Origin of the sequence: Nonomuraea sp. NPDC049784, assembly GCF_040659615.1 — a bacterium.
Classification (GTDB): Bacteria; Actinomycetota; Actinomycetes; order Streptosporangiales; family Streptosporangiaceae; genus Nonomuraea.
The window spans coordinates 1-41126 of sequence record NZ_JBFAMX010000032.1 but is presented as its reverse complement, the minus strand read 5'-3'; the positions used below and the strand labels follow the sequence as shown (position 1 = coordinate 41126).

Below are 41126 nucleotides of genomic sequence, written 5' to 3'. Positions count from 1 at the left end.
GTCGCCGGGATCGGCCTGCGGGTGCTCGACGCCCTCGGGGCCGCGCACGCGTCGGGCGTCCTGCACCGGGACGTCAAACCCGCCAATGTCATGCTCACCGACGACGGGCGGGTGCTGCTGACCGACTTCGGCATCGCGACCATCGCCGGGGACTCCGCGCTCACCCAGTCCGGGTTCCTGACCGGCTCCCCGGGCTACATCGCCCCGGAGCGCCTGCGGGGTGAGACCGACGGCCCGCCCGCCGACCTGTGGTCGCTCGGCGCCACGCTCTTCACGGCGGTGGAGGGCGGCCCGCCGTTCGCCGGTCCGAACACGGCCGCCACGCTGGCGGCCGTGCTGATGCAGGAGCCCGCCCCCTTCAGACTGGCCGGGCCGCTCGCCCCCGTGCTGGCCGCGGTCCTGGAGAAGGACCCGGAACGGCGCTGCCTCCCGGACGAGGTGGCCGGCTCGCTGGAGGCCATTTCCCGGGGAAACCCCGCGACCGCCCCGGCACCGAGACAGAAGCAGACCAGGCCGGTACGCCCGCCTCGACGCGGCCGGACCAAGCTCGTCGTGGGTGCCGTGCTGGCGATGGTGCTGGTCGTGGCGGCGTCGGTCGTGGTCGTGCCGTACCTGTTTCCGAACGTCATCCGCATGCTCGGCTTCGCGCTCTCACCCCGGATCACCTACTCCGTGCCGACATTCGGCCCGCCGACGACGGCCACGCCGCAGATCAAACGCGACTTCGAGGCGTGTGACCTGCTGACCAGCGCCCAGGTGCGCTCGTTGCTGGGCGGCTCTGCCAAGCGCCAGTGGATGGCCGCCAGCAGCTGCATGTGGAACAAGGGGGACGGCACCGCACTGACCCTCATGGCCATGCGCTCCAGCTGGGGCAGTACCGCCTATTTTGAGCAGTTGGTCAAGACCATGAAGGACGAGCCGAAGCGCGTCCCGGGGACCAAGGTGCGCAAGGGGCCGGACGTCGGTGACGAGGCGTACAGCTTCACCCAGAAGGCGATCAGCTTCGGGGCCCCGCTCTACCGGACGGAGATCTCCTTCCGCCTGTCGAACGCCTGGGTGATGCTCACCCTCACCCACCGGCAGCCCGGATTCGCCACCGCCGACCGGGCGGCCAAGCTGGTCGCGGCGGCCATCGGCAAGTATCGCTAGCGCGCCCTGGTTGATGCCTCATCCTGCCGGGCCTCATAAGGTTGGGTCATGCCTCGTTTCCGCCAGATCCTGGACACCATGGCCGCCTACAAGCCGGGCAAGGCCGTAGTGGCCCCCGACGGCCGGTCGTACAAGCTGTCCTCGAACGAATCCCCGTACGACCCGCTGCCGTCCGTGGTCGAGGCCATCGCCGAGGGAGCGCGGCAGATCAACCGCTATCCCGACCCCGGCGCGGTCGAGCTGACCGAGGCCATCGCCGAGCGGTTCGGCGTGCCGTTCGAGCACATCGCTCTCGGCGCGGGGTCCGTCACGGTGGCGCAGCAGCTGTTCGAGTCGGTCGGGGATCCCGGGGTCGAGGTCGTGTACGCGTGGCGGTCGTTCGAGGCGTACCCGCTGCTCGCTGACCTGGCCGGGGTGAAGTCGGTCATGGTGCCGCTGGCCGGTGAGGACCACGACCTGGACGCCATGGCGGAGGCGATCAACGACAACACCCGCATGGTGTTCGTCTGCAACCCGAACAACCCCACCGGCACCGCCATCCGCCGGGCGCCGCTGGAGGCGTTCCTGGACCGGGTGCCCGAGCACGTGCTGGTGGTGCTGGACGAGGCCTACCGGGAGTACGTGCGCGACGAGGACGTCCCCGACGGCCTCACCCTCTACCGCGACCGGCCCAACGTCTGCGTCCTGCGCACGTTCTCCAAGGCGTACGGGCTGGCGGGCCTGCGGGTCGGCTACATGATCGCGCACGAGCCGGTGGCGACGGCCGTGCGCAAGACGATCATCCCGTTCGCGGTCAACCAGCTCGCCCAGGTGGCGGCCATCGCCTCGCTCAAGGCCGAGGACGAGCTGCTGGAGCGGGTCGAGCGGGTGGTCAAGGAGCGCACGCGGGTCCGCGAGTCGCTCATCGCCCAGGGCTGGACGGTGCCGCCCACCGAGGCGAACTTCGTCTGGCTCAGGCTCGGCGAGCGCACTCTCGACTTCGCCGCGGCATGCGCGGTCGAAGGAGTGGCCGTGCGGCCGTTCGCGGGGGAAGGCGCCCGCGTGTCGATCGGCGACCCGGAGGCCAACGACGCGTTCCTCGCGGCGGCGAGCGCCTTCCGCGGCTGATCAGCTGCGGCGGCCCTGCCAGTTGAGGTAGGCGACCGACAGCAGCGTGGAGCCGTACTGCGACTCGACGGCGTGGTCGGCGTAGACCGCCAGCGCGTGCGTGAACAGTGCCTCGTCCCACCGGGCCACCGGCATGAAGCGCGGCGCCTGGAGGTACTGCCCGGCGGGGGCCAGGCCGCCGCTGCCGTCCACCCTCAGGAAGGTCGTCGCGACGCCGCTGTCGGTCGTGGCCATGTTCTTGGTGTAGCTGCGGGCGAAGCGGGCCATGTCGCCGCCGCTGAAGCCGAGGCCCCATCGGTGCGCGACGGCGGCGAACTCGACGTCGATCCCGCCGTGGCTGAGGTCCTCCATCTGCTGCGCGCCCTTGGGCGGCGACCCGTAGGACGGGGTCCACTCGGAGACGCCGTCGGCCTTGGTGTAACCGCTGTAGAGCTTGCCGAAGCCGGGCCAGTACGGCCAGTAGTAGGCGTCCTTGTCGTTGACCTTGAGGTCACGGGCGAACGTGGCGGCCAGCAGGCGGGTGCGGTCACGGAAGAGAGGTTCGCCGGTCGCCGCCGCCAGCTCCGCGTAGGTCTGGCCGAGGGAGACGCTCTGGTTGATGGGCTGCTCGACGCCGTCGTAGGGGACGGGCATGCCCTTGGGCCAGATGTAGTAGCCGTCCGCCACCCATTCGGGGTCGTGCGCGGCCGCGGCGGCCCGGCACGCCTCGAGGTACTCGGCGGCCTTGGCGCGGTAGCGTGCGTTGGCGCGCAGGCGCGGGTCCCGGCGGACGATCCGGACGAACGACGCGAGCGGGTAGGTGATCATGCCGGTGTGCACGGAGAAGATCACCGGCGCGGCGGCCAGCTTGAACGTCCCCAGCGCCGGCATCGCGGCCCCCGCGGGCGAGGGCCGCAGGTCCTTGGCCGTCGCCATGGTCGCCGACGGGTAGGCGTCGAGGATCCGCTTCACGGCGTAGTCGGGGCTTTCGGGGTCCATCGTCAGGTCGGCGAAGGTGGACACCTTGCTCTTGACGGGGTTGCTCACCTCCAGCGTGAAACGCCCCTCCGAGGTGCCCGCCCGTACGGTGGCCACCGCGTCGTTGACGTTGGTCAGCGCGCTGCGCACCTCGAGGAGCGGCTGCCCCGACGCGTCGAGCAGGCTCACGCCGCCCGCGCTGTAGACGAGGCTGCGCCAGGCGGGCAGCGACAGGCCGCGATAGTCGGTGACGCCGCGCTCGGAGTCACGGTTGCCCAGCACGGGGTCGGCATAGTCGATGAGCCGGTCCAGATAGGAGGTGTCGCGGTAGGCCTCGTACATCCTGATGTAGGCGGCCATCACGTAGGACGCGCCCCAGCCGAGACCGCCCGCCTCGTTGGTGTCGGTGGGCTGGCCCAGGGCGCCGCTCTCGCGGAACACCTTGTCGAACAGGTCGAACGTTTCGCGCGCGGTGTAGTCGTAGCCTGCCGCGGCGCGTGCCGTGCCGGGTAATGCCAGGACGCCGAGGGAGAGCGCGCCCAGACCGAATTGGCGGCGAGTAAGCATGGATGACCCTTTCACGAGCGGGCGACGTCAGCTCTTGACCGCGCCGCGCATGCCTTCCAGGACGTGTCGTTGCATGATCATGAAAAAGACGACGACGGGCAGGATCGAGATGATCGTGCCTGCCGCCAGGCTGCGGACGTCGGTGCCGGTGATTCCGGCCAGGTAGGCGATCCCCAGCGAGACGGGATACAGCGAGGAGTCCTTCAGCACGACCATCGGCCAGATGAAGCTGTTCCAGACCGAGATGAAGCCGAAGACGGCGAGGATGGCCAGAGTGGGGCGGGCGGCGGGCAGCATGACGTGCCAGAAGATGCGTAGTTCGTGGCAGCCGTCGGTCCTGGCGGCGTCCACCACCTCGCGCGGCACCCCGGCGAAGGTCTGCCGGAGCAGGAAGATCCCGAACGCCGAGAGCAGGCCGGGCAGGATCACTCCCAGGTAGCTGTCGGCCATCCCGATCTGGGAGACCACCAGGAACCTCGGCAGCAGCATGACCTCGCCGGGCATGAACATGGTGGCGAGGATCGCGAAGAAGATCAGGCTCCGGCCGCGGAAGACCATCTGTGCCAGCGGGTACGCGCACAGGGCCGAGACCAGGATGTAGAGCGGCACCATCACCGCGACGAGGAGCACCGAGTTGAACAGGTAGCGCGGGAACGGGATGGCCGTCCACGCCTCCTTGGCCCAGGTGAGCACGGGGGGCCGGGGGATGATGTCCGGCGGGAAGGAGAAGACGGGCTGGCCCGCCGGCTTCAACGCCGCCGACAGCAGGACGAGAAACGGGCCGACGAACACCAGGGCGATCGCGGTGAGCAGCACGTACATGCCTATGCGGCGCATCCACCAGCCGAGCCTGTGAGTCAACGCTCGTCCTTCTTTCCACTGGTGAGCCGGTAGTTGAGCAGGGCCATCACGATCAGCAGGACCCACAGGACGAGGCCGACGGCGCTGGCGTAGCCCATGTCGTACTTCTCGAACGCCTCGGACCAGATGTAGTAGCCGAGCATCAGGGTGGCGTCCTGCGGGCCGCCCTTGGTCATCACGAAGACGGTGGTGAACGCCTGCATCGCGTCGAGCATGGCCATCGTGATGGTGACCGCGATGTAGGGGACCATCAGCGGGACGGTGATGCGCCGCATCCGGTGCCAGCCGTTGGCGCCGTCTATCTTGGCGGCCTCGTAGAGGTCCGACGGGATCGTCTGGAGGCCCGCGAGATAGATCATCATGTAGACGCCCATGTTCTTCCAGCCCTCGACCAGGGTCAGCGCGGGCAGCGCCCAGACGGGGTCGAGGAGGTACTGGATGGGCTGGTCCAGGATGCCGAAGCCGGTGAGCAGCCAGTTGACGACGCCTTGCTGGTGGAAGACGTAGTTCCAGGTCACCGCGACCGCGACCATCGAGGTCACGACCGGCAGGTAGTAGAGCATCCTGAACGTCCTGATGCCGGGCAGCTTCTGGTTGACCAGCACGGCCAGCGGCAGCGGGAACACGACGAGCAGCGGGAACAGCCCCACGAAGAACACCAGCGAGTTGCGCAGGGCGGTCCAGAACCGGGCGTCGTCGAAGATCTTGACGAAGTTGTCCAGCCCGGTGAAGACGGGCGGGCTGACGCCGTCGTAGTCGGTGAAGGAGAGCTGAAGCGCGGTGACGGCCGGCCAGGCGAAGAACACCCCGAACAGCACCAGGGCCGGTATCGGGAAGAGGTACGGCGTGTACCAGCGCTGCCCTGGAATCCGGCTGGTGGCCACCGGCCTCACATCCTTCGATCTTTAATAGTGACGTCCAAAGTCTCGATAAGAGTTGGCCGGAATTTTGACGCAGCCTATAGACGGCCAAAGATGACCGTCAAGATCTGGCTCTTGACGCGCTAGGCCAGGGACTGACATCGTGCCGAAAGAATCATTAAGGACGGCCATAATTTGGCAGGAGGTCCCGGGTGTTGAGGAGAAGAGCCTTGGTGGGGGCAGGCGCGCTCGCGCTGGCTCTCATGTCGTCCGGCTGCGTCGCCGGAACCTCGGGCAGCACGTCCGGGGGGCAAGCGGATGACCAGCCGTTCGAGGGCGAGGTCGAATTCTGGACGATCAACCTGAAGAAGAACTTCGGCGCATACATCGACGGTCTGATCGCCCAGTACCAGAAGGACCACCCCAAGGTCACCGTCAAGTGGGTCGACGTGCCCGGGCAGGACATCGCGACCAAGCTGCTCGCTGCGGTCGCCAGCGGCGACGTCCCCGACGCGGTCAACATCGCCTCCCCCGACCTCGGCAGGTTCACCCCGTCGCTGGCGCCTCTCGACGAGCTGCTCAAGCCCGCCGACCTCGCCGACTTCCAGCCGAACCTGGTCGAGCCGCTGCGCGTGTCGGGCAAGCTGTACGCCGTGCCGTGGTACAACGGCGGCACGCCCGTGGGCATCTACCGCAAGTCCGTCGTCAGCAAGGCGGGCTTCGACGAGAAGGCCCCGCCGAAGTCGTACGCCGAGGCGCTCGCCCTGGCCGACAAGGTCTACGCCGAGACCAAGGTCTACGGCACCAACGACATCCCCGGCGTCAACGCAGCTTCAGTGCTGCGCTACTACGGCATCGACCTGCTGAGCGCCGACAAGAAGAAGGCGGCGTTCAACACGCCCGAGGTCGCCGAGCTGCTGGACACGTTCAAGAAGAGCTACGACAAGCACGGCCTCGCACCGGGAACGGTCTCCAAGGAGGTCAGGAACTTCCCGCAGACCCTGGAGAACGGCCAGCTCGCGATGGCGGCGAGCGCGGCGGCTGCGACGCTGGTCAACATCCAGAAGAACGCTCCCGACGTCTACAAGGACCTGCTCGTCACCGAGGCCGTGCAGACCAAGACCGGCGGATACCTGCTGCTCGCCCAGCAGACCATGGCCATCCCCAAGGCGTCGAAGCATCAGCGGGCGGCGGCCGAGTTCATCAAGTTCTTCACCAACGGGGCCAATCAGCTCGCGTTCTGCAAGCTGGTGCCGATCTACCCCTCGACGATCTCCTCCACCAAGGACGCCTTCTTCACCGGCGCCGGCGGCGACGACCCGATGGACGTGGCCCGCCAGGTGATCGTCAAGGGTCTGCCGAAGCTGGAGTACGTCCCGCTGGGCACGGCCAAGGACGCCGAACTGGCGGAGTCGCTGGCCGAGGAGATCAGAGCCTTCCTCCAAGGATCGAAGAGCGCCAAGGAGGCGCTCGACGCCGCAGAGAAACAGTGGAATGACGCACTTGCCTAAGCTCAGAGTCGGGATCGTCGGGGCCGGGATCATGGGTCGCGGCCACGCCGAGGTCCTGTCCGCCCACCCGGACGCCGAGGTCACAGCCGTCGCGCGGCACGCTCTCGACGCCGCCCCGCAGGCGACCGTCTACCCCGGCTACCGCGAACTGCTCGCGTCCGGCACGGTCGACGCCGTGTCGATCACCACCCCCGACCACCTGCACGCGGACGTGATGGTGGCGGCGGCGGAGGCCGGGGTGCACATCCTGGTCGAGAAGCCGTTCACGACCACAGTCGAGGACGCCGACCGCTCCGTGGCCGCGGTCCGGCAGGCGGGCGTCACCGCGATGTGCCTGTTCAACCACCGCTGGGTGCCCGCCTACGCGCAGGCCAAGCAGCAGATGGAGCTGATCGGTGAGCCGGTCGTGGGCTACGCCCGCAAGGACGACACGATCTACGTGCCCACCGAGATGATCGGCTGGGCCGACCGGACGACCTGCGCCTGGTTCCTGTCGAGCCACGACATCGACCTGGTCACCTGGCTCTACGACGACCACGTGGTGGAGGTGTTCGCCACCGCCCGCCACGGCAAGCTGCGCGGGATGGGCATCGACACCCCCGACGCGATGCAGATCCAGGCCCGCTTCAGCCGGGGCGCCGTCGCCACCTTCGAGTCGGCCTGGATCTACCCGAACACCTTCCCGACCATGGTCGACAGCTACATCACCGTGGCCGGCGAGTCGGGCGTCATCCAGCTCGACAGGCAGAAGGAGAACATCCAGCTCGCCACCGAGAAGTCCTACTCCTACCCGCGCAACATGCTCCAGCGGGTCGTGCACGGCATCCCCGCGGGCGCCTACCGCGACGCGATCCACCACTTCGTCGACTGCGCCCGCACCGGCGCCGAGCCGCTGATCAGCGTGGAGAGCTCGCGGCACGTGACAGCCGTGCTCGCCGCCGCGCACAAGTCCGCCCGCACCGGACGGCCGGTGACATGTTCGTAGAGAAACCGCCGCACGTGCATCCCACGCGCATGCGGCACATCACTGACGAAGCGCTCCTCGAAGCGCTCGGAACGAGCGGCGTCGCCGAGGCCAGGGCCTGGCGACGGCGACGGCCGGTCCCGGCGGCCCTCGGTGCGGAGGGCGCGGACGCCCTGCTCGGGATCGAGGTCGACTTCCTCGACAAGGGCCACGGCCGCTCGCTGCTGTACGGCTTCCACTACCTGCGCTGGATGTCCCCGCTGATCACGGCCTACGCCGAGACCCGGGACCCCCGCTACGCCGCCGAGTGGGACCGCCTGTTCCGCCAGTGGTACGACGACCGCGACCGGGTCAAGGGTGACTGGCCGGGGCTCGACGTGGTCTGGTATTCGCTCGGCGTCCGCGCCCGCGCCATGTACGTCACCGAGGCGCTGGCCGTCTTCGCGGACGAGCCGGCGCTGAGCGACGAGTGCTGGTTGCGGATGATGAAGACAGTCCTCGGCGGCGCCAGGTGGTCGGCCGAGGAGCACGACGAGTTCCGCCACGGCAACTGGCAGTTCGTCAACGCGTGCGAGCTGCTGCACACGGCCAGGGTGTTCGCCGACCTCCCCGAGGCGGGGCAGTGGGCCGAGGTCGCCATGGCCCGCATCCTGGAGCACCTCGACCGGGACGTGCGCGCCGACGGCGGCCACCACGAGCGCTCGCCCAGCTACCACCTCATGTGCCTGGAGAACCTCGAACGGGCCGTGGCCGTCGAGCCCTCGCTCGCGCGGCACCCGCGCCGCCAGGCCATGTACCGCTGGCTGAGCGTCCTCACGGCGTCCGGCGGCTGGGTGCCACACCTGCAGGACAGCGGCCTGATCTGGCCGGAGGGCGTCGAGCCGGTCGAGGGCTCCCACAACCTGGAGGCCAGCGGCTACGCGACCTTCCGCCACGGCGACTTCCACACCGTCGTCAACTACGGTCCGTACGTCGGGCACGAGCTCGAGCCGCACAGCCACCACGCGGCGCTCGACTTCGTGCTGTCGGGCTGGGGTGTGCCGCTGGCCTGGGAAGGGGGCGGTCCGCCGTCCTACGACGACCCCGGCTACTACGACTGGTACCAGGCGACCAGGGCGCACAACACGCTGCTCGTGCCGGGCGAGGACTACACCGAGGACCGCCGCGCCGCCTGTGACCTGTTCTCCGTCTCCGCGGAGGCCGACGTCTTCGCCGGGCACCACCACGGCTACAGCGCGCGGCATGACCGCGAGATCGTCTTCGTCAAGGGCGATGACCCGTACTGGATCGTCACCGACCGGATCGACGCGGAGGCGGTCTGGCAGGTCCACGGCCTGACGCCGTGGGTGGAGCGCGACGGCGGATTCGCGGGCACCCGTGGCCCGGGCATCCTCGTGGTGCCTCTGGAACCACCCGACGAGGTGCTGTACGGGACGGGTCCGGCCAGGATCCCGGACCCTGCCACCAGGACCGCCGAGTACGGCGAGATCCACTCGCTCGGCCTGAGGCGCGCCGACGGCAGGTTCACCGTCGGCATCTTCCCCTACCGAGACGAGCTCCCCTCTATCCCCGAAGATTGGACGGTTCATGCTGATCGACGCTGACGCGATGCTCGGCCGCTACCCCCGCAGGGAAGCGGGCACGGGCTCGATCACGGAGGCGCTGGACAGAATGGACCGCTTCGGCATCGCGGAGGCCGTGGTCAGCCATACCCTCTCGTGGCTGCACGACCCCGCGACGGGCAACAGGGAGCTGCTCCGCCTGGTGGCCGGCCGGCCCAGGCTGCGTCCCTGCTGGGTGATGCTCCCCGACACCTGCGGCGAGACCGGCACACCGGACGAGTTCGTGACCGCGGCGCTGGAGGGCGGGGTGTGCGCCGTCCGCGCCTACCCCGCCGACCACGGCTACGAACTCGCGGGCGGCGACTGCGCGGCCATGCTCGCCGCCATCGCGGAAGCCGGGCTCCCGCTGCTCGTGGACGCGGCCCAGACCAGTTGGCCCGCCGTCGAGTCCGTCTCCATCGCGCACCCGGAGCTGAAGGTCGTGGTCGGAGCGCTCGGCTACCGCCAGCTGAGGCAGGCGGGCGGGGTGCTCTCCCGCACCGGCAACGTTTACCTGGGGCTGGCCAACCTGTCCTCGCACTGTGGGCTCGAATGGCTCGTCGAGCGGTACGGCGTCCGCCGTCTCGTCTTCGGCACAGGGGCACCGCTCAGGGACCCCGCCGAGGCGGTCACCCGGCTGCTGTGGGCGGAGCTCGACGACGACGCCGTGGCCACCATCGGCGCCGGCACCCTGCTGGGACTGCTGCCCGTGGAGGCGGTGTGAACGCGATCACCTCGGCGCTGTGGCAGCGGCGCCCGCAGACCAGTGTCCGGATCGTCGACGCGCACGCGCACGCCGGCCCCTACAGCCTGTTCTTCATCCCCGAGTCCTCCTCCGACGCGATGGTCAGGGTGATGGACAGGTGCGGCGTGGCGCACGCCGTCATCTCCAGCCACCTGGCGATCCAGCTCGACGCGGCAGCGGGGAACGCCGCGACCGCCGAGGCTGTGGAACGCGCGCCGGATCGGTTCACCGGATACCTGACGATCAATCCCTGGCAGGATCCCGACGGCGAGCTGGACAAATGGAGCGCGGATCCGCGCTTCGGCGGCATCAAACTCCACCCCGACCTGCACGACTACCCGCTCACCGGCAGGCGCTACGCCCGCGTGTGGGAGTTCGCGCAGCGCACCGGCTGCCCGGTGCTCACCCACACCTACGACGGCTCCCCCTACAACGATCTGGCCGCGGTGGACGCCGTCGCGTCGGAGCACCCTGACGCGGTGATCGTCGCAGGGCACGCGGGCGCGACCCCGCTAGGTTTCGAGAAGGCCATCGAGGTGGCGCAGCGGCATCAAGGGGTCATTCTGGAGGTGTGCGGGTCCTTCAACACCGGGCCCGACATCGCCAGGATGGTGCGGGAGGTCGGTCACGACCGAGTCGTCTACGGATCCGACTTTCCCTTCATCGATCTTCGGATCTCCCTGGGGAGGGTAATCTTCAGTGGCCTCGCAGAGGGGGACCAGGCCGCGGTGCTCGGTGCGACGATGACCCGCTTGCTTCAGTGGAGATCTGGACTGGGGTGATCAAGATCATGGATCGGCTGCGTTCGGAATCGCGGCCCAGGGTGACGATCGGGGTCGTAGGGCCGCACGATCTCGTCGAAGAGATCATGATGATCGGCGCCGACCTTCCGGCCGCCGCGGACTGGCGGCTGGTCGGCGCGCCGCATGCCGAGGAGCACGAGACCTACGAGAAGTTCTCGAGGATCGCCGACAGCATCGACGTGGTGCTGTTCACCGGGCCCCTCCAGCACGACCTGGCCAGGCAAGCGGGCGAGCTGCCCGTCCCCGCCACGTTCGTGCCCATGAGCGGGGCCAGCCTGTACGCCAGCCTGCTGCGCGGGGTGCTCAGCCACGGGATCGACCCGTCCAGGGTGAGCATCGACTCGCTGCCCGCCGCCGACGTGGAGGAGGCGTACAGCGAGATCGGCGTTAGCACGGCCGGCGTGCACCTTTCCGAGTACGACCGGCCGGAGTCGGCCCGCCGCTTCAGCGCCTTCCACGAGCAGCTCTACCGCCAGGGTGAGACCACCGCGGCGCTCACCACGATAAGGAGCGTCGCCAACAAGCTGACCGCCGCCGGGGTCCCCGTGCTGCGCCTCCTGCCGACCTCTCACACGTTGCGCATCGCGCTCAACACCGCCGCCCTGCTCGGCACCGGCAGCAGGCTGGAGGACGCGCAGATCGCCATCGTGGTCGTCGAGATCGCCGCCTCCGCCAAGCCCAGTTACTCCGGGCCGGGCAACTACTGGCAGCAGGAGCTGAAGCTGTCGCTGCACCGGTCGCTGCTCGCCGACGCGCGGCTGATGGGCGCCACCGTGGTGCCCCGCGACGACAACAGCTACGTCGTCACCGCCACCGTCGGCGCTCTCGGCCAGGCCACCGAGGGGTTCAGGATGGCGCCGTTCATGGACCGGATCCGCTCCGACGTGGGGGTCGACGTCGAGGTCGGCATCGGGCTCGGCAGCACGGCCCGCGACGCCGACGCCAACGCGCTGGCGGCCGTCGAGAAGGCGCGCAACGCGGGGGCCGCAGCCGCGTACCTGGTCAGTGGCGACGGCACCGTGCTGTCGCTGCCGGTGCGCAGGCGCCGGCGACAGGAGAGCGAGCCCGTCGTCACCACAAAGGCGGCCAAACTGCTTGAACGCCTGATGGAAGGCCTCCACGACGGCGACACGATGGTGGTCGACGCCGAGGTCGTCGCGGACGTGCTGGCGATCTCTCCTCGCAGTGCCCGCCGGGTCCTCCAGAGCCTCGCGGAGGAGGGGCTGGCCTGGCCGATGCCCCCGGTCAAGGGCACCCAGGCAGGCAGGCCCCGTCAGCCGTACCGGCTCGTGAGGGGCTAGGCGCCGGGCCGGAATCCGGCCCGGCGGTACTCGGTGGGAGAGCAGCCGACGTACCGGCTGAACGCGGTCCGCAACGCCTTGGCGCTCGGGTAGCCGGTGTGCGCGGCGATCACGTCCACCGACAGGGTGGAGGTGGAGAGCAGCCGGCGCGCATGCCGCAGGCGCAGGCTCGTCAGGTGGCGCAGGAACGTGGTGCGGCGCTCCTCCGCGAACAGGTGCGAGATGTAGAACGGGCTCGCGCTCACCGCCTCCGCCACCGTCGCCAGGCGGAGCCCGGCGTCGGTGTAATGCTCGGCCATGTACGACTCCGCGAGCGCGAGCACGTCCCTGCGCGGCGGCTCGGGCATCAGCCGCCCGAGCGTCTCGCGCAGCCACATGTGCAGGTAGGAGCGCTCGTGGATGTCGCCGACCGTGATGATGTCCTCGATGGGCAGCCGGGCGCACGCCACGACCCAGTCGGTCGAGCCGTCGGCCAGCCTGGCCCGGTTGGCCACGTCCACGACGAACAGCAACTGCCCGATGAGCCAGTTGCGCAGGGTCTGGGGGTCGGCATCGCGGGCGCACCTGTCGACCCAGCTCGCCAGCAGCCCCGCCGCGCCGTTGCTGTCGCCCGCGCGGACGCGCCTGGTCAGCTCCCGCTCGATCCGTACGGGCGGCGTCGTGGCCACACCGCCGCCGGAGGGCGGTTCGATCACCCGGTCGCCACCGAGCACGAGCTTGTAGCCGTTGACCCGCCGGGCGTCCCGCTCGGCCGCGATCGCGCCCACGCTGGGGGAGCCCAGACTGACGGTGGCGGTCCACGCCGTCTCGCGGACGATCCTGGCCCGTACCTCCTCCGCCAGCGCGGCCGCGTCTGACATCAGCGCGTCGGGATCGGCGCCCGTCAGCAGGACGAGCCACTCCTCCGGCGGCTGCGAGCGGCAGGTCGCCCCCGGGCGGCCGCTGGTGGCCGCGCGCACCGCCTGGTCGGCGTGCTGGAGCTGGCGATGCGCCCACGACCGCCCCCGAGCCTGCTCAGAAACCATGAAGTCGTCGATGTCCACCAGGGCGGCCACAGCGTAGGTCATGCCCCTACTTTAGGCGGACCGAAATTTGACCGTATTCACCAGCGTCCCGATTTTCTCCACCGTGGCCCGCATGGTGTCGCCGTCCTTGAGCGGGGCGATCCCGGCGATGGTGCCGGTCGCGATGAGGTCGCCCGGCATCAGCGTCATCCCGTCGGACAGATCGGCGATGAGCCGCGGGAGGTCGAAGACCATCTGCCTGGTGTTGGCCCGCTGCCTGACCTGGCCGTCCACCTCCAGGGTCAGCTCGAGCGCCTGCGGGTCGGGCACTTCGTCCACCGTCGCCAGGTACGGGCCCGCGGGCGCGAAGGTGTCGAAGCCCTTTGACTGGTCCCACGGCACGTTGCGGGCGATATTGGCCAGTTGCAGGTCGCGGGCCGTCATGTCGTTGATCACGGTGTATCCGGCGACCGCCTCGCGCCACCTCTCGGCCGGCAGATCCCTGGTCACCTTGCCGATGACCACGGCCAGCTCGACCTCGTGCTCCAGATGGCGGGTGCGGGCGGGGGCGATGACCGGGTGGTTGTGGCCCACGAGCGCGGACGGCGGCTTGAAGAACAGCACCGGCTCCGGCGGGACCTCCAGGCCGCTCTCGTCCGCGTGCTCCTGGTAGTTCAGCGCCAGGCAGCAGATCTTCGTGCAGGTGGCCACGGGCGGCTCGAAGATCACCGCGCTCTCGTCCAGCGTGGGGCCGTCATGGCCAGCCACCAGCCCCGTCAGGCGGTCGAGCCCGTACGTATCCAGGGCCGCCACCGGGTCTGATCCGAGATCTGGGCCGAGGCCGGCCAGGCTCACCAGCTCACCGGCCGCGCGCCGGGCCACCAGCTCGACGGGGCCGGAGGGGGTACGCCGAATGCGTCCAAGAAACATGTCCGTAAGCCCATCAAGGGCCAGTGACCTCCACAAGAACCGAAATTTGCGCTTACGACCCGCTTCTTGCTCTCTTTCTTGTCGTCAGGCAATATGTCGCCGTTTGATGGTCGGCATGACCCGGACTCTGGATGCCACGCGCGACCTCTACACCACTGCCCAGCGTTACATCGCAGGCGGCGTCTCGAGCGACGCCCGCCGTACCGCGGGCGTGCCGCTCTACGTGGACAGGGCATCGGGGGCCAGGCTCTGGGACGTCGACGGCAACGCCTACATCGACTACGTGCTCGGCCAGGGCCCCGCGCTGCTCGGTCACTGCCCGCCCGCCGTGGTGGAGGCCGTCACCGCGCAGGTGGCCCGCGGCATCGTCTACTCCGCCCAGCACGCGGCGGAGGCCCGCGTCGCCGAGCAGTTGTGCTCGATGGTGCCTTCGGCGGAACGCGTCCGCTTCAACACCGTCGGCTCCGAGGCCGCGCACGCCGCCTGGCGGCTGGCGCGCGGCTTCACAGGACGCCCCAAGATCCTCAAGTTCGAGGGCCACTACCACGGCTGGCTCGACCCGGTCCTCTACAGCGTGCACCCGTCCCTGGACGACGCGGGCCCGCAGGACCACCCTCGCGCCGTCCCCGGCACCGCGGGCCAGCCACCCGCCGCCGACCTGGTGATCTGCCCCTGGAACGACCTGGACGCGCTCACCCGCCTCATGGAGGAGCACGCGGGACAGATCGCCGCCATCGTCACGGAGCCGGTGCTCTGCAACACCGGCGCCATCGAGCCGGATCCCGGCTACCTCCAGGCGGTGCGCGAGCTGTGCGACCGCCACGGCAGCCTGCTGATCTTCGACGAGATCATCACCGGTTTCCGGCTCGCCCCCGGAGGCGCGCAGGAGTACCTCGGCGTCAGCCCCGACCTGTCGGTCTTCGGCAAGGCGATGGCGGGCGGCATGCAGGTGTCCGCGCTGGCGGGGCGGGCATTTGTGATGGACGCCATCTCCTCGGGCAAGGTCGCGCACGCGGGGACGTTCAACTCGCAGCCCGTCGGCATCGCCGCCGCCGAGGCCACCCTCCGCATCCTGGACGAGCAGCGCGAGGAGGTCTACGGCACCCTCTACGCCCGGGGCCGGCAGCTCATGAGCGGCCTGCGCGAGGCCGCGGCAAGGGCGGGTGTCCCGATGCTGGTGGACGGGCCCGGGCCGGTCTTCCAGACGTACTTCACCGACCAGTCCGCGGTGCGCGACTACCGCGACTTCGCCAGGACCGACCGCGCCATGATGGCCCGCCTACACGCCGCGCTGCTCGACCGCGGGGTCAACATGGTGCCGCGCGGACTGTGGTTCCTGTCCACCGCTCACACCGAGGCGGACGTCGCCGCCACCGTCGAGGTCTTCGAGGACGCGCTTCGATCCCTTCCGCTCGGTTGAGATCACCAGTGCCACGCCGACCAGGATGACCAGGCCGCCGGCGACCACCTGGGTCGTGAGCGGCTCGTGCAGCACGAGCGTGCCGAGCGCGACCGCCACGGCCGGGTTGACGTAGGCGTAGGTGGAGACCAGCGAGATGGGGGCGTTGCCCAGCAGCCACGAGAACGCGGTGAAACCGATCAGGGACCCCACCAGGACCAGGTAGGCCAGCGCCACCCAGGATCTGGTGGTGACGGCCGACACGTCGAGCCGCTCACCGAACCCGGTGCCGAGCACCAGCAGCCCGGCACCACCCACGACCATCTCGATCACGCTGGTGGCGAGCGCGTTGGCGGGCATCTCGATCCTGCTCGACAGGAACGAGCCCACGGCCCATGACACCGAGGCGAGCAGCACGACCACGATCCCGACGCCACTGCCGCCCTGGGCGCCGGTCAGCGACAGCGCCCCGACCCCTACGAGCCCGACCAGCACGCCCGCGAGCGTGAGCACCTTGGGACGGTCGCGCACGGCGAATCTGAACACGACCAGCCACAGCGGCACCGAGGCCACCAGGAGCGCGGACAGGCCCGTGGAGATGTACTGCTCGGCCACCGCCAGCAGCCCGTTGCCCGTGGTCAGCAGGAGTACGCCCGCGAGAGCCGCGCCGAGGGCCTGCCTGCGCGACATCTTGAACGCCGCCGGCCCTGACCGCACCAGCAGGAAACCGGCGAGCAGGGCGGCGGCGGTGATGAACCGCAGAGCCGCGCTGAGCATGGGCGGGATCGACTCGATCGCGATGCCGATCCCGAGATACGTCGAACCCCACACCACATAGACGATCGCCAAGGCGCCCCAGACCATGAGCGCGCGACTGTCAGTGGTGTTCGCCTTCATGACTGATGACAATACAGGTCGGCACTGACGTATTCCGGCGGGTATCGGACCGGGCTGTGACAATTCCCCAACGCCGACAACGCCGCCGCCCTGCCCACTGTGGCGTCGGCCTGGCCTTCGAGGCCGAGCGTCCACCGCGGCCGCGGGGTCCCCGGCATCGTGGTCGTCGACTCGCGCAGTCAGGAGAGCTGGGACCAGGGCCACATCGAGGGCGCCGCACACAACGGCGTCACCCGTGCCGCCCGGTGTCCGACATCGTCTGCGCCTGCCGAGTGGGCCGCACAACGTCCTCAAAGGCTCACTGAAGGGCCTTGCGGCAGTGCGGGTATACGGAGGACGTCCCGAGCCGCCAGCGGCCCGCACAGACCCGCAAAGCGCAGCAAATCAGCCCGAAACCGGCCGGATCGCTACCACGGATCCCGCCTCCCGAGCGGCAAGGGCTCCCCGAGGCACATGGTGTTGGATGAAACCGCGCCACCGCGGCCAGAAACGCGCACACCGAACGAGCGACTCAACGCGCTCGAATAATTTGGCGCCCCCGTCCGAATCTTGTCGATCGGGGGCGTCCGAGAACATACCCGCATCTACACGGGTCAACCAATAACTTCACTGGAGTCAATGTGTGAGTTCGCAAAGATGACATTGGTTGTCAATATCATCGTCTCCCCCAGGTCACGACAAAGCCCTCAATCGCCTCACAAGGCGCCGTAACGGCGCTCAGCCCCGTGCGGGTCAGCGAGCGTCTCCCTGGAGGCCCTGAGCCCTGTGTGGCGGGTGGCGTGTCGTTGGCTCCGCCGTACAGGATGGGTGGGGGGTTTCAAACCGAGAGCCCGCCGTATGAAGACGACGGGCCTGATCACGGCACTCACCCAATGGGTGACTCAGCGCGGGCCGAGCTTCTCGACAATCAGTCGATACAGCTGGCGCGGACGCCCCGGCTGCGGGGTGCGGTTCGGCGGGAGCGGCCACGCGAGTCCCTCGTCAACCAGCGTGCGCAGCAACCGCCGAGCCGTGCGAGGCGTGACCCCCAGCATCTTGCCCGCCCCCTCGGCGTCGACCACAGTGTCTCCGCCCTCCAGCTTGGCCGCCAGCCGGGCCAGCACCTCCACTCCCTTGGGCTTCAGCGCGGCGGATCCGGTCGGTGGCATGCGCGGGGCAGGGATGAGCGCGCGCCCCTCGCGATCCACCGCGAACCCCTGCGCCTGCTTGCCCGCCTGCGTGCGGGCCAGCGCCGCCCGGGCGTGCGACTCCGCGTCGTGCGTCGTGCGCCCCATGCCCACGCCGACCTCGACCGCCAGCCCCAGCTCGTCCCTGATCCTGGCCGCGAACGGCAGCACCCTGAACCCGTCCGTCGCCGCCACGATCGAGCCCCTGGTAGCGGTAACCAGGTAGCTGTGATCGTCGATGGGCCAGACGGTGGCGTTCATCCGGTTCGCCTCCTGGACCAGGAGCCGGTGCAGCGACAGCCGTAGCTCGTCGCGCCAGTAGCGGGGCGCGGCGCGGCGCACGGGCTCGCGCAGCGTCGGCACCTCCACCAGCACCACGGTCAGCTGCGACTCCTCCAGCCGGTGATGCGCGCCCAGCAGCGCGGCCGTGTGCAGCGCCGTGCGTACCGCGCCCGAGGTCGGCCTGATCCTGATGACCGGCACGCCCGCCGCGTGCAGGCGCTCGGCCACCGAGGGCAGGCACGTCAGCGCCCCCGAGGTGGCGCCCTGCCTGACCAGGCGCTCGTGGTAGGCCGCGATCGTGCCGGTGGCGCCCGGCTCGTCGCGGCTGTGCACGTCCGAGGCGGGGATGCCGAGGTCGGTGTAAGCCTCCTCCACATCGGCCCTGCTCACCACGTCGATGCTGACCCGCTGGGGGTCGATGCGAGGGTCGAGCGCGGCCTTGGCCAGCGCCGCCACCAGTGCTGCTCCACCGAGTTGGACGTACGTCGCGGGCATCGTCAGCACGCCGGAACGCCTGGCCAGGTCATAGGGGACCGGGCTGGCGAACAGGCATGCGTCGACTCCGGGACCGAGCCGCGTCACCTTGTCGGGCGCCTCCTGCTCGTCGCGGTACGCGGCCGCGACCAGGCGACACGGCAGCGGCGCCGCGGCGTGACCCATCAGCATGACTCGCTCGACCAGGTCGTGGGGTCCGACCACGCCGATGGTGAGGTCCGGTGTCATAGCGCCCGGGCGTGACACTCGGGGAGTTTCTTCGGCCCTATCGACCAATGTTCGTCCCATCCAGCCGTCCGTTGCAATGCTCTCTTTTGGAACGATCGCTCGCGGGGGCCGTAATGTCACGCCCGACTTTTCCGGAAAGCCGTTGAGGTTGACCGCCCGACAAGATGTCCTAGCAGCTCAACGAGGTTTTTCTGGCGCTTTTTAGCGCTCTGAAATCTCTCGTGTAATGTCCGCGCCGAGCGCGCGCATTCGGGCGGCGAGATGCGCGTGCCCGCGATCGATGAGGTATCCGGAGTCGATCACGGTCTCCCCCTCGGCGGCGAGCCCGGCGAGCACCAGGGCGATGCCGGAGCGCAAGTCGTGGGCCGTCACCTGGGTCCCGGTCAGCGGCGTACTGCCGCGCACGACGGCCCGGCTGCCGTCGACCTCGACGTTCGCGCCCATCTTGTTCAGCTCTCCGGCCAGGGCGAACCTGCCGTCGAAGATGCGCTCGTGGATGTAGCTGGTGCCGTCGGCGAGCGCCGCGACGGTCATCATCGGGGACTGCAGGTCGGTGGCGAAGCCGGGGTAGGTGTCGGTGATGATGTTGATCGGCCGCAGGGGGCCCTCGCACCGCACGTGCAGCACGGCGCCCTGGCGGGCGAACTCGACGCCCATCTGCTCCAGCTTGTAGCGGACGACCCCGAGGTCGAGCCCCGTGCCCACGAGGCTCAGCTCGCCCCCGGTGATGGCCGCGGCCATCGCGAACACGCCGGCGTCGAGCCGGTCGGGCATCACCGTGTGCTCGACGGCGTGCAGTTCGTCCACACCCTCCACGGTGATGAACCCCGTGCCGCCGCCGCTGATCCGCGCGCCCATTTTGGTGAGCATGTCGATGACGTCGAGCACCTCGGGCTCCAGCGCCGCGTTCTCGATCACCGTCGTGCCCTTGGCCAGGGCGGCGGCCATGATGAGGTTCTCGGTGCCGGTGTGTGACGGGGTGTCGAGATAGAGGGTCGCGCCGGTCAGGCCGGACGCCTTGACGTGGATGACGGTGTCGCCCTCGTCCACGATGGCGCCCAGCCGTTTGTAGCCGAGGTAGTGGAAGTCGAGATTGCGGCTGCCGAGGTTGCAGCCGCCGACGCCCTCCACGATCGCCTCGCCCAGCCGGTGGAGCAGCGCGGGGGTGAACAGGACCGAGCCGCGGAAACGCCTGGCGATGGCGGCCGGCAGTACGGGGCTGTTCACCCTGGAGGCGTCGATGACCAGCGTGCGCTCGGACTCGTGCAGCTCGACGTACGCGCCGACGGACTCGGCCAGCTCGACCGCGCGGCGGACGTCCTCGATGATCGGCACGTTGCGCAGGACGGTGCGGCCCTTGGCGGCGAGCAGAGCCGCACCGATCATGGGTAGCACGGCGTTCTTCGCGCCCTGGATGAACGCGGTTCCACGCAGTGCGTTGCCACCGCGCACGCGGTAACGGACCATTTCGTGCGGCTCCTTGAAATCAACGGTGAGGCTTGATCGGGCCAACAGTAGTCGCTAACACCACATGACCCAGCCGAATCATCCGCTAAAGGAAGCCCCCGTGACGCGCTCATATGCTTCTAGGTATCGCAGCCTCGTGCGCTCGACCACATGGTCAGGAAGGAGCGGTGGGGGGTTTCCGGAGGATTTGTCCCATCCTGATTCGGGCGACAGCAGCCAATCGCGTACAAATTGCTTGTCAAAAGAAGGCTGCGCGCGGCCGGGTTGCCATTGGTCGGCCGGCCAGAATCGCGACGAGTCGGGCGTAAGCACCTCGTCGCCCAGCGTCAGCACCCCATCGGCGTCCCAGCCGAGCTCGATCTTGGTGTCGGCCACGATGATGCCGCGCTCGCGGGCGATCTCCGCGCCGCGCGTGTAGACGGCCAGGGTGATCCGCCGAAGCTCCTCGGCGGTCTCCTCGCCGACCTCCTGGACGACCTGCTCGTACGAGATCGGCTCGTCGTGCTGCCCCTGGGGCGCCTTGGTGGACGGTGTGAAGATCGGCTCGGGCAGCCGGGAGCCGTCCTCGAGCCCCTCCGGCAGGCGGACGCCTGAGACAGTGCCGTCGGCGCGGTATTCGTTCAGCCCGCCACCCGCGAGGTAGCCCCGCGCCACGCACTCGACCTGCACCATTTGCAGCGGCCTGCACAGCACGCTGCGGGCGTCGTCACCGGGTGCCACGACATGGTTGGGCACGACGTCCTTGAGCTGGTCGAACCACCACAATGACATCTGCGTGAGGATGGCCCCCTTGTCGGGGATGTCGGGCTCGAGCACGTAGTCGAAGGCCGAGATCCGGTCGGAGGCGACCATCAGCAGCAGGCCCTCGTCGGTCTGGTAGAGGTCGCGTACTTTGCCGGAGTGCACGTGCTTCATCGGGCGATGTCCGTCCTGTGGAAGGAGCCGCGCAGCTGGATCCTGCCGACGAGGTCATAGGCGGCCTGGCGCGCGCTCTCCTGGTCGGGCCCGTGGCCGACCACGTTGAGGACCCGCCCGCCGTTGGAGACCACGTCGTCGCCCTGCCGCCTGGTGCCGGCGTGGAGCACGTACGCGTTCCCGGTCTCCTGCAGCCCCGTGATCACGTCGCCCTTGACCGGCGCCTCAGGATAGTTTTCCGACGCGATCACCACGGTCACGGCTGAGCCGCCCTTGAACACCGGGTCGAGCCCCAGCTCGCCCGTCGCGCTCGCCATCAGCAGCCCACCCAGCGGCGTCTCCAGCCGGTCGAGCAGCACCTCCGTCTCCGGATCGCCGAAGCGCGCGTTGAACTCGACGACCTTCGGCCCCTTCGAGGTCAGAGCCAATCCCACGTAGAGCACGCCCTGGTAAGGCAGCCCGCGCCGGGCCAGCTCACCGATCGTCGGGTGCACGACCTCCCGCATGACCTGGTCGGTGAGCCCCTCAGGCGCCCAGGGGAGCGGTGTGTAGGCGCCCATGCCGCCGGTGTTGGGGCCCTCGTCGCCGTCGTAGGCCCGCTTGAAGTCCTGAGCGAGCTGCAGCGGCACGGCGGTGCTCCCGTCGCACAGCGCGAACAGCGACACCTCGGGCCCGTCGAGGAACTCCTCGATCACCACCCGCTCGCACGCCCGCGCGTGCGCCAGCGCCTTCTCCCTGTCCTTGGTGACGACCACGCCCTTGCCGGCGGCCAGCCCGTCGTCCTTGACCACGTAGGGGGCCCCGAACTCGTCGAGGGCGGCGGCCGCCTCCTCCTCCGTGACGCACGTCCTGGCCCGCGCCGTCGGCACGTCGGCCGCCTGCATGATCTCCTTGGCGAACGTCTTGGAGCCCTCGATCATGGCGGCATCTCTCGACGGCCCGAAGCAGGCGATGCCCGCGTCGCGCACGGCGTCGGCCGCCCCCGCCACGAGCGGCGCCTCCGGCCCCACCACCACGAGATCGACCCGCAGCCGCAAAGCCAGCTCGGCCACCTGCCCGGGGTCGAGCGGATCGACGGGGTGAACGGTCGCCACCTCCTCGATGCCCGCGTTGCCTGGGGCACAGTGGAGCTCGCTGACCTGGGGATCGAGCCTGAGTGAACGGCACAGGGCGTGCTCACGCCCTCCGGAACCAATGACTAGAACGCGCACGCGGTCTATTGTCGCAGGCCCGCCGCCCGGCACACGCGAGGGTGCACGGGCACACCAATCGCCGGAATAGCACAGGAACTTTGTCGAGTTCTACCTGAGTCGAGAGCGTCCCTGCGAGTATCGTCAAGTAAGTTCACCCGTCTGTGGTAAGTTAGGGCGGCTTCGCGGCGTCCCCATGCGATTGGAGGTGGTCCGGGATGAATCCTGGTGATCCCAGCAGTACGTGCTCGCCCACGTACACCGTGCATACCCCCGACCACTCCAATCCGGCAGCCTGATCGTGCCTCCGCGCATTCTGTGAGGTGACTTTTCGTCGCGCGTGGAGCGTGCCAGGTCGGGCGGAAAGGGACTGCCATGCGCTCGTCCACGCTTTTCCGTCGCATCAACCGTCACCCTGTTCGTCCGCGTACCACGCTCCAGCTCGCCGAGCCGATGCGTGAGGTCTGCGTGCCCCCCGGTGACTCCATCGTCGAGTACGGCGCCTACGTCCAGGGCAAGAAGGTCGCCGCCTCCGGCATCGTCGAGGCGCTCGACCTCGTACGCGAGCACAACGAGACCTCCGACGGCGCCAAAGCGTTCGTCTGGGTGGGCCTGCACGAGCCCGAGGCTCCCGGGGTGGAGTGGCTCTCCGAGGTGTTCGGGCTGCACCCGCTGGCCGTCGAGGACGCCGTCAAGGCCCATCAGCGCCCCAAGGTGGAGCGGTTCGGCGAGTCGCTGTTCATGGTGCTCAAGACCGTCTCCTACCTCGACCACGACGAGCTGACCGCCAACAGCGAGATCATCGCCACCGGCGAGATCATGGTGTTCCTCGGTGTGGACTTCGTGGTGACGGTGCGCCACGGCGAGCACTGCCCCCTCACCGTTGTCCGCGAGCGCCTCGAGGACAAGCCCAAGCTGATGAACCGCGGCCCCGCCGGCGTCCTGCACGCCATCGCCGACCACGTCGTCGACCAGTACCTCCAGGTCGCCGACCTCATGCAGCTCGAGCTGGAAGAGGTCGAGGCCACGGTTTTCGCCGACGTCAGCTCCCGCGACATCAACCGGATCTACCAGCTCAAGCGGGAGATGCTGGAGATGAAGCGGGCCGTCACCCCACTGCTCTCCCCGCTGTCCGCATTGCCGCAGCGCCGTGTCATCCCCTCGGAGATGCGCGAGTACTTCCGGGACGTCGGCGACCACCTCTCCCGGGTCTGCGAGCAGGTCGAGTCCTCTAACGAACTGTGCAGCTCGATCCTGCAAGCCGCCCTCGCCCGTTCCAACGCGCTGGCCAACGAGGACATGCGCAAGATCTCCTCCTGGGTAGCCATCCTGGCCGTGCCCACGATGATCGCCGGGATCTACGGCATGAACTTCGACTTCATGCCGGAGATCCACCAGGCCTGGGGCTACCCCGCGGTGCTGGCCGTCATGGTCACCGCCTGCGTGCTCCTGCATCGGGGCTTCCGCAGGAACGGCTGGCTCTAGACCCCCACCGGCTTCAGCGGGCCTACAGGCTCAGGCAGCTCCAGCCCCCGCTCCCGCCAGAGCTCCCGCATCCGATCGGGATAGTCGGTGACGATCCCTGCCACCCCCAGGTCCAGCATCCTCGCCGCCAGGCCGGTCTCGTTGACGGTCCAGACCGCCACGTCGAGCCCGGCGGCGTTCGCCTGGGCCATCAGCGCCTCGTCCACCATGATGTGCTCGGGCGAGAGCGTGGTCGCTCCGGCGTCGCGGGCCGCGGCCGGTATGTCGTCGCCCAGGTCGTCGTGCCAGTGCAGGGTGTCCAGCTCGATCAGCGCGAACCGCCGCGTGCCCGGGGCTAGCCCGGCGGCATGAGTGAGGATCCGCCAGTCGAAGCTGAGGATGGCGACGTTGCCGAGCCTGCCGTGCCGGTCGAGCTCCTCGACGACCAGCTCGGTGAAGAGCTCGGGGTCGGGCGTCAGCTCCGGCCTGGTGGGGTCGGACTTCAGCTCGACGTGCAGCCGTACGCCCTCCGCCTCGTAGGCGTTCACCAGCCCCAGCACCGCGCCGAACGTCGGCATCCTGGTCTCGGGCATGGGGACCTGCGTCAGCGCGAACGGGTCGTCGGGATGGCGCGGCAGCCGTACGCCCACGTCGAGCGTGCGCAGCTGCGCCAGCGTGAGTGCGTTGATCGGCTTTCCGACGTACGGGAACAGCGGATCGCCTGCCTTGATCGGCCGCCGGTCGGCACTGGTCACGGCGGAGACCGTGAGGTCGTGCGTGAGCACGAGGCGGCGATCGGCAGTGAGGGCGACGTCGAGCTCGAGCGCGTGGACGCCGAGCTCCATCGTGCGGCTCATCCCCGGCAGGGTGTTCTCCGGCCAGAGGCCCCGAGCTCCCCGGTGACCATGTATCTCAACGCGCACAACGGGGACACTACCTGGCGCGGGGCACGACTCGGCGATGCCACGCCGTGTCCTTTTTATCCTGCTACGCCCCGGTCGACAGTCAGGGGCAGACCATAAGCTGGGCATCATGACGGAGGTTCTCAAAACTGCCCATCCCGCAACAGTCCGGGCTTGGGTGGACGGCTGGGTGATCTCCCGCAACGCCCCTCGCCCCGTGCTCGAGACATGGGGCCTGCGGGTGGACGTGGGCCTCCCCGGCCACGTGGCCCGCCACATCGTGACCGCTCCGACGCCTGGGATCCTCCACCATCTGACCAGCACCATCACCACGCCGGGCACGTGGCTGAAGCTCTGCGCCTCCGCCTCCACCGTCGCCCCGCTCCTACCGGCGCGGTGGGTCGTCCAGGATCCGGAGTTCATGATGACGGTGTCCCTGACCCGCAGGACGCCCCGAGTCCCCTCCGGTTACACGCTCGCCGTCACGACCCGTGCCGGCGTCACGGCGGCCCGCCTGCTGACGGCGGCGGGCGAGGTCGCCGCCAGAGGCCAGTTCGCGCTGGCGGGCCGGACGGCGGTCGTGGACCAGGTGGAGACGGCGGGCAACCACCGCCGCCGCGGGCTCGGCACGGTGGTCATGCAGACCCTGGCGTCCACGGCCGCGTCGATGGGGGGACGAACGGGCGTGCTGGTGGCCACGGCGGCCGGACAGGCCCTCTACGAGACCCTCGGCTGGACCCTCCACACCCCGATGACCGCCGCCGTCCTGAATCCCTGACCCCCGGCCCGCACGGGTCCTTCGAAGAACAAACGGACGGTGCGGGGCGGAGGTCCCTTGGGACGCCCTACCACCGGCGTCGGTGCGGCGTGCGGGCGTGGGGCGGAGATCCGCCGCCTGAGTGGTTACTCCTTGAGGCTGCGGAGCATCGGGGGGTGGAGGAGCTCGGCGGGGCCGCGGCGGAAGAGCTTGGCCGGGCGGCCACCGTCCCGGGTCGTCGTGCCGCCCGTCTCCACCAGGAAGCCCTCCGCCTTGGTGACCTTCCTGTGGAAGTTCCTGGGATCCAGCGACCGGCCCCAGACTATTTCGTAGACGCGGCGCAGATCCGCCACCGTGAACTCCGGCGGGCAGAAGGCCGCGCCCAGCGACGTGTACTCGAGCTTGGCCCGCGCGCGCTCGATGCCGTCCTGCATGATGCGGCGGTGGTCGAAGGCCATGACCGTGAGGGAGTCCACCGGCTGCCAGCTCATGTGGGCCTTCTCCGACGCCGGAAGGTCCGGGGCCAGGCCCAGGTAGGCGACGCTCAGGACTCTCTGGCGGGGGTCCCGGTCCGGGTATCCGTACGTCTGAAGCTGCTCGAGGTGGACCGGCGCACCCGGGAGGCCGGCTCGCTCCGCGAGGATGCGCTGGGCGGCGGCCGGGAGGTCCTCGTCCAGCTGGATGAAGCCTCCCGACAGGGACCAGCGGCGGAGGAACGGCGGGTTGTCGCGGCGCCACACCAGAGCGCTCAGAGCCTGGTTTCGGACGGTGAGCACGACCAGGTCGACGCTGACCGGCACGCTCGGGACCATGCAGGCACGTTACACGCTGTCGCATGTACGGAGCGAACTGTGGGGAACCCCGGCCCTACGTCACGATGCGTACGTGTAACGGCTCCGTCGTCGCCTGCCCCGACGGGGCCTTGACGGTGATCTCGACCGACTCGCCCGTGGGCACCTGCGTCCAGTCGAAGGGCACCCACGCCGTGGACATCCCCTCGGGCAGCTCCTCGATCGGCTGCTCGTCCAGCCACCCCACCGCCGACACCACCAGATCCTTGGTGCCCCCCGACCACGTGATGGTGATGGTGCTGTCCTTGAAGTTGTAGCCGCGCACCTCCACCCCATCCTGGACGTCACGGCCTCGCCTGATGGCGTCCACCGCGATCGGGCGCCGCCAGTCGGTGGTGATCTCCTTTTCGAGGGAGGGAGTCCCGCATGTCATGAAGTCGCTCCACATATAGGAGACGACCTTCTGGACATAACGCCCCGCCATCGTGACGGCCTGGTCCAGGCGCTTCTTGTCCGTCTTGCCCCGGGTGCCCTGCGGGGCGCACGGCTCCTTGCCCGACGGCTCGAACGCCTCGACGTTCGCCCACAGGTCCACCTGGTAGCCGGCCTTGACCATCTCCTCGCGGGCCACCGACATCTCGCGGTAGTAATCGCGCGTGGAGCCGTGGTACGCCGTCCCGTACGTCGACTCCCCCACCACCGGCCGCAGCCGCTCGTCCACCTCGTCGTCGCGCTGGTCCGGCCAGAACAGCCCCACCTTGCCGGTCCCCCGGCTGTCCTGCGGCGCGATGATGCCGACCCCCGTCTTGGCCAGCGCCTTGAACCCCTCGGCCACCTGCTTGGGCGTCTGCCCGAAGGGCACCCGCTTGCGCGCGTCCAGGTAGGGACTGATCAGGATGGGCTTGCCCGGCAGCTCCTGCTCGACGATCGTGTGCTGGTCGGCGTACACCTCCAGCGTCGGGTTCGTGGCCAGGGTGGCGGCCATCTGCACCTCGAACGGCTGGTAGATGCCCCCCAGCGATTCCCGTTCGCCGAAGCGCACGCCGTAGTCCTGCAGGATGCGCCGCGTCAGCGTGGTCAGCGCGGGCAGGTGCTTCTTGTACGCCCTGGTCGGCATGTTCGGGTCGCGCGGCGCCAGCGGCAGCGCCGGGAAGATGCGCATGCCGAACTGGTCGCCCAGGTCGAGCAGCTCGTTCAGGCTGTCCTTGTCCGACCCGGCCACCAGGATCATGTCGTACGAGGTGGCCTTGCTGGAGAAGTCACACGTGGCGTCGTCCGAGCCGTCCGGCTGGGTGATGATCCGGTAGTAGATCCGGTTGCCCGCCTTGATGCTGTGCTCCATCTCGGGGCAGCGGAGCAGGCCGGCGCCGAACGACTCGTCCGTGCGGTAGACGTACGTGCGGCCGACCCGGTTGCCCGGGTTGGCCTTGCGCAGGTCCCGCTCGGCCGCGTCGTGGCAGGTCAGCCCGTCCTCCTGGCACGCCTTGTAGAGCGAGTCGAGCTCCCCTTCCCTGGTCAGGATCTCGCCCGCCTGCGAGACGGTGCGGAACTGCAGACCGTACCCGATCCTGATGATCGTGTCGCCGCCCACGTCGTGGATCTCCTCCAGCTGGCTGCGCCAGGTGCAGGGGTTCGACCTGGGAGTGATCCAATAGCCGGTCACGGCGTACGGGGCCCGCTCCTTGGTCTCGAACGTTCCACAGGGGTCGGTGAACTTCGTCACCTTCGGCGTTGGCGCGGCCTGCGTGGGCTTGGGCGTATGCGAAGCCGCAGTCGGAGGCTTGTCCGACGAGGACGGCAGGACGATGATCACGGTGGCGACCACGGCCAGGACTGCAAGGCCAGCGGCCACGAAGAGCCAGCGCACGTTCAGACCGCCCTTGATGATTACCGCTGATGATTACCGCTTGACCCCGGCCCAGGACTCCAGCTGGGCCACGAAGCGCTTGGCCGAGTTGGGCCAGTGGTGGTTCGCGCGGGCGGCCGCGTAGCCGCGCGCGCCCTGCGCCCGCCGCTCGCGTACGTCGTCGCGCAGGGTCAGCACGGCCTGGGCGACGGCCTTGGGGTCCTCCCAGGGCACCACGACGCCGCTGTCATAGCGTTCCACCAGCTCGACGGCGCGCGGCGACGGAGTCGTGATGACGGGGATGCCGTGCGCCATGTACTCCACGATCTTCGTGGGCATGGAGTGGCGGTAGTTGGGCTCGTCGTGCAGCAGCGACAGCCCGGCCAGCGCGCCGTCGAGCCGCTTGAGCGCCTCGTCGTTGGGCATGAAGTCGCGCCACTCCAGCAGGCCCTCTGAGACGGCCTGGTTGAGCATGGGACGGCTCTGCGGGTCGGCGTACCCGATCAGCTCCACGGCCACGCGGTACGGCTGCAGCAGCTTCGCCACCTCGACGGCCTCGATCACGCCCCGGGCCTTGGACAGCCACCCGAGGTAGACCACCCGGTCGTCGCCGGGAGGCGTCACGGAGTCGGGCACCCAGGTCTCGTTGGGCACGATCAGGTGAGCGTCCTTGAACCGGCCCGCGTACGCCGTCTCGGCCAGCAGCAGGTGCATGCGGCGCTCGGCGGTGCCCTCCAGCATGCGGGCGAGGAACCGCGCGGGAGGCCGCAGCGGCGCGGGCAGCCACGGCTTGAGCGAGAGCGTGGCAGGGGTGTCCTCGTGCACGTCCCACACCACGGGCGGCCGGTTCCGCACGCCCCAGACGGCGAACAGCAGCTCGGGGTCGTGGATGAGGACGAGGTCGACCTTGTCTCGCATGCGCTTGAACAGCCGCCTGGCGGCCCACACGGCCGCCACCCGCTTGCGCTGCGCGGCGCGAGGGAGGTCCACGCCGGTGACCCAGGGTCTCGGCACGACGCCGTGCGCGGTGAACGACGCGGCGTACGTGACCTCATGACCGGCATCCACAAGGGCACGAATCTGCCTGTGCAGGATTCGAGCGTCCTCGGGGTTATGCACCACCGTCATGACGAGCACGTTCACTGCGTGCAGCCCTCCGTCGCTAGAGCCGCTCGACCCGTTCACCCTCGGTGAGCACACCGCGGGTGTCCAGCACGAGCCTGGCCTGCGCCTGGACCATGTCGAGGTCGAACGCGGCGTGCTGCTGCATCAGCAGCGTCACGTCCGCGTTGATCACGGCCTCGGCCAGATCCTCCTCACGCGGCACCGCGGTGCCGTCGACAGCCCACTCCTTGACGTACGGGTCCGCGAACGAGAGGTCGGCGCCCAGCTCCAGCAGCGCACGCGCCACAGGGAGCGCCGGGGTCTCGCGTTCATCAGCGATATCCGGTTTGTAGGTGACGCCGAGCATAACGACTCTGGCGCCGTTTACGGGCTTTTTATGCCTGTTCAGTAGACGCTGAACGCGGGCCACCACGTACGACGGCATCCGCTCGTTGATCTCCTGCGCCAGCTCCACGAACCTGAACGGGTAGCCCAGCTTGCGCACCGTGTACGACAGGTACGACGGGTCGACGGGGATGCAGTGCCCACCGACGCCGGGACCCGGCAGGAACTTCTGGAAGCCGAACGGCTTGGTCGCCGCAGCCTCGATCGACTCCCACAGGTCGATCCCGAGCTCGTCGCAGAAGATCGCCATCTCGTTGACGAGAGCGATGTTGACGTGCCGGTAGGTGTTCTCGAGCAGCTTGGCCATCTCCGCCTCACGAGTGCCGCTGACCGGCACCACCTGCTCGATGAACTGCCCGTAGAACGCCGTGGCGCGGTCGCGGCAGATCGCCGTGTACCCGCCCACGACCTTGGGCGTGTTACGCAGCCCGAACTTGGGATTGCCCGGGTCGATGCGCTCAGGCGAGAAGGCGAGGTAGAAGTCCTCGCCCGCGACGAGCCCCGAGCTCTCCAGCAGCGGCCTGGCCACCTCGTCGGTGGTGCCCGGCCAGGTGGTGGACTCGAGCACGACGAGCGTGCCCTTGCTCAGGTTGCGGGCGACGGCCTTGGTGGCGCCCTCCACGGCGGACAGGTCCGGGCGGTGGTCCTCGTCCAGCGGGGTAGGCACGCATATGACGATCGTGTTGCTTCTGGCCAGCACGGTCTCGTCGAGCGTGGCGCTGAACCCGTTGGCCAGCATGTGCTCGAGGTCGGCGTCGGTCAGGTCATCGATGTATGACTGCCCGGCGTTGAGTGCGTCGACCTTGGCGGGGTCGACGTCCAGGCCGACGACCCGCAGGCCGGCGTTCACCGCCTCCTTGGCGAGGGGCATGCCGACGTAGCCGAGGCCGATGACAGCCAAGTCGATTTCTGTCACAGCAGTGCCTTTGGGAGCCGGAAACAACACTTCATGGTGGCAAAGGTTATCTCAAGTCCACCTAGCTCACGCCTAATGCGACCGAACCCGTCGGAAGTGACAGCCAACATGAAGGTCATCATTAGGTAAGCGAGCGGTATAGAGCTTGGTAAGTCTCGGCAACGCGGCTCCAAGTCCGCTTGGCCGCCACTTCCGCCCGTCCTGCCTCACCCATCTCAGCGCGCCGGGAGGGGTCCTCCCGGAGCACGGCGATGGCCTTGGCGAGTTCGGCCGGATCGCCCGGCGGGACGAGGAGACCGGCGCCGTCGGAGCCGACGAGCTCGGACAGCGCGGGCAGGTCGCTGAGCACGACAGGCTTGCCGAGCGCCATCGCCTCGACGGGTTTCAATGGCGTAACAAGTCGGCACACCCGCAGATCCTCGCGCGGGCACGCGAAGATGTCGATGGCGTCCTGCGCCTGCAGCGCCTCGTCGGGTCCGACCCGGCCCGGCAGGACGGCGTCGTCGAGGCCCAGCTCGCCGACCAGCTCCAGGAGGTTCTCGCGCTCGGCGCCGTCGCCCACGATGAGCACCCGCACCGGCGTGCCGTCGTCACGCAGCAGCGCCGCGGCCCGCAGCAGGGTGGCGAACCCCTCGTAGGCCACGATGCTGGACACGGAGCCGACGACGATCTCGCCGGGCGCGATGCCGTACGCGTCCCTGAACGACGCTCCGTCGTAGTGGGCGGTCAGCAGCGAGTCGTCCACGGCGTTGGGCGCCAGGTGGATCCTCTCCCGAGGCACGCCACGCTCGACGATCTCCGTGGCCATGGTCTCGGCCAGCGTGACCACGGCGTCGGCCTCGCGCATGAGGAACGCCTCGCGCTCGCGCTGGAGCACGTGCCGCTGGCTGCCCACGCGGATCGGGTCGCGGGAGGCCCAGGTCTCCTCCAGGAAGCCGCGTACCTCGTAGACGAACGGCGTGCCCGTCCTGTCGCGTACGGCGTGGGCCACGGAGCCGTTGCGGTGGTCGGTGGCGGCGTGCAGGACCTGCGGTTTGAGCTGGGTGACCAGCTTGGTGACCGCGTCGGCGCCCTTGATCATGCGCCCGCGCATCTCGAACGGCATCTCGCCGTGCCCGTCGGGCAGCAGCCGGTAGTAGGGGACGCCGTCGATCTCCTCGAACGGCGGCGCGCCCGCGTGCCCCTGCAGCATCGGCCAGCCCCAGCTCGAGACCACGTGCGGGTCGAGCCCCGCGGCCTTCTGCGAGGTGACGATGCGGTGGGTGCGGACGGTGTAACCGGCCTGCGTGTACGGCAGCGCGTTCGTGACCATGTGCAGCACCCGGCCCTCGACGCGCTCCCTGACGGCCACCTTGGGCCCGGGCGGGATCGGGTCGGGGCTGATCGCGGCCAGCTCACCCCGGTAGTAGGCGGCCCTGCGCCTGACGAAGGGGTACTTGGTGTGGGTTTCGAGCACCTCGGCGGCCTCGCTCACCCGGCCGGCGTTCCACAGATCCTTGGCCTCGTTCCACGGCCCCTTGACCACACGCATGCCGAACTTGCGCACGATCCGCCGGGCACGGCGCGCGGCGGGCCAGGCCAGGCTGCCCACGACGGGGCGCAGCCGGGGCGGGAGCGCGTCGGCCGCGGCCTGAGCCACGCGGACGGGGTCGGACTTGACCTTCGTCACGACGACGCGGGAGACGATGATCGGGTGCTGGACGAAGCCTTTGAGAAGTCCACCGACGCCGGCACGGGCGGACTTCGCGGAAACCTTTGAGGAGTCTTGACGACTGGCGTCGGATGCCACGCGGTGACCGTACCATAGGCAACGTTTTTCCCCTTCCGCTATGAAAGGCGAGGTCAATGAGGGAGAACCCCCTGGTCCTGCACGTATTGGGTGCTCGTCCCAATTTCGTGAAAGCGGCCCCGGTGGTACGGGCACTCGGTGAACTCGGCGTGCGGCAGGGCATCATCCACACTGGTCAGCACTATGACGCGCTGATGTCGGACGTCTTCTTCGCCGATCTCGGGCTGCCGGAGCCCGTGGCGAACCTGGGGGTCGGCTCGGGCACCCACGCCAAGCAGACCGCGGCGCTGCTCGTCGGCCTGGAGGAGATCGTCCAGGAACAGGACCCCGACCTGGTCGTGGTGTACGGCGACGTGAACTCGACGCTGGCCGCGATCCTGGTCTGCGCCAAGCTGGACGTCAGGACCGCGCACGTGGAGGCGGGGCTGCGCTCGTTCGACCGGGGCATGCCTGAAGAGGTCAACCGGGTCGTCACCGACGCACTGGCCGACCTGCTCTTCGCCACCTCCCCCGAGGCCCTGGCCTACCTCGCCAACGAGGGCGTGCCCGCGTCCAAGGTGCACCTGGTGGGCAACCCCATGATCGACAGTCTGTACTCCGCGCTGCCGTCGCTGGACCCGGCGCCCGTGGTGGAGCGGCTGGGCATACCGGCTCGTTATGCCGTGGCGACCCTCCACAGGCCGGCCAACGTGGACACGCCGGAGGCCGCCAAGGAGCTGGTGGAGGCGGTGCTGGAGGTCTCGCGGCAGATCCCGATCGTGGTGCCGGTCCACCCTCGCGGCAAGGCGCGCCTGGCCGAGGCCGGCCTGGTCGACGGCGAATCGATCAAGGTCGTCGACCCGCTGGGCTATGTGGACTTCCTCTCACTCGTACGCGGCGCCGCTCTGGTCGTCACGGACTCCGGCGGCGTCCAGGAGGAGACGACCGTGCTGGGCGTCCCCTGCCTGACCCTGCGCCCCAACACCGAGCGGCCGATCACGGTCACGCACGGCACGAACCGGCTGGTCACGCCCGCTCTGCTGCCCGCCGCCGCGGAGAAGGCGCTGGCCGACGGGGCCGCCACTCCGGCCGGCGAGTTGCCGGTGCTCTGGGACGGTCAGGCCGGCCCGCGGATCGCCAAGGTGATCTCCGCCTGGCTGAAGGGGGACAACCTCGCCCCCGCCTCTCAGGCCAAACGCCCCGAATAGCGGTCGTATCCGCCGTACCATGACAAACCTCCGCTAAGCGATAGGCGTATCACCATGGCCGAAACCCCCGAAGAGCCCACGTACCAGCGGCTCGGCCCCGTCAACTGGCTGCCCGAGGAGCGCAAGCTCGTCGAGCGGTTCGAGGCCGAGGTCAGGGAGCTCCGGAGGCGGCTGGAGATCGCCGAGGCCAAGGCCGCGTACGCGGGCTGGAAGCTGGAGGCCACGCAGGCGAAGCGGACGTTCAAGCTGGGCGAGGCCCTGGGCTCGAAGAGCCCGGGAAAGATCGTCCAGGCGGTCAGGTCGAAGGAGAAGGCGCCCAAGCCTCCCATCCCGGTCACCGAGGCGACCGAGATCGCCAACAACCGGCCGCCGCTGGTCGAGGTGCCGCCGGCGAAGTGGCCGAAGGGGCCGGTCGACAGGCCCGACCTGAAGGTCGCCGTGATCCTGGACGACTTCTCCAGGATGGCCTTCAAGTACGAGTGGGACCAGATCGAGTTCGGGCTCAAGGACTGGCCGGAGATCTTCGCCGAGAAGCGGCCCGACCTGCTGTTCTGCGAGTCGGCGTGGCACGGGAACCAGGGGCGCTGGCGCTACCAGATGACCGGCACCAACGCGCCCAAGGAGCCGCTGCGCGACCTGGTGGCCTGGTGCAAGCAGGAGGGCATCCCGACGGTCTTCTGGAACAAGGAGGACCCGCCGAACTTCGACTTCTTCATCGACACGGCCAAGCTGTTCGACTACGTGTTCACCTGCGACGGTGACATGCTCCCGAAATATCGGGAAACTTTGGGACACGACCGGGTTGATGTGCTGCAGTTCGCCGCCCAGCCCCGCGTGCACAACCCGATCCAGCAGCGCCAGGGCCGCCTGCACGACGTGGTCTTCGCCGGGATGTACTTCCGCGACAAGCACCCCGAGCGCCGCGAGCAGATGGAGACCGTGCTCGACCCGGTCAGGGAGCTGGGCCTGCACATCTTCGCGCGCAACGGCGAGGTGGACGAGAAGTACGCCTGGCCGGAGAAGTACCGGCCGCACATCGTGGGCGAGCTCCCGTACGACCAGATGCTGGCCGCGTACCGGATGTACAAGGTCTTCCTCAACGTCAACTCGGTGCTCGACTCGCCGACCATGTGCGCCCGCCGGGTCTTCGAGCTGTCCGCCTGCGCGACGCCGGTGGTCTCGGGATGGTCGCGGGCCATCGAGGAGACCTTCGGCGACCTCATTCCCATCGCCCGGGAGCCGGTCGAGTCGTACAACCAGGTACTGCACCTGATCAACAGCCCCGAGCTGCGGGCCAGGATGGGGCACCTGGCGATGCGCGAGGTCTTCGACAAGCACCTGTTCTCGCACCGGGTGGACCAGATCCTGCAGAACCTCGGCCACCAGGTGGGGTCCCGGTCCCGCTCGATCTCGGTCGTGCTGCCCACCAACCGCGCCTCCCAGATCGAGCACGCCGTCTCCTCGGTGGCCCGCCAGCTCCACCGGCCGCTCCAACTCGTCATGGTGCTGCACGGGCTCGACATCGATCCCGTGGTGGTCGCCGACAAGGCCCGTATGGCGGGCATCACGGACGTCGTGGTCCTGCCCGCCGACGCCTCGCTGTCGCTCGGCGCGTGCATGAACCTCGGCATCGCCGCCGCCGAGGGCGATCTGATCGCGAAGATGGACGACGACAACCTGTACGGCGACCATTACCTGTCGGACCTGGTGCGCGCGTTCGACTACTCGGACGCGGAACTGGTCGGCAAGGGGGCGCACTACGCGTACTTCGAGGGGAGCAACACGACCATGCTCCGCCTGCCGGGGCTGGAGCACCGCTACTCGTTCCTGGTCCAGGGCGGCACGTTCCTCGGCAAGGCCGACATGTTCCGCTCGTACGGCTTCGCGGACATCACGCGTGGCGAGGACACCCACCTCGTGCGGCGGCTGAAGGAGGACTCCGTCAAGATCTACTCGGCGGACCGCTTCAACTTCGTCTACTGGCGTAGTGCCGACACCTCGATGCACACGTGGCAGGCCGACCACATCAAGTTGACCCGCAACGCGCAGTTCTCCTTCGTCGGCCGCCCCGACGACCACGTCCTCATCTGACGGCCCTTCCCGACGCAGGCGACCAGGTCAGGCGAGCGGGTAGTCCTTCAGGGTGATGGAGTTCGCGGCCTTCGTGGTGAGCTTGTCCAGGTAGCGCGCGAACAGGCGCGAGGTCAGGATCCGGTGCGCGCCATTGCGGAGCCGGATGCCACGGGCGGTCCTGGGGGCGAAGAAGGAGCCCGCGTTGCCCGCCAGGCGCTGGCACGCCTTGGCGTACGGGCGGATCACCTGCTCGTACGCCGCGAAGGCCCGCACGTGGTCCCCATGGACGGCCAGCTCGCCCGTCAGCACGTACGAGGCCACCAGCGACATCCCGGCCCCCAACCCGCCCATCGTGGCCCCGTAGCCCGCGTCCCCGACCAGCGCGACCCGGCCCTTGGCGTAGCCGTCCACCTGCACCATGCCGATCGAGTCGAAGTAGAAGTCACGGGCGTCGTCGAGCCCGGCCAGGAAGCGGGAGGTCTCCCACCCCATCCCCGCGAACGCCTTGGCGACCAGCCGCTTCTGGGTGGCCACGTCCCGGTAGTGGTAGTCCAGGGGCTCGGAGGCGAACACGCACAAGACGCTCTCGTCGTCCACCAGGACGCCCCTGCCCGGCTCGCTGTGAGGACCGCCCCGCCCGGCCCGTCCGCGGCGCCGAAGAGCGCCACGTAGTACCCGGACGGCCGGACGTAACCCGACTCGGGCCCGAACGCCAGCCGCCGCACGTTGGAGTGCAGTCCGTCCGCCCCCATCACCAGGTCGAACGTGCGCTGCCGCCCGCTGTCGAAGGTCACGTCCACGCCCCCGTCGCGCTCGGTCATCGAGGCGATCGAGTCGGAGAAGACGTACTCGGCCCGGTCCTTGCTCATGTCGTACAGCAGCCGGCTCAGATCCCCCCGGCCGATCTCCACGGCACCGCCCGTGAAAGAGGCGGGCAGTGTGGCCCGCACCGCGCCGGACCCGTCAATGATCCGCAGCGGCCCCGGGTGTGTCCGCCGGCGGTGGATCTCCTCCAGGATGCCCATCCTGCGCAGCATGGTCAGGTGCGCCTCGCCGCGGAAGTCCACGTTCTGGCCGCCCTCTCGCGGCGCCGGGGCGCGCTCCACGACCGTGACCCGGTGGCCCGCACGGGTCAGCCAGCAGGCGAGCGCGGGGCCGGCCAGGCTGGCGCCGGAGATCAGGATGCTCTTGCTCATCGGTGCTCCTCGTCATCGTTCCGATGGCAGGAGCCTCGGCGCGGGCGCGCACCGCGTACGCACCGGCCGCGCACCGCGGGGCGCTACCTGGTGACCCGCTCCAGGTTCTGGTCGGCGAGGCGGGCCAGCTCGAACAGCCCCTGCGGCTTGACCCGCTGGCCGACCACCAGCATGCTCATGATCAGCGTCCCTCTCCTGATCACGACCGAGCCGATCTGCGCGTTCTTCTTGGCGCCCGCCGCCGTCGTGAGATAGGCCCGCGACTCGTCGCCCCTGGTCGGCATGGCGAGGGTGCGGGTCTTGTAGGTCACCTGCGTGCCGCCGACGTTCGCGGTGTACGAGGCGCACTGCTTGGGCAGCGGCGCGGGGAAGGCCGTGGACGGCAGCGACACGACGGCCTGCGTGATGGAGCCGCGGTCGGCGGCGAAGGCGATCACCGCCGCGGGCGCCTGCGCGATGCCGGGCTTGGCGGCGTCGAGCTGGGCCGCCCCGGCGCACTCGGGCCGCTGCAGCTTCGCCTGACGCACCGCCGCCAGGCCCTGCTGGGTGGCCTTGAGCGAGCCGAACGCGCCCAGCTCGGGGCCGTACGCGACGCGCATGCCCTTGGGCACCGGCAGCAGGGCTGCGCGGAGCCTGGACGTGTCGGCGGACGGCTGCGGCCCGGGCGCCTGCGTGTTCGTGGGGATCGCCGACGGGGTGGTGTCGCCACCGGAACATCCGGCAATGGCCACCATACTCAGGAATATGCCGGAAATGGCCTTTATCATGGGCCTCTCCAATTCGCTCTAACGGCATTTTTCAAAACGCTAGAGGATGTGAAGAGGAAGGAGCCGGGTAACGTCGCTATTCGCGGGATTCAGCGGTTTTACGAACGATTTCCGGTTCAACGCCGTTTGACGTTCCGCCGTTGAGCAGGGCCCTGGCCAGGCCCAATCCGGCGCCGCCAAGCGTGAGCGCCTTGGCGAGCATTTCCTCGACGCCCTGAGCGCCGTTCAGCACCACCATGTGGTCCACGTTCCCGAACGCCTTGGAAGCCGCCTCGACGATTTCCGGCCAGTGCTCGGCGAGCTGCTGCGCGACGACCGCCTCCTGGTTGCTCGCCAGCGCCTCCGCGCGGGCCTTGATGGCCTCCGCCTGCGCCAGCCCCTTGGCCCTGGCCGCGTCCGCCTCGGCCATGCCGCGCAGCCTGGTCGCCTCCGACTCCGCCTCGCCGCGCAACCTGATGCCCTCGGCCTCGGCCTGCGCCTGGGCGACCGCCGCGCGCCGCGCCGCCTCCGCCAGCGTGACCTGCTCGTACGCCTTGGCGTCCGCGGGCCTGCGCACCTCGCCCTCCAGCCGCTTCTCCGCGAGCAGGGCCTCCCGCTCGGCGGCGGTCGTCTGCTGGACCACGACCTCCTGCCGGGCGGTGGCCTCGGCCAGCGGGCCCGCCTGCTTGGCCGCGGCCGCCGCCCGGTCGACCTCGGCCTGGTACCCGGCCTGCTGGATGCGGGCCTGGCGGACCGCGGCGGCCTTCTTGATGGCGGCCTCCTGCTCGGCGGCGTTGGCCTCCTGGTCGCTGTGCGCCTCGGCGATCCTGGCCAGCGAGGCCACGGCGGCCGCGTGCGGGCGTCCGAGGTTGACGATGTAGCCGGTGGCGTCCTCGATCTCCTGGATCTGCAGGGAGTCCACGTTCAGGCCGAGCTTGCTCATCTCGTCGGCCGACGACGTGCGGATCTCGTTGGTGAGCGCGTCGCGGTTGATGATCAGGTCCTCGACCGTGAGGTTGCCGATGATCGAGCGCAGGTGGCCGGAGAAGAGCTGGTGCGTCTTGTCGTCCACGGTCTTCTGCTGGTCGAGGAAGCGCCGGGCGGCGTTGGCGATGGAGACGAAGTCGTCGCCCACCTTGTAGATCACCACGCCCCGCACGTGCACCGGGATGCCCTGCTTGGTCACGCAGTTGACCTCGAGCTGCGAGACCCGGCTGTCGAGAGACATGCGGCGCGCGGTCTGGAACCCCGGGATGACCAGCGCACCCTTACCGGTGACGATCTTGAAGCCGAGCGTCTCCCTGCCCCGCGCGCCGAGGCCCGAGATGAGGATCGCCTCGTTCGGTTCGGCGACCCGCCAGATCAGCTTGAACGCCACGACGCAGATGAGGGCGATTGCGGCGATGATGCCTGCGACCATTAAGTCCATGATCCACTCCGGGAGGACGTCGTCGTATACACCGCCGACCAGACTTCCCGGCTCGCCCCGATTTGACGGTACGCCCGATCAGGGCGCTTTGCCAGACGGTTCCGCCCCGTTGGGAGTGGCGCCATTGAGCAGCGCTCTGGCCAGGCCGATCCCGGCCCCGCCGAGTGTGAGGGCCTTGGCCAGAAGCTCCTCGACGCCCTCGGCGCCGTTCAGCACGACCATGTGGTCCACATTCCCGAACGCCTTCGCGCCCGCCTCCACGACCTCCGGCCAGCGCTCGGCGAGCTGCTGGGCGATGACCGCCTCCTGGTTCTCCTTCAGCGCCTCGGCGCGCGCCCTGATCGCCTGGGCCTCCGCCAGACCCTTGGCCTGCGATGCCTCGGCCTCCGCCAGGCCCAGCGCCTTGGCCGCCTCCGCCTGGGCCAGACCGCGGGCCTGCGCGGCCTGAGCCTCGGCCTCACCGGTGATCTTCGTGGCGGCTCCCGCGGCCTCGCCGCGCAGGCGTACCGACTCGGCCTCGGCCGCGGCGGCCAGCTTGACCTGCGAGGCCTGCGCGGCGGCGCGCAGCTCGGTCTCCTTCGCCTCCGCCTCCGCCTGCGCGATGCGGGCGTCCCGCTCGGCCTGGGAGAGTGTGACGGTCTCGTACGCCTTGGCGTCGGCGGGCTTGCGCACCTGCGACTGCAGCCGCTGCTCGGCGAGCTTGGCCTCCAGCTCGGCGGCCTTCGTCTCCTGGACGACCACCTCCTGGCGGGCGGTCGCCTCCGACAGCGGACCCGCCTGGCGGGCGGTGGCCTGGGCCTGGTCGATCTCGGCCTGGTAGGAGGCCTCCTTGATGCGGGAGTCCCGGCGCGCGGCGGCCATGTTGGCGGCGGCGATCTGCTCGGCCTCGGTGGCCTCCTGGTCCCGCTGTGCCTGGGCGATGCGGGCCGTGGCGGCGACCTTGGCGGCGTGCGGCTTGCCGAGGTTGACGATGTAGCCGGTCTCGTCGTCGATCTCCTGGATCTGCAGCGAGTCCACGATCAGGCCCAGCTTGCTCATCTCGTCGGCGGCCGACGCCCTGGTCTCGCTGGTCAGGCGCTCGCGGTTGAGTATGAGGTCCTCGATGGTGAGGTTGCCGATGATCGAGCGCAGATGGCCGGTGAACAGCTCGTGGATCGCGCTGGTCATGAAGTCCTGCTGGTCGAGGAAGCGGCGGGCGGCGTTGGCGATGGAGGACAGGTCGTCGCCGACCTTGTAGATCACCACGCCGCGGATGTGCACGGGGATGCCCTGCTGGGTGACGCACGAGACCTGGAGGTTGGCGGCCCTGGTGTCCAGCCGCAGCCGCCTGGCCGCCTGGAACCCCGGCAGCACCGCGGCACCCTTGCCAGTAATGATCTTGAAGCCCAGGCTGTCGATACCCTCAGCGCGGCGGCGGGCGCCCAGCCCGGAGATGATCAGGGCCTCGTTGGGCTCCGCGACCCGCCACACGGCCTTGAACAGCAGGATGATGATGACGGCCGCGACGACGACACCGGCGGCGGCGATGTAGACCTCGGGGGACATCGGAGGGCCTCCCTCAGACGAGTGCTCTGGCCACGTAGACGGTCCGCGGAGGGAAGTACTCGACGACGATCACGATCGATCCGATGGTGAACTCCTCGTCGGGCAGGCTGGGGTGGGCGTAGAAGGCCTCGACGCCGCCCCTGACCGGGATCATGACCTCGCCGACGAGCCCTGGGCCGATCTTCCCTGTGACCCTGCCCTGCTTGCCGACCACCGGACTCCCCCCGCTCGCGATATTCCGGACGCTACTCCAAACGGGCATTCGCGGTAATAGCCCGCGCAAAATGTTTCCCGAGGTGCTGCGCGTCGCTCGCCCGGCTTTTCGCCCGTCTGCTGATGATCGCGCCATGAGCTCCACTCCGCGAGACCTCGTGATGAACCATCCCATTTCCCGCCGCGACTTCTTCGACGGGATGGCCCTGGGATGCGTAGTGACTGAGAGCCCTCGTGGGACCGCATACTCGCCGGAGCCATTCACTGTGCGCGGCGGGGCGGCGGAGGCGCTCAGCGTGCCGCACGCGCTGCGGGACGGGCGTTTCTGGCGCCACGCGGGCCGGCCGGAGCCTACCGGCGAGAG

Annotated in this window: 33 protein-coding genes and 3 pseudogenes; 14 read left to right on the top strand and 22 right to left on the bottom strand. The window is 69.4% G+C overall.

What is annotated here, in order from left to right:
• Together AB0J09_RS10900 and hisC are read left to right on the top strand one after the other, a co-directional pair.
• Positions 1–1149 (top strand): serine/threonine-protein kinase (locus AB0J09_RS10900; RefSeq protein ID WP_360688563.1); only part of this gene is annotated, 1149 nt, incomplete at its 5' end.
• Positions 1150–1197: 48 nt separating this feature from the next.
• Positions 1198–2256, top strand: a complete 1059-nt coding sequence (gene hisC, locus AB0J09_RS10895; RefSeq protein WP_360688560.1) for a histidinol-phosphate transaminase — start codon at positions 1198–1200, stop codon at positions 2254–2256.
• Here the strand turns inward: hisC and AB0J09_RS10890 are convergent, their stop codons facing one another.
• From AB0J09_RS10890 to AB0J09_RS10880, 3 genes are read right to left on the bottom strand one after another with little or no spacing between them, the layout of a single operon-like run.
• Positions 2257–3780, bottom strand: a complete 1524-nt coding sequence (locus tag AB0J09_RS10890; protein WP_360688557.1) for a hypothetical protein — start codon at positions 3778–3780, stop codon at positions 2257–2259.
• 27 nt (positions 3781–3807) lie between these two features.
• On the bottom strand, positions 3808–4641 hold the full coding sequence (locus AB0J09_RS10885; protein ID WP_360688554.1) for a carbohydrate ABC transporter permease: 834 nt from the start codon (positions 4639–4641) through the stop codon (positions 3808–3810).
• Positions 4638–5525, bottom strand: a complete 888-nt coding sequence (locus tag AB0J09_RS10880) for a sugar ABC transporter permease (protein WP_360688551.1) — start codon at positions 5523–5525, stop codon at positions 4638–4640. The genes AB0J09_RS10885 and AB0J09_RS10880 overlap by 4 nt, the downstream gene beginning before the upstream one ends.
• Positions 5526–5734: 209 nt before the next feature.
• Between AB0J09_RS10880 and AB0J09_RS10875 the strand changes: the two genes are divergently transcribed.
• From AB0J09_RS10875 to AB0J09_RS10850, 6 genes are read left to right on the top strand one after another with little or no spacing between them, the layout of a single operon-like run.
• Positions 5735–7012 (top strand): extracellular solute-binding protein, encoded by a 1278-nt coding sequence (locus tag AB0J09_RS10875; RefSeq protein ID WP_360688565.1) that lies wholly within the window; start codon positions 5735–5737, stop codon positions 7010–7012.
• The gene (locus AB0J09_RS10870) at positions 6996–7997 is read left to right on the top strand and encodes a Gfo/Idh/MocA family oxidoreductase (RefSeq protein ID WP_360688548.1); all 1002 of its coding nucleotides are present in this window, start codon (positions 6996–6998) and stop codon (positions 7995–7997) included. Before AB0J09_RS10875 ends, AB0J09_RS10870 begins: the two co-directional genes overlap by 17 nt.
• A gap of 29 nt (positions 7998–8026) precedes the next feature.
• Positions 8027–9580 carry a heparinase II/III family protein gene (locus AB0J09_RS10865; RefSeq protein WP_360688545.1) on the top strand — a complete coding sequence of 518 codons (1554 nt, stop codon included), beginning with the start codon at positions 8027–8029 and terminating at the stop codon, positions 9578–9580.
• Complete coding sequence (locus tag AB0J09_RS10860; protein ID WP_360688542.1) at positions 9564–10301, top strand: amidohydrolase family protein; 738 nt, start codon at positions 9564–9566, stop codon at positions 10299–10301. Before AB0J09_RS10865 ends, AB0J09_RS10860 begins: the two co-directional genes overlap by 17 nt.
• Entirely contained in the window at positions 10298–11104 is an 807-nt protein-coding gene (locus tag AB0J09_RS10855) for an amidohydrolase family protein (protein ID WP_360688539.1), read from the top strand. Before AB0J09_RS10860 ends, AB0J09_RS10855 begins: the two co-directional genes overlap by 4 nt.
• A complete protein-coding gene (locus AB0J09_RS10850; RefSeq protein WP_360688536.1) occupies positions 11083–12426 on the top strand; it encodes a GTP cyclohydrolase IIa in 1344 nt (447 codons plus the stop codon). The genes AB0J09_RS10855 and AB0J09_RS10850 overlap by 22 nt, the downstream gene beginning before the upstream one ends.
• On the opposite strand, the gene AB0J09_RS10845 is transcribed toward AB0J09_RS10850, so the two are convergent.
• Together AB0J09_RS10845 and AB0J09_RS10840 are read right to left on the bottom strand one after the other, a co-directional pair.
• On the bottom strand, positions 12423–13493 hold the full coding sequence (locus tag AB0J09_RS10845; RefSeq protein ID WP_360688533.1) for an AraC family transcriptional regulator: 1071 nt from the start codon (positions 13491–13493) through the stop codon (positions 12423–12425). The two genes, AB0J09_RS10850 and AB0J09_RS10845, sit on opposite strands and share 4 nt — an antisense overlap.
• A gap of 9 nt (positions 13494–13502) precedes the next feature.
• Positions 13503–14360, bottom strand: a complete 858-nt coding sequence (locus AB0J09_RS10840; RefSeq protein ID WP_360688530.1) for a fumarylacetoacetate hydrolase family protein — start codon at positions 14358–14360, stop codon at positions 13503–13505.
• Here AB0J09_RS10840 and AB0J09_RS10835 point away from each other — a divergent pair.
• Positions 14344–15705: pseudogene (locus tag AB0J09_RS10835) on the top strand (aminotransferase class III-fold pyridoxal phosphate-dependent enzyme); the annotation flags it as partial. The gene AB0J09_RS10840 and the pseudogene AB0J09_RS10835 sit on opposite strands and share 17 nt — an antisense overlap.
• Here AB0J09_RS10835 and AB0J09_RS10830 read toward each other — a convergent pair.
• The 5 genes from AB0J09_RS10830 to purD all read right to left on the bottom strand — a co-directional run bounded on the left by AB0J09_RS10830 (position 15640) and on the right by purD (position 22420).
• Positions 15640–16656 carry an EamA family transporter gene (locus AB0J09_RS10830; RefSeq protein WP_360688527.1) on the bottom strand — a complete coding sequence of 339 codons (1017 nt, stop codon included), beginning with the start codon at positions 16654–16656 and terminating at the stop codon, positions 15640–15642. The pseudogene AB0J09_RS10835 and the gene AB0J09_RS10830 sit on opposite strands and share 66 nt — an antisense overlap.
• 881 nt (positions 16657–17537) lie before the next feature.
• Complete coding sequence (locus tag AB0J09_RS10825; protein ID WP_360688524.1) at positions 17538–18827, bottom strand: GTP cyclohydrolase IIa; 1290 nt, start codon at positions 18825–18827, stop codon at positions 17538–17540.
• A 201-nt stretch (positions 18828–19028) separates the two neighbouring features.
• Positions 19029–20294 (bottom strand): UDP-N-acetylglucosamine 1-carboxyvinyltransferase, encoded by a 1266-nt coding sequence (gene murA, locus AB0J09_RS10820; RefSeq protein WP_360688520.1) that lies wholly within the window; start codon positions 20292–20294, stop codon positions 19029–19031.
• 78 nt (positions 20295–20372) lie between these two features.
• Entirely contained in the window at positions 20373–21209 is an 837-nt protein-coding gene (locus AB0J09_RS10815; protein ID WP_360688517.1) for a phosphoribosylaminoimidazolesuccinocarboxamide synthase, read from the bottom strand.
• Positions 21206–22420, bottom strand: coding sequence for a phosphoribosylamine--glycine ligase (gene purD / locus AB0J09_RS10810; protein WP_360688514.1), 1215 nt, complete (start codon positions 22418–22420; stop codon positions 21206–21208). Before purD ends, AB0J09_RS10815 begins: the two co-directional genes overlap by 4 nt.
• Before the next feature lie 354 nt (positions 22421–22774).
• Between purD and corA the strand changes: the two genes are divergently transcribed.
• A complete protein-coding gene (gene corA, locus AB0J09_RS10805; protein ID WP_360688511.1) occupies positions 22775–23884 on the top strand; it encodes a magnesium/cobalt transporter CorA in 1110 nt (369 codons plus the stop codon).
• Here corA and AB0J09_RS10800 read toward each other — a convergent pair.
• On the bottom strand, positions 23881–24786 hold the full coding sequence (locus AB0J09_RS10800) for a glycerophosphodiester phosphodiesterase family protein (protein WP_360688508.1): 906 nt from the start codon (positions 24784–24786) through the stop codon (positions 23881–23883). The two genes, corA and AB0J09_RS10800, sit on opposite strands and share 4 nt — an antisense overlap.
• Positions 24787–24895: 109 nt before the next feature.
• On the opposite strand from AB0J09_RS10800, the gene AB0J09_RS10795 reads away from it, so the two are divergent.
• The gene (locus tag AB0J09_RS10795) at positions 24896–25543 is read left to right on the top strand and encodes a GNAT family N-acetyltransferase (protein WP_360688504.1); all 648 of its coding nucleotides are present in this window, start codon (positions 24896–24898) and stop codon (positions 25541–25543) included.
• A gap of 125 nt (positions 25544–25668) precedes the next feature.
• On the opposite strand, the gene AB0J09_RS10790 is transcribed toward AB0J09_RS10795, so the two are convergent.
• From AB0J09_RS10790 to AB0J09_RS10770, 5 genes are all read right to left on the bottom strand, one after another.
• On the bottom strand, positions 25669–26334 hold the full coding sequence (locus tag AB0J09_RS10790; RefSeq protein WP_360688501.1) for an NUDIX domain-containing protein: 666 nt from the start codon (positions 26332–26334) through the stop codon (positions 25669–25671).
• Positions 26335–26389: 55 nt separating this feature from the next.
• Positions 26390–28165, bottom strand: a complete 1776-nt coding sequence (locus AB0J09_RS10785) for a DUF4434 domain-containing protein (RefSeq protein WP_360688498.1) — start codon at positions 28163–28165, stop codon at positions 26390–26392.
• 48 nt (positions 28166–28213) lie between these two features.
• Entirely contained in the window at positions 28214–29302 is a 1089-nt protein-coding gene (locus AB0J09_RS10780; protein WP_360688495.1) for a glycosyltransferase, read from the bottom strand.
• A 19-nt stretch (positions 29303–29321) separates the two neighbouring features.
• Positions 29322–30584, bottom strand: coding sequence for a nucleotide sugar dehydrogenase (locus AB0J09_RS10775; protein ID WP_360688492.1), 1263 nt, complete (start codon positions 30582–30584; stop codon positions 29322–29324).
• Between the two features lie 121 nt (positions 30585–30705).
• Positions 30706–32373: a glycosyltransferase family 4 protein gene (locus AB0J09_RS10770; protein WP_360688489.1), complete on the bottom strand. Its 1668-nt coding sequence runs from the start codon at positions 32371–32373 to the stop codon at positions 30706–30708.
• Positions 32374–32429: 56 nt separating this feature from the next.
• Here AB0J09_RS10770 and wecB point away from each other — a divergent pair, with 56 nt between their 5' ends.
• Both wecB and AB0J09_RS10760 read left to right on the top strand, forming a co-directional pair.
• The gene (gene wecB / locus AB0J09_RS10765) at positions 32430–33560 is read left to right on the top strand and encodes a UDP-N-acetylglucosamine 2-epimerase (non-hydrolyzing) (protein ID WP_360688486.1); all 1131 of its coding nucleotides are present in this window, start codon (positions 32430–32432) and stop codon (positions 33558–33560) included.
• Between the two features lie 54 nt (positions 33561–33614).
• Positions 33615–35651 (top strand): glycosyltransferase, encoded by a 2037-nt coding sequence (locus AB0J09_RS10760; RefSeq protein WP_360688483.1) that lies wholly within the window; start codon positions 33615–33617, stop codon positions 35649–35651.
• A gap of 27 nt (positions 35652–35678) precedes the next feature.
• Here AB0J09_RS10760 and AB0J09_RS10755 read toward each other — a convergent pair whose 3' ends face one another.
• From AB0J09_RS10755 to AB0J09_RS10730, 6 genes and pseudogenes are all read right to left on the bottom strand, one after another.
• A complete protein-coding gene (locus AB0J09_RS10755) occupies positions 35679–36230 on the bottom strand; it encodes a hypothetical protein (protein ID WP_360688568.1) in 552 nt (183 codons plus the stop codon).
• Between the two features lie 179 nt (positions 36231–36409).
• Positions 36410–36829, bottom strand: a pseudogene (locus AB0J09_RS10750) (FAD-dependent monooxygenase); the annotation flags it as partial.
• A gap of 83 nt (positions 36830–36912) precedes the next feature.
• Entirely contained in the window at positions 36913–37563 is a 651-nt protein-coding gene (locus AB0J09_RS10745) for a hypothetical protein (RefSeq protein ID WP_360688480.1), read from the bottom strand.
• A 109-nt stretch (positions 37564–37672) separates the two neighbouring features.
• On the bottom strand, positions 37673–39004 hold the full coding sequence (locus AB0J09_RS10740; protein ID WP_360688477.1) for an SPFH domain-containing protein: 1332 nt from the start codon (positions 39002–39004) through the stop codon (positions 37673–37675).
• 78 nt (positions 39005–39082) lie between these two features.
• Complete coding sequence (locus AB0J09_RS10735) at positions 39083–40549, bottom strand: SPFH domain-containing protein (RefSeq protein WP_360688474.1); 1467 nt, start codon at positions 40547–40549, stop codon at positions 39083–39085.
• Positions 40550–40562: 13 nt separating this feature from the next.
• Positions 40563–40763 (bottom strand): hypothetical protein, encoded by a 201-nt coding sequence (locus AB0J09_RS10730; protein WP_360688471.1) that lies wholly within the window; start codon positions 40761–40763, stop codon positions 40563–40565.
• A gap of 133 nt (positions 40764–40896) precedes the next feature.
• On the opposite strand from AB0J09_RS10730, the pseudogene AB0J09_RS10725 reads away from it, so the two are divergent.
• Positions 40897–41126: pseudogene (locus AB0J09_RS10725) on the top strand (hypothetical protein); the annotation flags it as partial.

Bases quoted from the DNA above. Each gene is read 5' to 3' on its own strand.
- AB0J09_RS10790 (WP_360688501.1), bottom strand. From the start codon at position 26,334: ATGGTCCCGAGCGTGCCGGTCAGCGTCGACCTGGTCGTGCTCACCGTC.
- AB0J09_RS10870 (WP_360688548.1), top strand. From the start codon at position 6,996: ATGACGCACTTGCCTAAGCTCAGAGTCGGGATCGTCGGGGCCGGGATC.
- AB0J09_RS10745 (WP_360688480.1), bottom strand. From the start codon at position 37,563: ATGGTGGCCATTGCCGGATGTTCCGGTGGCGACACCACCCCGTCGGCG.
- AB0J09_RS10795 (WP_360688504.1), top strand. From the start codon at position 24,896: ATGACGGAGGTTCTCAAAACTGCCCATCCCGCAACAGTCCGGGCTTGG.
- AB0J09_RS10830 (WP_360688527.1), bottom strand. From the start codon at position 16,656: ATGAAGGCGAACACCACTGACAGTCGCGCGCTCATGGTCTGGGGCGCC.
- murA (WP_360688520.1), bottom strand. From the start codon at position 20,294: ATGGTCCGTTACCGCGTGCGCGGTGGCAACGCACTGCGTGGAACCGCG.
- AB0J09_RS10865 (WP_360688545.1), top strand. From the start codon at position 8,027: ATGCGGCACATCACTGACGAAGCGCTCCTCGAAGCGCTCGGAACGAGC.
- AB0J09_RS10735 (WP_360688474.1), bottom strand. From the start codon at position 40,549: ATGTCCCCCGAGGTCTACATCGCCGCCGCCGGTGTCGTCGTCGCGGCC.
- AB0J09_RS10740 (WP_360688477.1), bottom strand. From the start codon at position 39,004: ATGGACTTAATGGTCGCAGGCATCATCGCCGCAATCGCCCTCATCTGC.
- AB0J09_RS10860 (WP_360688542.1), top strand. From the start codon at position 9,564: ATGCTGATCGACGCTGACGCGATGCTCGGCCGCTACCCCCGCAGGGAA.
- AB0J09_RS10845 (WP_360688533.1), bottom strand. From the start codon at position 13,493: ATGACCTACGCTGTGGCCGCCCTGGTGGACATCGACGACTTCATGGTT.
- corA (WP_360688511.1), top strand. From the start codon at position 22,775: ATGCGCTCGTCCACGCTTTTCCGTCGCATCAACCGTCACCCTGTTCGT.
- hisC (WP_360688560.1), top strand. From the start codon at position 1,198: ATGCCTCGTTTCCGCCAGATCCTGGACACCATGGCCGCCTACAAGCCG.
- AB0J09_RS10760 (WP_360688483.1), top strand. From the start codon at position 33,615: ATGGCCGAAACCCCCGAAGAGCCCACGTACCAGCGGCTCGGCCCCGTC.
- AB0J09_RS10890 (WP_360688557.1), bottom strand. From the start codon at position 3,780: ATGCTTACTCGCCGCCAATTCGGTCTGGGCGCGCTCTCCCTCGGCGTC.
- AB0J09_RS10840 (WP_360688530.1), bottom strand. From the start codon at position 14,360: ATGTTTCTTGGACGCATTCGGCGTACCCCCTCCGGCCCCGTCGAGCTG.
- wecB (WP_360688486.1), top strand. From the start codon at position 32,430: ATGAGGGAGAACCCCCTGGTCCTGCACGTATTGGGTGCTCGTCCCAAT.
- AB0J09_RS10815 (WP_360688517.1), bottom strand. From the start codon at position 21,209: ATGAAGCACGTGCACTCCGGCAAAGTACGCGACCTCTACCAGACCGAC.
- AB0J09_RS10825 (WP_360688524.1), bottom strand. From the start codon at position 18,827: ATGACACCGGACCTCACCATCGGCGTGGTCGGACCCCACGACCTGGTC.